Raw genomic sequence first — 53660 nt, 5'->3', positions numbered from 1 at the left:
TTGTTCACGGCGTCGTGGCGAAACAGCAGTGTCTCTGTACTGCTCGTCTGCCGTGGACCCCGCTCTCTCGCCGATCTGGTGCCCGGTACGCGGCGCTCCAGGAACGAGATCACGCGGTGGTTTTGCCTCGCCCAGTGCCCGCAACAGCGTCTGTGGATCGACTTCGGAGTCCGATCCGGCGCTGTCTGTGGGCTGACTCTCCACGGTAGCTGGCTGGCCGTCCGGCTCGGCTGGCGAGGCGTAGCCGACGACGAGTCGATCGTCGGCCGCGACTGTCGTCTCGAAGCTGCTGCCTTCCCAGCCAGCAACTGGAACGCCCTGCCGTCTCGGCGGCCAGACCGGTGTCAGCTCGCTCTCGATCCGGACGCTGGCCGCGTGCTCGGTGGTTATCAGCAGTTCGACGAATGTCACACCGCCAGCCCGGGTGTGGTGCCAGTCGAGTGTCGCCATAGGGGTGGTGGTCGCCCCATCGGATTTAAACGTACAGAATGGGGCTACCGAGCCAGTCGCCGGCGGCCGCCGGGGAGTCGAATCGGTCACAGTCGAGGACGGCGGGCGCGTCGAGATCCGCGATCCGGGCGACTGCCAGTGCGGTCACGACTGGTGGCGCGTCGAACGGATCGGTCGCTTTCGACCCTGGAACTGTGTCGACTGCCGCTGTAAACTCCTCGCGGAGCTTGTCGACCAGCGAGGCGCGTGCCTCCTGTTCCAGATTCGCCCGTCTGTCTTCGAGTCGGAGCCGTTTCTCTTTGAGATCCCTGTGTGTCCGATTCCTCTCGCGTGCGTGATCGAGCTGTTCCGTTGCGGCGGCTGTGGCCGTCTCCCGTTCGGAGAGTTCCCTGATCGCCATTTCGAGCGCTTCGACGGCAGCGTCGGTATCGATCCCGTGGTCCCGACACGCCTCCAGCCGCCCTCTCGCAGCCTCGACGGCCTCGCGTAGCTCTGCCCGTTTCCGGCTGCTTTCGGCGATCTGCTCCCGGTACTCGGCAGCGGGCTGACTCTCCTGGGCGGCAAGTTCGGCATCGAGTTCGGTAATCTCCGCATCGAGTGCAGCGATTTCCTCGTCGGACTCTGTCGTCAGGTCTCTGCTCCGGCCGGCGCGTGCGAGTGCCGTCCGCGTTCGAATACCCATCCCGGTGTGGATGTAGCCGACGTGGTCGTGAACGGGCTGGGGCCGCTCACAGTCGACCGAGAGGCGGTCGCTGTCGTCGCCCCGTATCGCGTCACGGAGGGCTGCTGGATTCACAGTAGTGGGGAGATCGATTACCTCGCCCCGACGAACGATCTCTCCGATTCGCACGGTAATCGGCTCTGTCTGTGTCATGGCCCGCCGACGGATTCAGGTGGTTCGAGCGCCGACTCCTGCATCTGCTCTTTCGACGGGTGGTCCGTGCTCGATGCAAAGGCGGCGTACGGCACCGCTGGCTCCTCACGGTTTTCGTACTCGGTTGCTGCCTCCCGAACTGCGGCGGGAACGGCCGCGAACTCGTTGAACGGTCGGGTTCGCTCGATCTGGACTGCGTCGTCGTGTTTTTCCCGCAAACGGAGCGCCTGGAAGGCACCGAACTCGGTCGCTTCGAACAGTGCTGCCCGGCCGAACCGGCGAACGATACTCTCCTCGTGAGCGCGACAGACGTTGCGCAACGACTCGCGGGCCGACCGCGAGTAGGTAATCACCAGCAACACACCTGGCGATATCGAGCAGTTCGAGTAAAATAATTCGGGTTTTCAGTCAGCAGGGCCGCCGGATTCGAGGAGGCTGCGTGTCTTGATCTCCCGGTCGTCGCCGTCAAGGGTGACTTTCCCGTCGAACAGCGACGCGATTCCGGCGACATCTTTGGAGTCGTGGGCGCTCGGATCGATGTGGAAGTGAGCGCGTGCGCCGGCCGCGTGGATCTGGCCGGTGATCGCGTGCAGGAACTCGTAGGCAGTCTGGATCTCGACGTACTGGAGCATCGAGGTCAGCGATTCGAAGCAGACGAACACGGGTGCGTCCCACCGGGAGAGCATCTTTCCGATGCTGATCCCGAGCCCCGTGAGATCACTCGGTGTCGAGACGGTGTCCGTGACGACTCGGTCGTCGTCGACGGAACTCGAACTGTCGCCGACGGTTATCACGCCAATATTTTCGACCGCTTCGTCGTCGAGTTGTGCAACACAGTCGCTCGCGCTCCGGGTAAAGGAGACGAAGAGGGCGGTTGGCTCGGCGACATCACCGACGAGTAACGACGTGCAGACGTCCCGACCCTCCCCCAGCGGTGGCTCTTCGAGCAGAACATTCGTCGTATCTTCGAGTTTGCTAATCATAGCTGCCATCGATCCCGACCTGAATGGTGACGAGTAGAGGCCTGGGATATAAACCGCTTTGTCTTTCTGTCTGTCGGCTGGTGTATCTCTCCGTCTCTCGCCCCATCAGAAGTCGACGTTCGTTTCCGCACCCTCGGTTGCCCCGTCCAGCCCATCCTCCTGGGGGTCGGTGGCAAACTGGTCTGTCAGCTCCAGATCTGTCAGAATCTCCTGGTAGGCCGTGACGAACCGCTGGCTCACACGCCGGGACCGATCCTGCGTCGCCAGGACGGCACGCGTCCGGTCGACTGCCTGCTCGGCAACGTCTAGCTCCTCGGCGAGCGCTTCGGCATCGGTATCGGGCTGCTCGCGGACTGCTTCGCGGTTGCTTTCCCCGAGTGGTGGTTCGCCGTCCCGAACGAGATGGAGCTCCATCCGCGCCGCAAAGACTGTCGCCTCCTCGCGGTCGAGGGTCGCCGCAAGCTCCGCGTCGGAGCTACCGTCGTAGAACCGTTCGATTAGCTCCCGTCGCTGCTCGTCAGACAGGTCGGTCTCGAAGCCGAACTTCTCGCGGAGTGTTTCGAGTTCCTCGTCGAGTCGACGCTCGACCGACTCCCCCTCGTCGGTCAGTGAGCCGTGACTCTCCGTCTGGGACTCCGTTACAGTCTCTTCGTCGGAGACCGAGAGGAAGATGTCACGAAGCTCTTCGGTTTTCTCTTCCATCTTCCGCCATCTCGTCGGGACGGATATAAAAAACCTGTCCATCGGCTGGCCCTGTCGCAAAGATTCAAGCGACTCGATACCGATGTACAACTGTGGATTCGGAAGCACTGGCCGACCGGCTCGATTCGGAGTTCGAGGGGACCGAGCAGGTGCTGCGTGCCGTTACTCGACAGGCTCGTGATCTCGCCGACTCGGGGCGGATCGAGGAGGCGTTCGGGTACGAGCTGACTGTCGACGCCGTGGTATCGAATCTCGACGACGCGCCCGAGGAGTACACGCTCGTCGAGCGGTGGAACTGGTGGATCGACTCGCTCGAACTCGCTGACGGGAACTATCAGCGGTTCCGTGTCCGGCCGGGGATCGAGTCGGGCTGACTCGATCCGGTGCACGGAAACCGCTCGATAGCTTCTGCTGGCGGGTCGACACTGCCGGGGTGGATCACGCTTGCCAGTGCAGCCAGCGAGTCGACAAGCCGCGGTCCCGGTCGGTTGATGTAGTGGTGGCCGTCGATCACGTACACCTGCTCGTTCTGGACAGCCGTGAGTTCGTCCCACCCGTCCCGTGTCGTCAGATCTGTCGCGTTTTCCATCGTCTGATCGAGCCCGAACCCACACGGAGAGACGATCAGCACCTCGGGGTCGTAGTCCCGTATCTCCGAGAACTCGCGTGGTCGTGAGCGATCGCCCGGGTCGGCGAGGCCGTAGCTGCCACCGACCCGGTCGACCATGCCCGGGACCCAGTGGCCCGCGACCATCACCGGATCGAGCCAGTCCAGCACGGCCACCCGCGGTCCGTCGTCAGGCGTTCGATCGGTAATCTCCTCGATCCGGGATTCGAGATCTGCACGGACAGCCTCGGCCCTGGCCGAGCAGTCGAGCAGGTCCCCGAGTCGTTCGATATCCGACAGCATGTCTTCGAGGCTATGAGGATCACTCGTAATCACCTCGGTGTCCAGATCGAGTTCCTCGACCGTCCGGAGAATGTCGGAGTCGTCGACGGCACAGACGTCGCAGATTCCCTGTGAGACGATCACGTCGGGGTCGAGCGCAACCAACTGGTCGCGGTCGATCTCGTAGACGCCACCCTCTTCCAGTGCGTCCTGGACCTGCTCGTCGATTTCCGTACTGCTGGCGTCGGGGTCGACCCGGGAGCTGTTGACTGCCGGCAGCTCCCGGGCAGCAGGTGGGTAATCACACTCGTGGGAGACACCGACCGGCTCGACGCCGACGGCATACAGCATCTCGGTCGCGGAGGGGAGCAGTGAGACGACGCGCATACCCGCTGTAGCGACTGTGCGATATTAAAGGGCAGCCCGTCGGGTGCGGTAAACGAAGGTCGGCGTGTCAAAATGGGAAGCGCCGGCGGAGTTTCTCGAAGAAGCCGTCTTCGCCGTCTGATTTCTTGCCGTTCTCGATGGCGTGGTCTTTGGGTCGGATTACCGTCCGTCCGTCGTCGTTGGAGACGTCGATCAGCCCGTCCGTCTTCAGGTCCGAAAGGGCCGTTTCGAGCGAGTCGATATCTTCGTCGACCATCGCGCGGAGGTCGAACACCGTCATCCCGGTATCGTGTCGGTCGGCCAGTGCATCGAGGACAGCAACCTCTGTCTCGTCGCGATCACGATACTCCTCTTTCGCTCGCATTACTCGGCAGTACGGAACCCCGGCTCTTATATTTTGAGCGACAATGTGGTCGTCCTCTGGTACCCGAAACTGTTCGGGCTCTCACTGGCACCAGTCTCCCGTCACTTTCGACAGGCAATCTCTCGGTCGCCCAAGCAGTACGCTTATGGTTCGCACGGTGAGATATTCATGGCAATGAGCTTCAAGTGTTCCGTCTTCGGGCATGCATTTGGCGACGCCGAGATCGAACGCAACCGTGAGGAGGACGGAAGCGAAGTCGTCACGACCATCCGTGAGACACAGACCTGCAAACGCTGTGGCGAAGAGCGCATCGTCTCCGAGAACAAGGAAGTAACGACACTCGAAACAGCTGCGGATATCGTCGCCGACGACCTCGCCGAGGAGTCCGACGAGGAGCCGGTGGCGTCGGAGCCACCGGCCGAACCGGCAGAGACGCAGTCGGACAGCCAGCCCGATGCGGAGATTCTCGACGCGGAGACGAATACCGCGCCAGCGGCCGGCCCGGAGGGTGGTGCTTCCCAGACACCGGCGACTGCAACCGACGAGCCGACGACCGACGAGGGTCCGACTGTCTCGGACCAGCAGACCGCCGGGGAGGCAGGCTTCGCCGACGCGGAGAGTGAACCCAAAACAGACCCCGAGACAGACGACGGCGTCATTCTGGACGACGAGGAGGACGAAGCCGACGACCGGAGCCCCGGCGAGTGGCCCGAGGAGCCCGGTGACAACGAGGACGACTGGCAACCGGAAACGGAGATCGATCCGACGCCGGATGAACCGGATGTCGAGCCGACCGGCAGCGCCGTCTCGGTTCCCGACGGTGAGTTCCACTGCCCGGAGTGTGAGTTTAGGACACCTGTCGAGGAATCCTCACTCCGAGCGGGCGATTTCTGTCCCGAGTGTCACCGTGGTTCTCTGGAGCACGTCAGTGAGTGAGTCTCACCTGCTGAGTCTGGCACGAAAGAGGTAAGAGCCACCCCGAGCAAACAAACGACCATGCGCGAATACAAGATGCGGCGGGGTGAGTACCTCGAAGAACGGATCGAAGATATGGAGGCCACTATCGAGGAGTATTTCGGTCCGATAACCCACACCGAGAGTTTCAAGAATAGCGAGCTGTACGTCGTCGAAGAACCGGACAATCCGGTCTTTTCCCGGATCACCGCCGGCACTGTCGAGTACGGAGGCAAAAAGGACAAACTCGCTGTCGAGTTCGAAGAACGCCCGGCAGAGGAGGTCATCGAAGAAGGTCACTTCGACGCTGCAGAGGAAGCTGTCTCCCTGAAAAACGACTTCCTCGAAGAGGCGACCGGCCGCGACGCCAAATCACGGCGCGAATCGATGAAACGATCCGTCGAAGACGACGAAGTCCCCGACAACGTCGACGACTGACTCTTCTTTCACTCACCTCGGATACTGCTTGCCAGTGCGACCCTGTTGCAGCTATCGAATCCCTGTTCACTGTTCACACACCACGCCAATCGTAAAATAGTCCGCCCAGTAACAGGACAGTATGCCTGGTCCACTGTTCTGTGAGGGCGATACCGTCGAGTTGCGGCCCGTCGAGGAGTCGGATGTGGCGTTTCTGCAGCGGCTCGTCAACCACCCGCGTGTCCGGGCCGGGATCGGCAACTCCGATCCGATCTCCCGTGCCGAAGAGGCGGCGTGGATCGAATCGACTGCAGAGGACGACGACATCCACCTGCTGATCTGTGTCGATGGGGATCCGGTCGGTTCGCTGGGGCTGTTCATCGAACGACCTACCTGGGGGACTGCGGAAGTCGGCTACAGCCTCATGCCCGACCACTGGAATAACGGCTACGCCACGGACGCACTCCGACGGCTCTGTGCGTACGGTTTCGACGAGCGCAGACTGCACAAGATCGTTGGTCGGGCCTACGAGACGAATCCAGCGTCGAGTCGCGTCCTCGAAAAGGTCGGTTTCGAACAGGAGGGTGTGCTCCGACGGGAGGCGTTCGTGCAGGGGGAACACGTCGACCTCCACCGGTACGGACTGCTCGCCGAAGAGTTCGATCAGTGATCCCTGCAACCGCTAGTCGATGATCCCGTAACCGCGCTCGAACAGCCAGATGTCGACGAGCACGACGACGGCCGTAAAGCCGGTCAGCACCGCGAGCGCGACCGTCGGGTCGACATCCGAGTACGAGAGGAAGCCGTAGCGGACCCCGTTGACCATGTACACCATCGGATTGAGCAGCGAGAGCGTTCTGTACAGCCCCGGCAGCACGTCGAGCGAGTAGAACACACCGCCGAAGAAGACCAGCGGACGGAGGATGAACTGGTTCATCACGGTCAGGTAGTCGAAATCCTTCGCCCAGAGGCCGCCGATGATCCCCAGCGCGGCAAACAGCACAGAGATGACGATCATAAAGGCGACGAGATACAGCGGTTCCGCGACCGTGATCGTCAGATCGGTCAGCCGGACGAAGACGAGCCCGATGACGGCGATGATCGTCCCGACGACGATCCCCCGGAGTGCCGAGGAGATGATGTAGGCCGCGACGAACATCCAGTTCGACAGCGGCGAGATAATCACCGTCTCGATGTACTCGTTCCAGCGCCCGTGGAAGATCGAAAACGACGCGTTCTCGAACGCATTCGATATCGTCCCGAGGACGATCAGCCCCGGCAACAGGAAGATGATGTAATCGAAGCCGGCGATCTGGTCGATCCGGCCGCCGAGGACCAGCCCGAACACGGCAAAGTAGAGGACGTTCGTAATCATCGGCGGGAGGAAGGTGTTTCTGGGTCGCCGGACGAAGCGCAGGATCTCCCGGCGTAGCAGCGTCTGGAAGCCGGTGAGCCCGCCGCCTTTCTGATCGGTCTGTGTACTCGCTCCGACGCTCTCGCCGAGGAGGATGCCGCCGTCGGAGCGTGTCTCGACCTCATCCTGACTTTCCGTCTCGCGTGGATCGCTCACGAACTGGCCACCTCCTCTGTCCGTGTGAGATCGACGAACACCTCTTCGAGTGAAGCACGTCTGATATCCAGATCTGACACCTCGTAGCCGTCGGCTTCGAGATCGCGCAACACTGTCGGGACGAGTTTGCTCCCGCCGCGGGCGGTCACGAGCAGTCGGTCGCCGTCCATGCTGGCCTCGACGACGCCCGGCAGATCGAACGCTGGTGCAGTCGCGGGCGGATCGGCGAGTCCGATATCGAGGGTATCGGTCCCCCGCTCGGTCAGTTCGTCGGGGGTCGACACCTCGACGTTCCGTCCCTGATCGATGATCGCGACGCGGTCACAGAGTCGCTCCGCTTCCTCGATGTAGTGGGTCGTGAGCAAGATTGTCGTCCCCGCGTCGTTCATCTGTTCGATGATCTCCCAGAGGTCGTGGCGCAACTGGACGTCCACCCCGGCGGTGGGTTCGTCGAGGATGAGCAACTCCGGCCCGGAGACCAGCGCCCGGGCGAGCATAAATCTGCGTTTCATCCCGCCAGATAGCTGGTGGAAGCGGGCCTCGGCCTTCTCGGCGATGCCGACGATCTCCAGCGCCTCCCTGGCCCGGCTGCTGGCCGTCTCGCGGCCGTAGCCGTGGTAACCGGCCTTGTGTTCGAGCACCTCCCGGATCGGAAAGAACCGATCGACGTTGTACTCCTGTGGTGCGAGCCCGATCCGGTCGCGGACCTCGCGGTAGTCCTCTACTACGTCGTAGCCGAAAACAGACGCCTCACCGCTGTCGGCGCGGACGAGTCCGACCAGTGTGTTGATGATCGTCGTCTTGCCCGCACCGTTTGGCCCGAGCAGCCCGAAAAATTCGCCGTCATCGACGGACAGCGAGAGTCCATCGAGGGCCTGCACGTCGCCGTATGATTTGTCGAGATCGCTAATCGCGATTGCCTCACCCATGTAGCTACAGGAAGGCTCGTTTCGCGGTTAAGCCCGTCGTACTCCGCGTGAACTTCTCGCCGAGACAACTAATCTGCGGCCTGTTTCGGTTCGGGTTCTGACTCTTCTTCGGCTTCCCGCTTGATCTCGGGGCGTTTGTACTCCCGTTTCCGGCGGTTCGATGGTCGATTCACTCGTGAGGCGGTCCAGGGTAACATTAGTTTGGGTCTCCACATGGGTTGTTGTCGGTCACTGAACTGACGATGCTGGTCGTCTCCTCGCGTCGGCGTGTCGGTGTTTCTGTCATCATATCCTTCGAGTGTGTTTGCACGTAAGTATTTGTTGGACGTATTAACTAAGAATCCTAATATTCTACTGTAGACTTCAATTTTTGGATCGAGAATAACTCTGTTTGGATCATTCTAGCGCCGAAATCTGCAGCTTTAGAAGATCCCTTTCTGATACTCCCTGGTCGCAGAGACTGGGGAACTTCGTTCGGGTGCTCACTGCTGGCAGGCGATCGCCTGTGAGTCACCTTTGCCTTCAAGATTATAGTAGGTCTGTCGCACAGTGACCGGCGTCACGTCGGCGACGTCGGCGGCCTCCCGTTGCGTGAGACCGTGGCCAGCGCGCTTTGCGGCGGTGTACAGACAGGCTGCGGCGACGCCACCCGGGTTCCGACCGGCGTCGAGCCCCCGCTCCCGGAGTTCGGTGGCCAGTTTTCGACCCATTTGTTCGATCTCCGTCGGGAGATCCAGTTTGCTCGCAAACCGCGCCAGGAACTCCCGGGGGTCGATCGGACCCGTCGGGAGGCCGAGATCCCGGTTCATCGCGTCGTAGGCGGCGTCCAGCTCGTCACGGCTGGCCTTGGCGGCGGTGGTGATCTCCGTCACAGTCCGGGAAACCGACGCCGTCCGGCAGGTGGCGTAGACGACCGCTGCTGCGAAGCCCTCGATGGAGCGACCCTGGAGGAGATTTGCTTTCTGTGCCGATTCGAACAGTGCACACGCTTGCTCCTGGACGTGTTCCGGGAGATCGAGTGCGCCGACGAGCCGGCGGATCTCGGTGAATGCGTACACTCGATTGCGCTCGGCTTTGCTGCGGATCTTGGTGCGTTTGTGCTGGCGGCGCATCCGGGCGACTCGGCGGCGTTTGCGACCCTTCAGTCGGGTGGAGTGACCGATCTCCGTCGAGAGCCCACGGTCGTGCCGGGAGCGTGTCAGCGGCGCGCCCGTACGCTCAGGGTTGGTGTCGTCGTCCTCGAAAGACCGCCACTCCGGTCCCGGATCGATCGCGTGTTCGTCGACGACCAGTCCACACTGCGTGCAGACGGTCTCGCAGTCATCTGATCGAAGCGATCCATCACACTCGGGACAGACGTTTGCTGTCGCGGCTGTCATCACGTCTTCTTTGGCCCCCGATGGGTATTTAAACAGGAGCAGCTTCCGGCTGTATTTGCTGGTATCCGGAAAATCTACCTACCGATTACCGGCAGGTAACTCGATCCAGGTTCGGGGGTCGGAGTATCACGACGGTCCACCGGGATCACATCTTTTTTATGAGATGGCGAAACCACATTCTCGTAATGGGATTGTCGGAGATTGCGGCCGGGATCGAGGTCACCGACCGGCAGGAAGACCGGGGTGTGGCGACCGTCGACGAGACCGACGCCTCGCTCGCCGATCGTCTCGAACCCTTCGCAGAGGAGCTTCCGTGTTCGCCGAGTGCAGCGGCCACCGTGCTCGAACGGTACTGTGAGGGTGGTTCTGTGGGATCGGCTGGCCGTGCGGCGGGGATCGCGCCGACGACAGCGGCGAAGACACTGCACCTGCTCGGTGAGTCTGTCTCGCCACTGGGGCCGATGGAAGCGGAGATTGTTCAGGATTATCTCGACGGGCGACTCTCCCGGAGTGAGGCGCTCGAACTGACCCGTGTCGGTGAGGAGAGCTTCGCGCTCGCTGTGTACGTCGAGACCCACGACCCACTGGAGGAGGTAGCCACCGCAATCGAGGGTGTGCTGGCAGCCACGCGGACCGCTGGATCCTCACTGTCTGGTGGACTGCCGGACAGCCTGTAATATCAATCGCGATACTGCCCGGGAACGCATAACTCGGTTTACGAGAGAGGGGTATAGAGTCACAGAGCCACATGCCGCTTTTGATCAACATCCAGAAGCTGAAGCTCATCAACGAACTGATCGAGGTCGGTGCGACGAACGTCGCCGAGTCGTTCAGTACGCTCGCCGGGACCGAGACGACAGTCGAGATCCAGAGTCTCGCCTTCGCCGATCCCGTCGATCTCCCCGATGCGATGGGTGAAGACGAGTGTTACGTCGCGACGATACAGCTGACCGAGCCACCCTACGGCGTGTTTATGCTCACCTTCTCGGACGACACGGCGAGAAAGGTCGCGGAACTGCTCTCCGGCCAGTCGGTCGGCGCGGCACTGACCGAACTCCAGGAGAGCACCCTGCAGGAGATGTGTAACAGCTGTACCTCCGGCTTTATCGACGAGATCGCGAACGTTCTCGATACGACGATCGATATGGGAACGCCGACACTGAGCCACGATGGCAAACAGATGCTCCGGCAGGAACTCTCGCACGTTCGCGACGAATGGATCGCCCTCTACTCGATTCGGTCCTCAGCGTCCCGGAACACGACACTGATCTCGAACTGAACGTCTACCTCGTCCCCGCACCCGGTCCCTTCGTGAACTTGCTCGATACGATCGAACTGGAGACGGGGAACGCTGCTGATTGATTGGATTCCTAATTCTACATCTCGTCATACCCCAGAGCCGAAGCCGTGGGCTTTTGGCCTGCAACAGCCTAGAGGTTACAAATGCGGATCGAACTTCGCGTCTGTCGACACTGTTTCGAGGGCGAACACGAGAACGAACACAAGACCAAGATCACCCGGGATCTCGTCGCGTGTGCCGAGATCGTCAAAGAGCATACCGATGTGACGGATCTCGACGATGTCCACATCCGGTGGGTCACCGAAGACGAAGACGACGATGGCCGACCAGCAGCGCTGCCAGCCGTCGCGGCAACTATCAACGAAGAACAGATTATGGTCTCTGATACCCAGCTGATCACGATGGGTGAAAACGGCTACATGATGATCTACCCGAACCCACAGGACGCACTGAAGGTACTCTCGGGGAACATCGACGAGATCAACAAGGTCACCTCAGAGAACGTGACACCGCAGCTCTCACCGGAAGGCGCGGAGATCCTCACCGGCGGTGCCGAACGCCCCGAGGACGGTGACGAAGAAGATATCTACTCCTGATCGAAACTCGCTATCTTGATTCAGCGAGAGAATCCCGCCGTTCACGGCGTTGACGAGACGCTTCGCGTCTCGTTCGCACATCAGAAATCAAAGATTTCTGAGGACGGGCGTGAATCGTGTACGCTCCGGTGGGAAACCACCGCGTTACTCGATCGTCAGCGTGTAGACGCGCTTCCGTGCGTCGTTGAACGAAAACCGTGACTCCACGACGTCGATATCTTCGAGCCGGCCCAGGGCGTACCTGACCGTCCGTGCCGGTAACAGCGTCTCTTCGGCGAGCTGACTCTGGGTGAGCGCACCGTTGTAGTCGAGAATCTTCGCGACCAGCTTCGCACTCGGTGGCAGATCCTGAACGGCTTCCCAGCCGACGGCTGCCGGCTCGTCTGTCTGAACTGTCTCTGATGTACTCATTCTGTTTCCCTTCTCGGAGATGCAAGTAAATAATAGTTTCTACTTAGTGTGATTACTGACGAGCATTTTCAAGCTGCTGGAGCCTGATATAGCTTGTTCCATCTCGTATTTTAGAACCTACCCGAAACCTCTTATTGCCGAATCCCTTAATAAGGGTAATGACTGACACCGTGGACGACGTCGAACTGCCGTACGACGACGGTGCGTCCAAGCAGGAGAAGATCGAATCGTTGGAGGAACGGCTCGAAGTTCTCGAATCACAGAACGAGGACATGCGGGACAAACTCCTCGACGCGAACGCGGAGAACAACAAGTACCAGCAGAAACTGGAGCGATTGACTCACGAGAACAAGAAACTCAAGCAGTCACCGCTGTTCGTCGCCACAGTCCAGGAACTGACTGACGAGGGTGTGATCATCAAACAGCACGGCAACAACCAGGAAGCGCTGACAGAGGTCACCGAGGAGATGCGCGACGGGCTGGAACCCGACTCCCGCGTCGCGGTCAACAACTCGCTTTCGATCGTCAAATCGCTCGACGACGAGACTGACGTGCGTGCACGCGTGATGCAGGTCGACGAGAGCCCGGACGTCACCTATCAGGATATCGGTGGGATCAAAGACCAGATCGACGAGGTCCGCGAGACCGTCGAGATGCCGCTGAAAAACCCTGAGATGTTCGACGACGTCGGGATCACCCCACCGTCGGGTGTGTTGCTCCACGGCCCACCAGGCACTGGGAAGACGATGCTCGCCAAAGCAGTCGCCAACCAGACCGACGCCACGTTCATCAAGATGGCCGGCTCGGAGCTGGTCCACAAGTTCATCGGCGAGGGTGCGAAACTGGTGCGGGATCTGTTCGAACTCGCCCGCCAGCACCAGCCCGCCGTCATCTTCATCGACGAGATCGACGCTATCGCCTCGAAACGGACCGACTCGAAAACCTCCGGCGATGCCGAGGTCCAGCGAACGATGATGCAACTCCTCTCGGAGATGGACGGCTTCGAGGATCGCGGTGACATCCGCATCATCGCCGCGACGAATCGCTTCGACATGCTCGACCGCGCAATCCTGCGTCCCGGCCGGTTCGACCGCCTCATCGAGGTGCCCGAGCCGGACACCGCGGGCCGCGAGCAGATCTTCCAGATCCACACCCGGACGATGAGTGTCGCCGACGACGTCGACTACGCGGCACTGGCTGATCTCGCCGAAGGTGCTTCCGGTGCGGACATCAAGGCGATCTGTACCGAGGCCGGGATGTTCGCGATCCGCGAGGACCGGACCGAGGTCCGGATGACGGACTTCCGGGAGGCCTACGAGAAGATCAAGCAAGAAGAGGAAGACGAAGACGTCTCGCGAACCTTCGCCTGAGATCGATAGTCGATTTATCCGACGAGAGCGGACTGTTTTTGCTGACCGAGACCCGAACTGCTGCTATGTCAGACCGAGCGTGGAAGACACTGGCGAGTGAGATCGCGTACACCTGCGACGGCTTCGATATCGTAAACGAGCGCGTGAAACTCCCCGACGGCGAAGAGGGGGAGTTCGACTATCTCTCGAATCCGGAAAGTGTCGTCATCCTCCCCTTCACAGCCAGTGGGGCGGTCGTCGTCATCGACGAGTGGCGACAGGCAGTCAAACGGGAGAACCGTGGGATTCCCGCGGGCAGTATGGAACCGGATGAAGATCCCGAGCGGGCCGCTCGCCGCGAACTCCGCGAGGAGACCGGCTACGAGGCTGGCGAACTCGAAAGGCTGTGTGCGTTCGAGCCCTCCAACGGTCTTTCGAACTCCTATTTCCACTACTACGTTGCCCGAGACTGCGAGCAAAGCGGTGAGCAATCGCTGGACGTCAACGAGACTATCGACGTGACGACGACGAGTTACGAGGGCCTGATCGAGGGCGTTCGGTCGGGCGACATCCAGGACGGCCGGACGGCGACGGGCGTTCTCTACTACGAACTGTTCGAAGCGTGATCTCGCTGAACGAATCTATAATGCAAGATAATTATAAATCTGGGCGGCCAGATTCGATGTAGTTATAGGAATTTTGATACCACTGGCGGGGGTAGCTCTCTGGTGGGGATGCGATACACACACGAAGAGTCGCTAGAACGACTCAATGAGACCGTATCGAGTGGGGAACCAATCATCGGCGCCGGGGCTGGCACGGGGATGTCAGCGAAATTCGCCGAACGCGGGGGTGTCGATCTCCTGATCATCTACAACTCCGGGCGGTACCGGATGAACGGCCGGGGTTCGCTGGCTGGCCTGCTCCCGTACGGCGACGCAAACGAGATCGTCCTGGATATGGGGCATCAGGTGTTGCCCGTCGTCGAGGAGACGCCGGTGCTCGCGGGGGTCAACGGGACCGACCCCTTCCGGCAGATGGATGTCTTCATCGACGATCTCAAGCGCCGGGGGTTCTCGGGGGTCCAGAACTTCCCCACCGTGGGGCTGATCGACGAGGACAGCCAGTTCCGCCAGAACATCGAGGAGACCGGGATGGGGTACGACAAGGAGGTCGACATGATCCAGGAGGCCGCCGAGCAGGAGATGCTCACCTGCCCGTACGTCTTCAACGAACAGCAGGCCCGCGAGATGGCCGAGGCTGGTGCTGATGTCATCGTCTCGCACATGGGACTGACAACGTCGGGGGATATCGGTGCCGAGACGGCGCTCGATCTGGAGACGGCCGCCGAACGGGTGCAGGCCCACCACGACGCGGCCAAAGAAGTCGACGACGATGTACTGGTCATCTGCCACGGGGGTCCGATCGCCTGGCCTGACGACGCGGAGTACGTCCTGAACAACACGGAGGGTGTCGTCGGCTTCTTCGGTGCCTCCAGCATCGAACGGCTGCCGACCGAGCAGGCGATCGAAGATCAGGCCCGCGAGTTCAAAGAGATCGAGTTCTAACCATGTCGGAGTATTTCATCGAACCGGACGACGTGGAGAGTCAGGTCTTCGACTGGGGTGTGCTCAAGTGGCTCGGCACACCCGAGGTGACGGGTGGCGACCGGTTCAGCGCCGGCGTCGTGAAACTCGAACCGGGGAAGGGCCACGAACGCCACACCCACCCGGACAGCGACGAGATCCTCTACGTGCTCCGCGGGGAGGGCGAGCAGGAAGTCGCCGACGAAACCAGGGAGATCACGGCCGGCGAGATGGTGTTCGTCCCCGAAGGGGTCGAACACGGCACCGTCAACACCGGCTGGGAACCGCTACTCCTGCTTGCTGTCTACGCACCGCCCGGTCCCGAAGAGGTACTGCGAGAGCTTCCCGAATGCCAGATCGTGCCTGCTGGCGAACTGCCGACCGAGGAGAATATTCCTGAAACAGAGGAAAAACCATGAGTGTCGCCATTATCGGCACGCTGGATACGAAAGGCGAGGAGATCGGCTTCGCCAGAGATGTCCTCCGAGCCCAGGGAGTGGACGTCCACATCGTCGACACTGGCGTCGTTGGCGAGCCCGAACTCGAACCGGACACGACCGCGAGTGCAGTCGCCGAGGCGGCCGGAACGACACTGGAGACACTCCGCGAGAGCGGTGACCGCGGCGAGGCGATGGAAGCGATGGGCGAGGGTGCAGCCGCAATCGCCCGAAAACTCCACGAGGATGGCACGCTCGACGGCGTGCTCGGACTCGGTGGCTCCGGCAACACTTCGATTGCGACGACGGCGATGCGGGCGCTCCCTGTCGGTGTTCCGAAGCTGATGGTCTCGACGATGGCCTCCGGCGATACGGAGCCCTACGTCGGCTCCCGCGACATCATGATGCTGTACTCCGTCGCGGATATCGAGGGGCTCAACCAGCTCTCCCGGCAGGTCATCGCGAACGCCGCGCTGGCGATGGTCGGGATGGTCACCAACGATCCCGACGTCGAGGTCGAAGACCGACCGACGATCGGGGTCACGATGTTCGGCGTCACGACCCCCTGTGTTCAGCAGGCCCGTGAGATACTCGAAGAGAAAGGCTACGAGACGATCGTCTTCCACGCCACCGGAACGGGCGGGCGTGCAATGGAGTCACTGATCGAGGAGGGGATCATCGATGGCGTGCTCGACGTGACGACGACCGAGTGGGCCGACGAACTGGTCGGCGGCGTACTCAATGCCGGTCCCGAACGACTGGAGGCGGCCGGTGCAGCGGGCATCCCGCAGGTCGTCTCGACGGGCGCACTCGATATGGTCAACTTCGGTCCGCGCGACTCCGTTCCAGACGAGTTCGAGGGTCGAACCTTCCACGTTCACAACCCGCAGGTGACACTGATGCGGACGACAGCCGAGGAGAACGCCGAACTTGGCGAGATCATCGCCGGGAAACTCAACGCCGCCACCGGACCGACAGCGCTCGTACTACCGCTCGGTGGTGTCTCGGCGATCGACGTCGAGGGTGAGCCGTTCCACGATCCCGAGGCAGACAGGGCGCTGTTCGACGCGCTCCGCTCGGGGATCGACGACGACGTCGAACTCGTCGAGATGGAGACCGACATCAACGACGAGGCCGTCTCGCAGCGACTCGCGGAGACACTCGACGAGTACATGCGGGCAGTGGGTCGGGGCCCCTGATCTCTGGGTTGCGGCCCCAGACCACAGCGTTGAAGCGACATCCCGGGATAGGTACGGGTAATGACGCTTCGAGTGACGAACTCGCTTACCGGCGAGCGCGAGGATTTCGACCCCGACGAGGAGCCGGTCTTGCTGTATTACTGTGGGCTGACGACCTCCGACCCCGCACATCTCGGCCACGCCCGCGGGTGGGTCCACGTCGACGTGATGCACCGCTGGCTCGAAGAGCTCGGCTACGAGGTCCGCCACGTCGAGAATTTTACTGATGTGAACGAGAAGATCGTCGCCCGCGTCGGTGAGAGCGGCGACAGCGAGGCCGACGTCGCCCGGTCGTACATCGGGACGATCATCGACGATATGCGCTCTCTGAATCTCAAACGCGCAGAGGTCTACCCCCGGGTCTCCGAACACATCCCCGAAATCATCGACCTCGTCGAGCGACTGGTCGACCGGGGCTACGCCTACGAGGCCAACGGCTCGGTGTACTTCGACGTGACCAGTTTCGAGGACTACGGCAAACTCTCGAACCAGGACGTCGAGGAGATGGAAGCACAGGGTAGCCCAGACGAGCAATCAGAGAAGCGCAACCCGGCGGATTTCGCCCTCTGGAAAGCGGATGGTGTCGAACCCGAGGAGATCGAGGACCACCAGCACGGTGGGGCCGCACCGGCAGCGGATGCCTGCAAAACTGCCCAGACCTGGGACTCTCCGTGGGGCGAGGGTCGCCCGGGCTGGCACATCGAGTGCTCGGCGATGAGTATGACTCACCTCGACGAGACGATCGATATCCACGTCGGCGGCCAGGATCTCGTCTTCCCACACCACGAAAACGAGATCGCACAGAGCGAGGCCGCGACCGGTGACACCTTCGCGCGGTACTGGCTGCACGTCCGCCTGCTCGAAGCCCCAGACGACGAGAAGATGTCCTCCTCGCTGGGGAACTTCGAGTCCGTCGCCGAAGCCATCGAGCACTACGGGCCGAACGTCGTCCGGACCTTCCTGCTGTCGACGGCCTACCACAGCCCGGCGACCTACAACTCGGAGACGGTCGGCGAGGCCGAACAGCGCTGGGACGCGCTCGAACGGGGATACGAGCGAGCCAGAGAGGCTGTGGACAGTATCGACGCACGGACCAAAGTCGAATCCGAATCGCTCCGGACGGCCGTCGAAGATACTCGGTCAGATTTCGAAGATGCGATGAACGACGATTTCAACACTCGTGGCGCACTGACCGCGCTGCGGGAGCTGACCAACGCCGTCAACGCCCACCTCGACGACGTCGAGGAGTACGACTACCGTGCGCTCCGGGAAGCGATCGAAACCTTCGAACGGCTCGGCGGTGAGGTACTCGGGCTGGCATTCGGCGACAGTGCGGACGACGGCGATGTCGAACTGGCCGAGGATCTGGTCGAACTGGTTCTCGACGTCCGCGAGCAGGAACGGGCGGCTGGCAACTACGACCGTGCTGACGACCTGCGCGCCGATCTCGAAGCGCTCGGTGTCGAGGTCCAGGATACCGACGACGGTCCCGAGTTTCGACTCGGATAGCGCTCCGGCTGGTGAGAACCGACGCTCCGGGGTCCAAGGGTGCAAACTGATAAAAACGTATGCTTGCTAACAGATACTAGACGATGAGCCAGAGGGACCCAGACTCGAATGTGAGCGTGTACATCCTCGTTGGCCTCCTGATTATCGTCCTCGGGGCGGCGATTCCCGTGATCGCCGCGGAGCGGACGGTCCTCGACTCGGATCACGCTGTCGAGACGATGGCGGACGAAGACGTCTCTGACAGGACCACCGAGGCCTTCCAGGAGAAACTCCGTGAGGTGATCCGCGAGGCACTCGCGGAGGATCCGTCGGTCGATCAGGAGTCAGACCCATTGCTCACCGACGAGGAGATCCAGGGCATCGCCGAGACGTCTCTCACCGAATCATACGTCGACGCCGAGCTGACTGGACAGTTCGAGCGCACGTACGAATACATCTACGGCGACCGCGACGATCTCGCGCTCGTCTTCGATCTCGGGGAGCCAAAACAGCGCGCGATCGCCGAGGCCGAAGCCGTCGAGCGCGAAGCCAGGGCCCAGCGAGGGCCGGGCGTCACGAACCCCGAAGCGGTCCCCGACGATCGGCTGGTGATCGGATCGTATCTGGCCGAGGAGTTCCCGTCGGAACAGAACATCACGACCGGTGGTGAGCCACCCGGTGAGATCGAGACTGCCGCTACAGCCTCGGGCACTGTCGGAATTCTCGTCTGGCTGCTCCCGGTTGTCGCAGCCTTGCTTCTCGGGGTACTCTACTACCTGAGCAGATCACTCCATCGCACGGGTGAGGCAGCGGGCGCTGCGTTCGTCGCTGCCGGCCTGCTGGGGCTGCTCGGGAGTGTCGGCGGTGGACCGATCGTGAGAAGTCTGGTAGAGGGTCGGCTCACACTCGAAAACCCGGAGTTCGCATCACTCTCGGATGGTGTGGTCGCGATGGTCGGCGACCTCTTCGAGCTGATGTTGCTCCTGTCCAGTGTTCTCGTGATCGTCGGCGTCGTCGTTCTCGGTGTCGTCTATGCCGACGAACGCGGCTACTTCGACTCGCTCACCGGCGGAGCGGAGTCCTCTGGACGGCGTGAACCGACTGACCAGGCACAGCGTGACGGGTACCGGGAGTCCACGAACCGCGAGAACACTGGTGGGGATCGGGCCGGGTACGACGAGCGTGGGTCTGCCACCGCTGAACGCGAATATGTCGGTGCAGACGACCAGTCTGCAGTTGGAACAGACCAGTCACTGGATGAGACTGACCAGTCACTCGGCGAGCCCGACCACTCGTCGGAGGCCGACGAACTCGATGGGTACAGCGACGACGAATCCGCTGCTGGCGCAGTAGAGAACCAGACGGCGGAGAGCCAGGACGAGACGGCAGAGTACGATCCCGACCAGTACGACGAACACGGGTTCAAGCGCGACAGTACGGAGAAATCCGACAACGGAGACCGCTAGAATATCCGTGCGCCGTGGCCGATTTTCGTCTGGTACACCCGCGCGTTTGCCCCGTGTGATTCGAAGGCATCGATCATCGCGAGCCCCACATCCCGCTGAGCCGGCGCCGTGCAGGCCGCGATCACCGTCGGTCCGGCACCGCTGATCGTCACGCCGGTTGCGCCGGCCTCGAAGGCAGCCTCCCGGACCTCGTCGTAGCCGTCGATGAGTTTCGCGCGAGCCGGCGTCACGACCGAATCGTACATCCCCTCACCGACGAGTTCGGGATCGTCGCGGTGCATACCCGTCGTGAGCGTCGCGGCGTTGCCGACCGTTTCGACCATATGGGTAACACTCGTTCCCTCTGGGACGACACGGCGTGCATCACGGGTCGAGACGACGATTTCGGGGAGACAGGCGACGAGCGGGATCTCCGCGTCGACTTTCGTCACACCGCTGTCTGTGGCGATCGTAAAACCACCCATGATCGCTGGTGCGACGTTGTCGTCGTGGGCCTCGCCGGAGACGACAGCCTCGCCCTCGGCTGCGATCGGGACCAGCTCCTCGCGGGAGTGGCCCCGGTCGTACAGTTCGTTGAGCGCGACCGCGGCACCCGCTGCGCTGGCGGCCGACGAGCCAAGTCCCGAGGCCGGCCGGACACCCTTGTCGATCTGGATGTGTGCCGGCGCGTCGAGTTCCTCTGCGACCGCGCCGACGGTGTTCTTGTCCGGGTCTTCCGGGATGTACTCGCTTCCCGCACCGGTTACGTCGATCGTCGTTTCGGGGGCTTTCTCCACCGTTATGATATCTGCAGGGTGGGAGAGAGCCACACCGAACACGTCGAACCCGCTCCCCAGGTTCGCACTCGTCGCCGGTGCCCGGACTGTAACCATACATCCCGTTGCTTTAGTGAGCGGAAAAAGGTAACGAGACCGCACGACAGAAACTGGTCGCCCAGATTAGAGGACCGAGTAGCCCGCACCGGCAGTCAACGCAACGACGCCGAGGAGGCCCGCGAGCGCCAGATAGGTGATCGCGCGTGGCTCCTCACGCATGTGCATATACCAGCCCGCGACGGTAACCGCTTTCAGTGCCGACAGCACCAGGATGGCGATAAATGCGATCCAGTACTGTGCCTCTAGCAGGCCGACGAATTCGAGTGCTGCCTGCGTCGTCGAGACTGCCATTAGTGCGCCGAATATGATCGTGTATGTTCGTATTGATGTCATTGATAGTCACCTAGAGGATGTAGAACAGCGGGAAGAGGAACAGCCAGACGATATCGACGAAGTGCCAGTACAGGCCGAAGTACTCGATCGTCTGGGCATCCTCTCCGTCACTCCAGTACGCACCTGTGTACGCCCGGGCGACCAGGAACAGCATGATCAACATGCCGACCACGACGTGGGCCGCGTGCAGCCCGGTCGTCAGATAGAACGTCGAGGCTGCCGGACCGGAGTCGAACTGCCAGCCCTGGTGGATGTAGAGATCGACCCACTCGATGCCCTTGTTGAGCAGGAACAGAGTCGCGCCGACGAACGTGACTGACAGCGCCGTCACTGTACCCCGCCTGCTACCGCGTTTGGCGTAGGCGAGTGCGAGCACGACCGTGAAACTGCTCGCCAGCAGCAGGTAGGTGTTGAGCAGCCCCGGCCAGACCGGGTGGTGTGTCAGCCCGTTGTTGTGGGCGATATCCCACCACTGCGTCCAGTTTGCCCGGATTCGCATGAAGATATAGGAGCCGATGAAGGCGCCAAAGAGGATGATATCGGAGCCGATGAACACCCACATCCCGAGTTTGGTGTTCGAGACACCCTCGAACGGCCACTGTTCGGACATCGTCGGTGTCGGGACGTGGAACGACTCGTAGCCCATCGCGACCAGCGTTCCCAGTCCCGAGGTGATGCCGATCAGCGAGATCCAGAAGTACTGGTTCGCCTCGGCGAGTCCTCCGGGGATGCCGTGGTGGAGATGGAACACGAGAGCGAACAGTGCCAGCAACGGCACCGCCGCGCCGACAAACGCACCGTGGAGATGTGTGTACCCGTCACTGCGAGCGCCGAAGATCCCGATGAAGGCGACGAAGGCCGGAATCGCGAAGAGGAACGGCCAGACGAAATACGACGCCTCGAGCCCGGAGATGCCCAGTCCGAGGATCAGCGCCGTGAGACTCATTCCCAGCGGCCACCAGCTCGTGTGATCTGCGTGTTGTTCGTGGCTCTGCGCTGCATGTGCAACGCCACCGTCAGTCGCCGCCGTCTCGGTCCCGCCGTCGGTTTCCGCCCTGTCGAGGAAGCTGAGCTTCCCGGTTGCGAAACTCGGCGTCCCGGGGAAGTTACCCTCCGGCGGTGGCGAGGAGACGGCCCACTCTGCAGAGCCGGTGTAGGCCCACGGGCTCTCGTCGACCACGCGGTCACTGTAGAGGCTGACGAAGAGGTTGTAGAACATGATCAGGAACGAAAACCCGAACAGGAACGCGCCGACTGTCGCCATCTGGTGCCAGATGGTGAAGCCAGTCTCGAACAGTGTGATGTTCGTGAACGGGATCTCAGGTGCGACCGTTCCGCTGTAGTGGAACCAGCGTCGTGGCGTATCCCAGACGACGAACATCGGGAAGTAGAGCAGATTGAACCCGACGAAGGCGGCCACGAAGTGTACCTTTCCGAGGAACTCGTTGTACATCTTCCCCGTGATCTTCGGATACCAGTAGTAGATCCCGCCGACCAGTGCCACCGCACCCGAGGCCATCGTGTAGTGGAAGTGTGCGACGACCCAGTAGGTGCCGCGGAACGAGTAATCGAGGACGATCGCGCCGAGGAACACGCCCGTGATGCCACCGATGATAAACAGCACGATCGCGCCCAGGACGAACAGGAACGGGGTCTTCCAGCGAACCTGACCCTTGATCATCGTGTATATCAGGGCAAAGACCATCAGGTCGAACGGTAACGAGATCCCGATCGTCGTCACCATTATCACCGTCTTGATTGGCAGGTTGATGGCCGTCAGGAACATGTGGTGCATCCAGACGATGAAACTCTGGATCGCCACGAGCGCCATCGCGATGATGAACCACTTCCGCCCGACGAGGCGACGGCCGGAGAAGGTCTGGACGACCTCGGCCATGACGCCGAGTGCGGGGAAGAAGACGATGTACACCTCGGGGTGGCCGAAGAACCAGAACAGATGTGTCCACAGCAAGGAGCCACCCTCCTCGCTGCCGAAGTAGCCCGTTCCAACTTCACCCGCGAAGACGTGATCGAACGAGAGCAGCATGAGCGCCGCCAGTAGCGCCGCGAAGGCGAACAGCATCATCCAGACCGTCAGCAGGATGGAGATGCTGAAAAGCGGGATGTCGCGCATCCGAAGTCCTTCGGCGCGCATCCGGTACATCGTCGTGATGAAGTTGACCGAGCCGATCGTCACCGAAGCGATGAACAGCGCGAGCGCGAGGATCCCCGACATCGAGCCGAGTTCGGCAACCGGCGGAATAAACGCCGGCAGGTTCAGTGGCGCATACAGCGTCCAGCCGGTCGGTAGCGAGGAGCCCTGGAAGAACGAGATCCCGAGCAGGACGCCCGAGAACAGATACAGCCAGTAGCTGACCGCGTTCAGCCGCGGGAACGCCAGGTCGTCGGCCCCGATCTGTAGCGGGACCAGATAGTTCGCCAGCCCGAACGCAAAGGGTGAGAGGAACCAGAACACCATCAGCAGTCCGTGTGCCGTCACGATCTGGTTGTACCCCAGATCAGTGAGGATAAAGGGGCCGGACTGCCAGAGCTGCATCCGAATCATGAACGCGAGGATCCCACCGAAGACCAGGAAAAACAGCGACGTAATCATGTAGAGGATCCCGACATCCTTGTGGTTGGTCGTCACCAGCCACCGTTTGACCGAGGATTTCGGTGGGAGATGCCCCCCGTCGTCTTGGCTGCCTGTCTCGTGGCTATCCGTGCCGCCGTTCGTGTGTACGTCTTCCGTCATTGGGAATCACTCTCCATGAATTCGAGGTCACTCTCCGAAGTCCCGTCCTGTGCGAGATACCACTGGCGGAACTCGTCGGGTTCGAGGACCACAACGTCACCGTGCATGTTGGAGTGGCCCTGTCCACAGAGTTCGTAACAGTTCGCCCGGTAGACGCCCGTTTTCTCGGGCTGGAACCAGGTCTGGGTGTAGTCACCTGGCATCGCATCGGTCTTCGCTCTGAACTCCGGGATGCCGTAGTTGTGCATGACATCCCGCGATGTCACATTTAACTGTATCACTTCTCCCCTCGGCACCACCAAGGCGTCATCATCGGCCTCGACACCGTCGATGTTGACGTCGTAGTCACCACTCTCGAGGCCGCTCCCCGTATACTCGTAATCCCAGCCGAACTGGTAGCCAGTCACCTCTATTTCGAGTGCGTCTTCCTGGTTCTGGCTGGTATCTTCGACAGCGAGAAGCAACGAATACGAATAGATAATTAGTCCCAGAACGAGGAAGGCGCTGAGACCGAACGACATGAACAGTTTCTTTCCGCCGCCTTTGCCCTTCCCAGTCGGAATCTCGCCACGCTGTGGCCGCGAGACATCGTAATCCCCCTCGAGATCTTCCTCTTCGATGTCGTACCGACCCTCGGCATCTGCACCGCCGGAGCGGTACTTGTACGCGTTATACACCATATACGTGATAACGAGTACACCGATCAGTGTCCCAAGGGCGACAAACACATCGTAAAGGCTATCGAACACGTTCACCTGTGTCTGATCAACTTGGGCAACCGGCGCGTGCCGGAGTGCGGACGAGAGTGTGATTCCGGTTCCCAGCATTCTTGTCGAGATTACGGTTATCGTGTCTTATGCATTTCGGAAGCTGGCAGTCCTGTGGGGTACATTTCGCGGATCCCAACGAGAGTGACCGGTCTGCAGAACCCTCGGGCAGTACGGTCCCGACGCACTTATCCTGATTGCTCCGGAGGATGCGATATGGAACTCGTGGAGTCGACCTGGACCGAAGCAGACGGGGCTGACACCGACCTCGCAATTCTCCCGGTAGGAAGCACGGAACAACACGGCCCGCACGCGCCGCTCGGAACGGATCTATTTACTGCGCAGGCCATCGCTAGGGCGGCTGCCGAGGAGACTGCGGCCATCGTCGGGCCGACGATCCCGGTCGGCATCGCAGCGGAACACCGCCACTTTTCGGGCTCGCTGTGGGTCAGTGAGGATACGTTCCGCGCGTACGTCCGCGAAACCTGTGAGAGTCTCGCCTCTCATGGCTGGGATCGAATCGTTCTCGTCAACGGTCACGGCGGCAACGTCGCTGCACTCCGTGAACTCTGTGGCCAGCTCACGCGGGAGGGCACGGCGTACGCAGTCAGCTTCACCTGGTTCGATGCCGTCGACCCCGCGGACCTGGGTGCACCAGCGCTCGAAATGGGCCACGGCGGCCCACTCGAAACCAGTCTGCTCCAGCATCTCGACGGGGAACATATCAGGACCGACCGCCTCGAAACAGCAGCGGCAGGCGCGGCCGACCGGTGGGGCGAGTGGCAATCCGGTATCAACCTGGCCTACGATACAGTCGAGTTCTCGGACAACGGCGTCGTCGGTGACCCGAGCGGGGGCTCTGCAGAGCTGGGTGCGAAACTGCTCGACGCTGCGACGGCACAACTCACTGAACTGCTCGCTGTCGTCGAACAGCGGGACCGCCACGGTTCGAACTAGCGGCGAGTAATCGCTGCTTGCGGCCGGGGGATCGAGGGCTATGCCTCTGCAGCGGAGGAGTCGGAATCAGCTTCGACATCTGCTTCGGCGTCTTCGAGTGCCGATTTGAGCTGTGGAATCGTCTTCGTCAGCTCGCTAACCTGCTCGCTTGCGGTCTCGATATCGGTGAAGGTCTCCTCGACGGATTCGATCTCTGCGGCCAGATCCTCGGCATCGTCGAACGCGTCGGCCTCTTTCCCCATCGCGTACCACTTCTTGGCCTCGCGGAGATGCTTCTCGGCCTCCGCTGGCTCCAGCACCGTGCTCAGACCGTTGAGCACACCCAGCGTATTGTCGGCGTCCGTCTCCCAGAGTTCCTCCGCATCCGGCAGTGCCTCGCGTGCGTCTGCGAGTGACGATTCGACGTCCTCGCGCATCTCGGAGGCTGCCTCGGTGAATAGCTCTTCGTCGTCGAGCGTTGATTGTGCCATGACAACACGTAGGCTGCCGGAGGTATTAAAAAGACGCCTGAAAGTGAAAGTGAAACTGTCGATACAATCTCCGTGACATGGTGGCTATCTTCGAACTGTGTCCAGAAAGCCAAGCCATTTCTTGTAATCTTCGATCATGGCGCTTCGTGATTCGTCCCCGTAGTTCGGACGGCGGATCGTATCGAGTGCATTCAGTGCCCGGTCGAGACCGTTGATCTCTACGACGAGTTCCTCGGCTGTCTCGTGATCGATCGGTTCGTTTTCCAGGCGGTCGAATCGGCGCTTGCGTTCTGCTTTCAGTACTCGCTTCGCTTCGGTGATCTTCTCCTTCGCTTCGGGTGGAATCCGGTCGATTTTCCGTGTTTCGATCAGAAACTCCGCGAGTTCGAGTTCATCGCCGCCGACGGTTATCGTTTCCGGGATTTTCACTCCGACTGTCGAGCCCTCGGACTGGACCTGACTGATGTATTCCCGTCGATCCTCGTCATCCATACTCTGCATTTTGTGGATCGGATACAAAGTGACTTCTCCTTTCTCCCATCTCGATACGGTGCGCATCGTGGTGGCTCGGAGCAAACGCGGTGTCCTCGCGAGTGAAGCGAGCGAGGGCTCGTTAGACGAGCGCAGCGAGTCTAACGGTGGGGCTGGGATTTGAACTCGATGCCAGACGTGCTCACTCCGTTGCGCGCGCCTGCCGTAGTTCAAATCCCAGCGTAGACGCGTTGCTCCTCGCGTAGTCGCTCGGAGCAAACGCGGTGTCCTCGCGAGTGAAGCGAGCGAGGGCTCGTTAGACGAGCGCAGCGAGTCTAACGGTGGGGCTGGGATTTGAACCACGCCGAGACGGTCGGCCTCGCTGCGCTCGGCCGCTGCGACTCGTCTACTTCAAATCCCAGCGTGACGCATTTGCTGCTCACGAGTTGTTCGCAGCAAAATGCGGTGGGGCTGGGATTTGAACCCAGGAGTCCTCTCGGACATTTGCTCTCAAGGCAAACGCAATAGGCCGCTCTGCCACCCCACCTCAGTTCACTCTCTCGCTGCCGACCCCTAAGACCTGTCGAATTCGACGCCGTCCGACCCGACCGACAGTCCCCACTCCTCGACGAGCGCTGTCGTCCGCGGCGGGACGAGCTTTTCGGCCCGATTGCGCGCCCGGAGGTAACTCAGCGCGGTCGGGAGATCCGCCGGCCCTTCGATGATTGGTGTCATCGGCAGAAAGGAGACGTCCAGCCCGGCGTCGACGCTGCGCTCGGTGAGCGTCTCGACGGCCGGCGGCGCGTAGCTGTCGGTGAAGTCAATCGGCTCACCGAATGCCGCAAAATAGACCCTCCCGTCTGGTGCCGGCCCGAGCACCACGTCACTGGAGCGCAACTGCATCGCCGACTGGCCGATGTGCTCGCGGCGCATAAACGCGGCCGTCGGTTCGATGACCGCCGAGGTCGGCTCGCCTTCCGATTCGAGCAGGTGGGTGAGCGTGTTCCCGACACGGCCCGCGTAGCTCTCTCCGACCTGGACCTCGTACCGGACGTCGCCGGGATCGGTCAGCTCCTCGTCGAGCAGTTCTCGCAGTGACGCCTCCGGATCGACACCGTCGGGTATTGCCTCGGGCTGGCGGTAGTTGACCAGCAGTTCTGCGCCGCCGTGCTGGACCGAATCACAGACGTCTGCGACCAGCGCGCGATAGAACGCCACCTGATTGTCAGTCGAAACTTGCTCGGGTAACACGGCGGGCGCACACTGCTCAACTGGGGGCTCGGCCAGCACGGCGATGGTCGTCATACTCCCCCCTCGGTGCCGGATTCCCTTGGGGTTTTATATCACGCGGTCGGAATGGGAGTCATGAACTGGCTGCGAGTGCTCGGCGGCGCGGCGGTCCTCTGGATCACGACAGTTTTCGGTGTCATCGTCGCGAGTCTGTTCGTCTCGAACGATCTGTTTCGTGGTTCTGGGTACGGGGGTGCTGCTGGGGTCGCACTCGTCGTCATCTTCGTCTGTTTGCTCGTGGTCGTCGTCGCGGGGCGGCCGAGTCGCTTCTGGAAGCGGACGCCGTACTGGTGATTGAGGGTGTCTCTTGTTGTGGGGGTCCGTTCTTCATCGTCAACTTATTTTCTTCTTACTGTCCACGCCGGGTGAACCGCATTACGGATTTCAGGCCGAGAGATGCACAGGGAGGCGGGAATATGCGATCGTATCTTTCTCGGATTTCGCGATCTCAGGAGTTGCGGTCGATCCAGTCGACCCATTTTTCGAAATCGTTTGCCCCACATTGGCTTGCAATCGATCGGTACGTTGCCTGCGAAATTTGATCCGCATCTGTCAGTGGGACGGTTACAGTTCGGACCTCGTCTGTTTCCGGATGCTCGTACCTGAGTTTCACGTGACTCCCAGTCCGGTCGACCGGTTTGTACTTTTTCGACCGGAGTGCTTTGATTATCTCACGACCGGAGAAATCTGCATAGGCCATCGCGTCTTATTCGAGCCACGCCGGTGGTGAGGAATCCTCATCGATACTATCGGGATCGATGCCGATCTCTTCGAAAAATGCGTCTTCGTCCTCAATCGCCTCTCCTCCCCCCTCGTGCAGTGCGAGCGCATCCGCGAGCATCGCAAGCGCCTCCGACTTGGATCTGCCCGACGATGCGACTCCCGTTTCGATGTCACGTGCCGTCACGAGGTTGTCCTCGTAAATGAACTCGACACCCTCGTCACGGCCGTCTTTCACGCTGCTGCTCATTACGTTCGAATAGGTCGATTTCTTATATAAGGATTCGGCTGAGACAGATCTGATAGTGATTATTCTTCGATCGCCTCCAGTTTTTGCAGAATCTTCGTGTAGAGATTCGGAGCGACGTACCACCCCTGTTCGATCATCGAATCGATGACAGTCCGACCTTCCTCGGGAGTGATCACACCGCCGGAGACTGCCGAGAGTACGACGAACGCGGTTCCGCGAGTTTCGATCCCCTCAACGTCGGCGGCGGATCGACCCACCGCTTCGTCCGTGACCGCGATTCCGTCACGCGAGTGTGCGCACGCGGGGACTGCGACGTCGGCACGGCTCAGCCCGGGATTGCGCCCAAGCCGATCGGCAACGGGTAACTCCTCAACTTCCACAGCTTCGAGCGTACCGTCTTCGACTCGCCGTTCGATTCGGCGTGCGCCGGTGTATCCTGCCTCGATTCCCTTGGTGACAACTTGCTGGTACACTGCTTCGGGGACGAGACACACCCCGTCGAGGGTTTCGATCAGTCCCAGTCGCTCGACTTTCGCCAGATAGATCAGCGGCGTGGCGTCGAAAACCCAACTCACAGTTCTTCGAGGTCAGCTTCGAGGTGGTCACTCGACACCCACGCAGTGTCGGATTCCTCGATTAGGCGTGTGAACTCCCAGACCGAGCAATCCGCGAGTTCGGCCGCCTTCGACAGCGACAGGTCGCCGTCTGCGAACTGTTCGAGGGCGCGCTCTCTGCGCCACGCTTCGAGTCCCTCGGCGAGGAGTTTTCTGACTGCCGTACTCCGGTCGAGGCGCTCGCTTTCGAGATACGCTTCGAGTTCCGCTTCGAGGTCGTCCGGAACTCGTGTCGAGATTGTTCCCACGGTGTATACTTTGTATATTATATAAACAAGCGTTTCGGTCGGCGAGACGACTCAAGACTGATTTTTATCCCTTCTTATATACTCTTGGAGGACGCATGAGCTTAATGTAGCAACGGCAGTGTGGCGGTGCTTTGGACCACCATCACGCTCGGTGTCGCCGTTGCGAGTTTGTTTCTAATGATCTGTTTCGCGGCTCCGGATACGGGCGTGCCGGGGCTGTTGTGCTGGTTACTTTTGTTGTAAGTTTTGCGTTGTTTGTCGCGGCTGGGCGTCCCGGGGGAAACTGGAAGCGGACGCCGTACTGGTGAGTTATATTTATATTTGTGAAATATACTCAGATAATATAAACTAAATTATATTATTAGATACGTCTATTTAAACTTCACTCTCAGTATAAGCATTGATAGTGATCGTACCATCGAAGTCATCAAGTGCATCGGCCGGTCCGCCTTCTCCTAATTCGTCCGTAATCCGGAAAATGACACCAACACGCTGGAGAGAGCCACCTGGTCCAATTTGTGGCAGATTATTGGATCCTGCTCCCTGGGTATCCTGGTTTAGAGTAACACCCGCTTCCGGTGGAACTGAGCCACCATCTGCATCTGCGTAGATACTCATTCCTTCAGGAAGACCAGTAACTCCTACATAGACTTTTTGTGTTCCCTGGTTTTCTATTGTAAACAGATCCCGGATAATCGTCTCTGCGTTCTGATTCAGTCCCCCACCGTCTGTATCGGTTTCACTGAAATCAAGACTAAGCGTCCCGCTGGATCCATCATCGTGCACGTACTCATTGCCGTTGGGCGTGTCATTCCCCTCTAAACGTAGGAAAGCATCTGCATCGTTGGCCACATCAATCTGCACACTCCGGTCCGCTTGGACACTTGTAAAAGCACCTGTCCCTAGTCCAGCCGCCCCGGTGGCGGCGAGCGATCCCATTCCGAGCAGTAGTTTGCGTCGTTCCATAGTTTCTCTCACTTCGTTTTCCACGCCCGCGCTTGCCGCGGACGCGTCACTCCAGACAACAACACACACCCCCTTTTGTATGAGCACGATGCATAATCCACAACGAACTCATTCCAGCGAACAACCTCTCAATTCGAGAACCACGATTCGAGCCCGATACGAAACATCGTCTCGATACCACAGACTGGTTTTGATTGGAATACTTCAATATTAAGTATAAGAATAATTATACAAAACATCACTCCGTTGTATTCGGCTAGACCACTCTCTACGGCGAAATAAGGTCCTCTTAGATCCTGTAACACTGTCCTATTTCCCACAAAAACTATCCGAAATAAAACCATACACGGCTTACCATTTTGAATCTGGGTGACAACGAGACCAATACTATATGATGGTGGTGTGTCACAATCTGTTGCCGGTCGCCGGCTTGGGACAGGGCATCTATGAGTTCAAAACAGACTGCGGAGACGATTACGAACGGCGAAACACCACCGACAGTGGAGCCGGATTCGGAAGGTAACGATTCGGAATTGAGTCGAGACGAACTCTTCGAAGTGCTCGGGAACCGACGACGCCAGTACGTGCTGGCATCGCTGAAACACTCCGAGGACGGCGAAATCGACTTCTCTGAACTGGTTACGCGCGTCGCTGCACTGGAAAACGAGGTGCCACTCGATCACGTCGAGTCCGACGATCGCAAATCGGTCTACGTCGGGCTCCGGCAGACACACCTGCCGAAGATGGACGACTACAATCTCGTCGAGTACGACCGTGATCGGGGCACCGTCGAGATCGACGACGCTGCGGAGAAAGCCCAGATGTATCTGGAGTACGTCCCGGAAAACGACATCCCCTGGGCCCACCACTACCTGGGATTGAGTACGATCCTCGGGGTGATCACCGCGCTCACCTGGCAGGGCGTCTTCCCCTTCGGCAATCTCGATGGGATGGCCATCGCCGTCATCAGCGTTGCCGTCTTCGGCGCGTCGGCTGTGGTCCACTCGGTTCACACCCGGCGGAACCGACTCGATCGAACGAGCGGGGCTGGTGAACTCGAAATCAAATAAAATATATGCTTCGTCGAATCGCTGTCGTTCTGTTCGCACTGGCAGTTGTAGTTACTGTCTCGGGTACAGGTGCATACAGCGCCACTTCGGCCGACCGCGGACTCACGGTTGACGTCGTCGACGACGACGAGGCGTACGTGGGCCACGATCCCGGGGAAATCTACGCCGTGAACACGACCAATCAGACGACAACGGAGACACTGGTCACCGTCACGAACCGGTTCTCGTCGCCGGTGGAACTGACCGATGTCGAAGTGCATTCCCACCCCGGGCTTATGATCGAAGTCCTCGATGAATCTGGACAGATCGAATCGGGCGAATCTATGGATATCAACGCAGCAGTACTTCACTGCGATGAGGAAGCCATGTCCATGGACGTTGGAGTGTCGGTGACCGTCGACGGTGACGATGTCGCTGCAACGCTCGACGGCGACACAGAAACACGGACTGCGAACGTGAGCTGTTCGCCGTAGCTGTGGACGGAGTTGGACGGCGTCGTCCAGCTCCGACACAGTGACGACCCGCGTTCCATTCCGCAACAACCAAATAGGCTATCTTGTTAGTACCGGACGATTGAGGAATGCCTGACCAGAAGGTACTACGGCAGATCAAAGAATCCGAGGCAGAGGCCGACGAGATCATCGAGGAGGCCCGCGAGGAGGCCGACAAAATCCGGACGGAGGCCCGCGAGGAGGCCGAGCAGATCCGGACGGAGGCCCGCGAGGACGCCCAATCCGAGGCTGAAACGCGGATCGAGGAGGCCCGCGAGGAGATCGAAGACCGACGCCAGGAGATAATCGAAGAGGGTGAACAGAGCCGGGAGAACTTCCAGGAGCAGGTCGACGAAAACGTCGACGACGTGATCGAGTTCGTCCTCGACGAGTTCAGGGAGGAGATCCATGCTCAGACCTGAGCAGATGTCGAAGCTCTCGGTTACAGGCTCGAAACGCGTCATGAGCGCTGTAATCGAGGCACTCCACGAACGGAAAATCGTCGACATCACCGACTACGATGGCTCCTGGGAGGGGTTCGAGCCTGGAGACTCACTTGAAGGTGCAGACGAGGTGTCGAGTCAGCTCGTCACTGTCCGCGCACTCCAGAACATTCTCGACCTCGACGAATCCGAGGTCGGCCCGACGACGACAGTCGATCTGACGAACGCTGACGAACGGCTCGAAGAGATCCGCAAGGAGGTCAACGACCTCGACGACCGGCGCGACGAACTCCGTGGCCGGCGGCGGGATATCGACGACCAGCTCGAACAGATGGAGCTGTTCGCCGACCTCGGGATCGACCTCGAACTGCTGTGGGGCTACGACTCGCTCGACGTGCTCGTCGGTGAAGGCGATGCCGACGAGATCGATGCCGCACTCGAGACGGCCGAGGAAGTCGATGCGTACGAGATCTTCACCGGCAGCGACTCGAACAGCGTCGCCATCTTCGCACAGGTCGAGGAAGGCGAACGCCTGGACGACGCCCTCGTCGGCGTCCAGTTCGCGGCGACCGACGTGCCTGAAAAAAGCGGCGACCCCGAGTCGAACGTCGCCGAACTCCAGCAGGAACGAAGACAGATCGAAGCCGAACTGGAGAAAATCGAAAACGAACTCGAAACGGTCAAACTCAACTCCGGAAACTTCCTGCTGGCACTCGAAGAGGAGCTGACGATCGAGGCCCAGAAGACCGAAGCACCCCTGCGTTTTGCGACGACAGAGCGCTCCTTCATTATCGAGGGCTGGGTACCGACCGAAAAGTACGACGAGCTCGCAGACCAGCTCAACACCGAAGTCGAGGGCCAGATCGAGATGTCGGAGCTCAAGCGCGCGCAATACACCGAAACCAGCGGCCACCAGGAACAAGAAGTCCACGACGAAGACGATGGCCACGGTGGCGCTGCCGCAGACGGTGGACAGCCTGTCGACGCGGAGCCAGACACCGCGGACGAAGTCGTCACAGACGGTGGGCACTCCGATGGCGACCTGGTGACTGTCGAGGACGAACCGCCGGTCATCCAGCGAAACTCGAAGATCGTCAACCCCTTCGAGATCCTCGTCAGGGCGGTCAATCAGCCGAAATACTCCGAGTTCGATCCGACGATCGCACTGTTCCTGACGTTCCCGCTGTTTTTCGGCTTCATGATCGGCGACGTGGGGTACGGGCTCCTGTACGTGCTGATCGGCTACGCCGTCTACAAGAAATTCGACACGGAGGCGCTGTCGAATTTCGGTTCGATCGTCGTCTGGCTCGGACTGTGGACGATCGTATTCGGGGTTCTCTACGGTGAGATCCTCGGACTGCACTTCCTGGAGTGGTTCGACATCCACCCGGTCATCGAGAAAGGAATCTCGGATCGTGAGTGGGCAGTCACGTGGCTGTTGATCTCGGTTATCGCTGGCTGGATCCACCTCAACATCGGCTATCTGTTCAACTTCGTCGAGGAGTATACAGTCCACGGAGCCAAGCCAGCGGTCGTCGAGGTCGGTTCGTGGCTGCTGATGCTCAACGGGCTCTGGGTGTTCCTGTTCAGTAAAGTCGGTGCCGGTCCCGCCGAGGCAAATCCAACCAAACCCAGCTTCCTCGCCGGCCCCGACGCCTACCTCAACGCGGGGCCACTCGGCTTCGGGTTCACCGGGTTCCCGGAGATTATGGGGCTGATCGGCCTCGCCCTCTTCGTGATTGGCATCCTGATCTTGCTGACGGGGCCGTGGTACGAGGTCGTCGAATTCCTCGTCCCACTGGCACACACACTCTCGTATACGCGCCTGACCGCAGTGTTGCTCGCGAAGGCCGGGATGGCCCTCGCGGTCAACCTGCTGTACTTCGGCGCGTACCGGGACGAAGAGGGCTTTCACTTCATGCATTACACCACACCTGACCAGGCCCACAGCGAGGTCGTCTTCGGTGGGCTCTCGAATATGGGGTCACAGGTAGCAGTGGGCCCGCTCCAGATCGGTATCGAGGGTGCAATACTCGGGATTCCAGTGTATCTGCTCGGCCACGTCGTCGTTCTCGCAATCGGAGGAACAGCGGCAATACAGGCTATACGGCTGGAATACTTCGAGTTCTTTGAGAAGTTTTATGAGGGCGGTGGCAAGAAGTATGAACCGTTCGGACACGAAAGAACGCACACGACAGATAACTAAACTTACACACACATACCCATGATTGAAACACTTCCTGAACTCGCAAACGTTGTACTGCAAGGAGATACCGTCACCGGATCGCCGGCACTCGAACCATCGGCTGCTGCGGCAATCGCTGTCGGGCTTGCAGCAATCGCAACGGGGTACGCACAGCGCGGAATAGGGTCTGCCGCTGTCGGTGCCGTCGCAGAGGATAGCGACAACCTCATCTCCGGGCTCATTTTCACTGCGATTCCGGAGACGCTGATCATTATCGCGTTCGTTACCATCTTCGTGGTGTAACGTCTCTTCCAACCACTCAGTTATGACTTTGGAAACTGTTGTCGAGGACATCAAAGAGCAAGCCCGCGCGCGTGCGGAGGAAGTCCGTGAGGAAGCCGAAGCCGAGGCCGAGGAGATCCGCAGTGAGGCCGAGGCCGACGCCGAGGAGATCCGCGAGGAGATCCTCGAAGACGCGGACAGACAGATCGCACAGGAACGCGAGCAGAAGCTCTCGAGTGCGAAACTCGAGGCAAAGCAGGCCCGCCTCGAAGCACGACGAGAAGTACTCCAGTCCGTCCGTGCGGATGTCGAAGACGAGGTCGCAACCCTCTCGGGCGACGACCGTGAGGAGCTGACCGAAGCGCTGCTCACCGTCGCAGCCGAGGAGTTCGGTTCGGATGCGAGTGTCAGCGTCTACGGCCGCGGGGACGACCAGGAACTGATCGAAGAGCTCCTGACGGAGTACGACGAGTACGAGTACGCCGGCGAGTACGACTGTCTCGGCGGTATCGTCGCAGAGAGCGACGAATCTCGCGTCCGGGTCAAGAACACGTTCGATTCGATCCTCGACGAAGTCTGGGAGGACAATCTCCGTGAAATAAGTGACAGGCTCTTCGAGCAATGAGCGCCACAGGTAGCTCCAACCCCGAGTACGTCAACGCACGCGTTCGGTCGCGGCGAGCGGCGCTGTTCGCCGAGGAGGACTACCGGAAGCTGGTCCGGATGGGGACCGGCGAGATCGCACGGTACATGGAGGAAACGGAGTACAGTGCGGAGATGAACGAACTCGGGGCGCGACACAGCGGCGTCGATCTCATCGAGTACGCGCTGAACCAGAATCTCGCGAAACACTTCAACGATCTGCTGGAGTGGGCCGACGGCCCGCTGCACGAGATGATCGCGAACTACCTCCGGAAGTTCGACGCCTGGAACGCCAAAACGGCGATCCGCGGCGTTTACTCCGGTGCCAGTGCGGACGATATCAAGACGGACTACATCCGTGCCGGTGAGTTCGGCGACGATCTGCTGGACCAGCTGGCGGCCGCAAACTCCGTCGAGGAGATCGTCGAACTCCTCTCGGATACGATCTTCGAGGAGGGGCTGGCCGACGCCTACGAGGAGTACGAAGAAAGCGACGTGCTCGTCCCACTCGAAAACACGATGGACAAGACGTTCTACGAGCACCTGCTCGACGTGGCGGACGGCAGACAGGCCCCCAACACGCCGCGAGGGCTGTACGTCGAGGTACTCCAGGCCGAGATCGACTTCCGAAATATCCGGAACGCCTTGCGGCTCTCACGGACCGGAACGGACCTCGACCCCGACGAGTACTACATCGAGGGCGGCAAACTGTTCGACGAAGGCGAACTCCAGCAGCTCGTCGGCAGTTTCGACGATCTCGTCGAACACATCCGAGAGAGTCCCTACGGCGACGAACTCTCGGCCGCGCTGACCGATCTGAACGAGGCCGATAGCCTGGTTTCCTTCGAGCAGGCACTCGAAGCGGCGCTGCTCGAGTATTCGGATACGCTCTCCTATACCTACCCGGTGTCGATCTGTTCGGCACTCTCCTACATTCTCGCGAAGGAACGTGAGATCGAGAACATCCGGGCGATCGCCCGTGGCCGTGAGGTCGGACTCTCGGTCGAAGAGATCGAAACCGAGATGGTGGTACTATGAGCCAGGAGATCGCCGTCATCGGCAGTCCGGAGTTCACGACTGGCTTTCGGCTCGCTGGCGTCCGAAAGTTCCAGAACGTCCCCGACGACGAGAAAGACGAACAACTCGACGACGCCGTGACGGAGACACTCTCCGACGACGGTGTCGGGATCGTCATCATGCACGACGACGATCTGGATCATCTCTCGCGGGGGATTCGAAGCGACGTCGAGACGAGTGTCGAGCCGGTCGTCGTGACGCTTGGTGGCGGCACCGGCGGCGGTGCCCTGCGCGAACAGATCAAGCGAGCAATCGGTATCGACCTGATGGAGGAAGACGAAAACAATGAGTAAAGCAACAGAGTCTGACGTCCGTGAAGACGGCGTCATCGAAGGCGTTAGTGGCCCTGTCGTGACCGCGAAGGATCTGGACGCGCGGATGAACGACGTTGTCTACGTCGGTCACGAGGGGCTGATGGGCGAAGTTATCGAAATCGAAGGGAACCTGACGACGATCCAGGTCTACGAGGAGACCTCCGACGTCGGTCCCGGTGAGCCGGTCGAATCCACCGGCGCACCGCTGTCAGTCGACCTGGGTCCCGGGATGCTGGATACCATCTACGACGGTGTCCAGCGACCACTCGACGTGCTCGAGTCGAAGATGAACTCGGCGTTTCTCGACCGCGGGGTCGACGCGCCGGGGATCGACCTCGAGCAGACGTGGGAGTTCACCCCAACCGTCGACGAAGGTGACGAGGTCGAAGCAGGCGACATTCTCGGCACGGTTCCCGAGACGCCCAGTATCGAACACAAGGTAATGGTCCCACCCGACTCCGAGGGTGGCGAGGTCGTCAGTGCCGAAAGCGGTACGTTCACCGTCGAGGAGACGGTCGTCGAACTCGACAGTGGCGAAGAGATCTCGATGCACCAGGAGTGGCCGGTCCGAGAGGCCCGCCCGACGGTCAACAAGAAGAGCCCGAAGAAACCGCTGGTCAGTGGCCAGCGGATTCTCGACGGACTGTTCCCGATCGCGAAAGGTGGGACGGCCGCGATTCCGGGGCCCTTCGGCTCCGGGAAGACGGTCACCCAGCACCAGCTCGCCAAGTGGGCCGACGCGGATATCGTCATCTACGTCGGCTGTGGTGAGCGTGGCAACGAGATGACCGAAGTGATCGAGGACTTCCCCGAACTGGAAGACCCGACCACGGGCAACGCCCTGATGGATCGGACCTGCCTGATCGCGAACACGTCGAACATGCCCGTCGCGGCGCGTGAGTCCTGTGTCTACACAGGGATCACCATCGCGGAGTACTTCCGTGACATGGGCTACGACGTGGCGCTGATGGCAGACTCCACCTCGCGGTGGGCAGAGGCGATGCGAGAGATCTCCTCCCGACTGGAGGAGATGCCCGGTGAGGAGGGCTACCCGGCCTACCTCGCCGCCCGCCTCTCGCAGTTCTACGAGCGAGCCGGCTACTTCGAGAACATCAACGGCACCGAAGGCTCGGTCACCGCGATCGGCGCGGTGTCGCCGCCCGGCGGTGACTTCTCGGAGCCAGTGACCCAGAACACGCTACGTATCGTGAAGACGTTCTGGGCGCTGGATGCCGACCTCGCGGAGCGTCGGCACTTCCCGGCGATCAACTGGAACGAGTCCTACTCGCTGTATCGAGACCAGCTCGATCCGTGGTTCGTCGAGAACGTCCAGGAAGACTGGCCGGAGAAACGCCAGTGGGCGATCGACACACTCGACGAGGAGACGGAGCTCCAGGAGATCGTCCAACTCGTCGGGAAGGATGCGCTGCCGGAGGACCAGCAGCTCACGCTGGAAGTCGCGCGCTACCTGCGTGAGGCCTACCTCCAGCAGAACGCCTTCCACGACGTGGACATGTACTGTGAGCCACAGAAGACCTACCGGATGCTGGACGCCATCAAGACGTTCAACGACGAGGCCTTCGACGCACTCGATGCGGGCGTTCCGATCGAGGAGATCATCGAGGTCGATGTCGCACCGCGGCTCAACCGTATCGGTGTCCAGGAGGACTGGGACGAGTACATCGACGAACTCGAATCGGATCTCGAAGCGCAGATCCGGGAGCTGTACTAACAATGAAAGAGTACCAAACAATCACGGAAATCAGCGGTCCGCTGGTGTTCGCAGAGGTCGACGAGCCAGTCGGCTACGACGAGATCGTCGAGATCGAGACGGCCGACGGCGACATCCGTCGCGGACAGGTGCTGGAATCGACGAGCGAGTACGTCGCCATTCAGGTGTTCGAAGGCACGTCGGGGATCAACCGGGACGCCTCCGTCCGCTTCGTCGGCGAGACGATGAAGATGCCCGTCACCGAGGATCTCCTCGGACGGGTGATGGACGGGACGGGCCAGCCGATCGACGACGGCCCGGATATCGTCCCGGACGAACGCCGAGACATCGTCGGCGCCGCGATCAACCCCTACTCGCGGGAGTACCCAGAGGAGTTCATCCAGACCGGCGTGAGCGCGGTCGACGGGATGAACACACTCGTCCGCGGACAGAAGCTGCCGATCTTCTCGGGTTCCGGGCTGCCACACAGTGATCTGGCACTCCAGATCGCACGACAGGCGACGGTGCCGGAAGAAGAGGAGGAAGGCGAGAGTAGCGAGTTCGCAGTGATCTTCGGCGCGATGGGGATCACCGCCGAGGAGGCAAACGAGTTCATGGACGACTTCGAGCGGACGGGCGCACTCGAACGCTCCGTCGTCTTCATGAATCTCGCAGACGACCCCGCGGTCGAGCGAACGATTACGCCACGGCTGGCGCTGACGACGGCCGAGTATCTCGCCTTCGACAAGGACTATCACGTGCTGGTCATCCTGACGGATATGACCAACTACTGTGAGGCACTCCGAGAGATCGGTGCCGCACGCGAGGAGGTTCCGGGCCGTCGTGGGTACCCGGGGTACATGTACACCGACCTGGCGAACCTCTACGAACGGGCCGGCCGAATCAAGGACCACGAGGGCTCTGTGACCCAGATCCCGATCCTGACGATGCCCGGCGACGACGATACGCACCCGATCCCCGATCTGACGGGGTATATCACCGAGGGACAGATCTACATCGACCGTGACCTGAACAGTCAGGGGATCGAACCACCGATCAACGTCCTGCCGAGCCTGTCGCGGCTGATGGACGACGGGATCGGTGAGGGGCTCACGCGGGAGGACCACGCCGACGTCTCCGACCAGATCTACGCCGCCTACGCGGAAGGTGAGGACCTGCGCGATCTGGTGAACATCGTCGGTCGTGAGGCGCTGTCGGATCTGGACAACAAGTATCTCGACTTCGCCGACCGCTTCGAGACGGAGTTCGTCCAGCAGGGAACCGAGACGAACCGAGATATCGACGAGACACTCGAAATCGGCTGGGATCTGCTCTCCATGCTCCCGAAAGATGCGCTCAACCGGATCGACGAGGAGCTGATCGACGAGCACTACAGAGAAGACCAGACAGTCGAAGCGCCTGCTGACGACTAACGCTCCTGTTTTTTGACTCGCCGTCTACGACTTCGAAATTCGCCAGGTCGTTCCGTTCGTGTATCCCCACTTCTCGATCTGTGGCTGCTGGTTTGTCTCACGTAACTGGCCCATCGCGGCACCGATCTCTTTCGACGACAGTTCGATATCCTCGGCGATGTCGCGGCTCTTCGTGTAGAACGTGCCGTCTTCTTCGATACGTCGCTGGAGATACGTACACAGGCGGCTGGCCTTCGTCGACAGGTCGACGTTTTGCCCGGAGTGTCCGTCTGCAGCCATCGTCACGACTGATACTGGTGGCCGGCGATCAGACAGACGACGTTTACCGCGAGCAAGACGAGGAGGGCCAGTGTCCGATCACTGCCACTCATCCCGTATAGGACCGGGAGGTAGGCAGCTGGGAGCAGAATCGACCCCCAGAAGCCGAGCCGTCGGAGGGCGGCGACAGCGGTCGCAGTCGCGGGAACGGGGAGGGGACCAGTTCGGTGATTCATCCGTATTTGATTTGTCACTGCCCCCATAAAAATAATAGCCGAATACTAAAACAGTAGTTTGACCATTCACGACCATCCGAACCCGTCGGGACCACCGGGTTCCGGAAGTGGGCTCTGCGGGAGGCCATCGGTCGGCTCCGGATCGTTGTAGCCACCTGGTGCGACGTCGTTGGGGGCGTCGGGATAGAACAGCGAGGCGAGCGCGTGGAGCTGTTCACGGCCGACGCCGAGTTCGAACTGGCCGCCGCCGTACAGCTTGATCTCCCGTTTCTGGCAGTACTCGATCGTATCAAGCAGTGACTGGACCGAGCCAAAGCGGGAGGGTTTGATGTTCAGCCAGCCGGGTTCCCAGGGCAGCGCTTCGACTGTCTCGATGCTCCTGATCGGGTAATCCCAGGACACCCGATCCTCGTGACCCTCGAAGATCGGCTGGGTCTCGTCGGTCAGATTGGGATCCTCGATGATCGCGTCCGGAAAGCCGTCGCGGATCAGTTCGTATAGTTCCGGATCTGCAGGTACGTCCACGTCGGTTCCCTCGTACTTGCCTTTGAGATCCAGCGTCTGGACGGCCCCCGTGTCTGCGAGCGTCTCGACCAGTTCGGGCGTCCACTCTGGCGTCGGATCGAGTTTGAATTCGAGGTCGGGGTTTCGATCCAGCCACTCCACGACACGCTCGCCCGTGGGTGGCTCTTCGAGGCGTGTGCTCACGACGAACCGGACCGGCGAGTAGGATCGATTCAGCTGCTCGCCAAGATTCGTCCCGGCCTGTTTCAAAGCGAGATCCAGTGCAGCGCTCTCGAAGGCCCACCGTCTGTAATTTCGGAAAATCGAACTCCCTGGTTCCTCGCCGAAGAAGAGATCGATATCCGCGACAGTTCCCGAAAACTCGGCGAAGGAAGCGGTGTCAGTGATCGGAATATCTGGATCACTTTCGGCGAGGTCGTAGTGTGGCTCGTTGTCGTAGGTGACATCCTCACCGTGGCCGGTCTCGCCGTCGCCGTGAAGGCTGACGATCGTCGTGGTCCGTGTGAATCCACTGGAGGTGTCTCGCTCCCGGAGGGCCAGCGTGTGGTCGTCGATCTGGAGGTCGAGACTCGCGAGTCGGTCGTAGAGCATCCTACTACTGTATCGAATGGCTGGCAGTTAAACCCACGAGATCGATCAGACTCTGTAACTTCTCTCAGTACAGGTCGTCGAGTTCCTCGGCAACCTGGCTGTGTTCCTCGGCCGGGAACTGTTCGTCCTCGACTGCCGAGAGGTAGTCGTCGATTGCGGACTCCATCTCCTCGCGGACGTTGCCGAAGGCAGCCGCGAAGGGTGGGGACTGCTCGGAGAGGCCGACCACGTCGTTGATGACCAGCACCTGTCCGTCACACTGTGAGCCAGCGCCGATGCCAATCGTCGGAATACTCAGTTCGTCGGTGATCTGCGCGGCGAGATTTGCGGGGATATGTTCGAGAATACAGGCGAAGGCCCCTGCGCGCTCGTGTTCGCGGGCGAGTCGGGCGATCTGTTTGGCATCTTCGGGGTCCGATCCCTGCCGGGTGTAGCCCGTCTGGTTGACACTCTGTGGTGTCAGTCCCACGTGGGCCATCACCGGGATGCCGAGTTCGTCGAGCCGTTCGGTCAGTTCCGTGGTGTGATCGTTGCTCTCGATTTTGACAGCGTTCGCGCCCTCCTCTTTGACCATCCGCCCGCAGTTCTCGATGCTCGTCTGCAGATCGGTCCCGAAAGAGAGAAACGGCATATCGGCGACGACGAGCGCGTCTTCGGTGCCGCGGGCCACAGCCCCCGTCCGGGAAGCCACTTCGTCGACGGTGACAGGGAGCGTATCGTCGTAGCCGAGCACCGCATTCCCCATGCTGTCCCCGATCAGCGTGATATCGACGCCGGCCTGATCGACCAGTGTGGCCGTGACCGCGTCGTATGCCGTCAGCATCGTGATCGGTTTCTCCCCTGCCTGTGCCTGGATATCCCTGACGGTTGGCATAACCTACGGTTGACTCGGGGGAGTAAAACGTGTTGTGTCCAGGGAGATGGAGTCGGTGGGGTGATTTGAACAGTTGAGAACAAGAGAACACTCGAACGTGATGGTGACACTGCAAAAAAACTGTGAACAGCAAGAAAGCCCCGAGGCTCTCGACTCCCGCGACTCGCTGCGCTCCTCGTTACACTGCGGTGCTTGCGTCGCCGAGGTTCGTCGAGAGCCTCGCCCCTTTCAGTCCCGCCTAGTGCGGCTTTCCGGGCCGGGCGGGACTGAAAGGGGCCGGGGGCTTTCTTGCTGTGTGTGGCGGTTGCAGTATCGTCGCTATTTCGCGTGAGAGCCTCCACACTACTTAGAACACTCTCAGACGAAACCGCCAGTGGCTTATTCGTACTTTTCGTACCCGCAGATGTGCCAATTGACGTTCGGGAAACCGACCCTGATGGGCTCGATTACGGCTGGATCATGCAGATGACGTTCGTCATCACCATCCTCGTCGGTGTCCCAATCGTGACGATCCTCTCGCTGTTTACGACGCTCCCGACCTGGTCGGACAGGGCTGTCTTTGCGATCCGAGTCGGCTCCGCAATCTGGTTTGTCACACTGCTCGGCACCTTCGCGTACGCAAAACGGAACTTCGATCCGTCCGACGACGAAGACCAGCCAGACGCGGAGCCATCTCCCGACGATCCCGACGGGCAGACGGAGAGCTAAGTTTCACTCCCGTCTGTCGGAGACGTACTCGTAATCCACACCGGCGCGCTCTGCCGTTACTGCATCCCGTTTCGAATCACCGATAAAGAGCGCTCCAGTTGGGTCGACACCGAGTTCCTGAACCGCGTAGAGTAGCGGCTCCGGATCTGGTTTGTGCGTGTCCACTGTATCCCGGCCGACGAGCACGTCGACGTAGCTGTCGAGCCCGTGGAGCTCCAGCGCGATCCGACAGGCGGCCGCACAGTTCAGCGAGCAGACCGCCACTGGCACGTCGAGCGGGAGTTCGTCGGCCGTCGGCAGCCGATCGGAGCGGCGTGCACCCTCGCGTTCGTGCTCCGCGATGGTCTCCTCGACGACGCGGTCGAGTGGCCCCTCGTCAGTCTGTTCGAGCAGCTCCCAGAGGCTGGCAGTACCCGTCTCGACGCCCCGGGCCTGTAGCTTGCCGGCGACGTCGTCACGGACCGCCCCCCAGTCGACACGGAGCCTGGCGAGTGTTCCATCCAGATCGTAGACGACTCCCTCGTAATTCACAGCGTTGTCTAGGGCTGCCGGGCGCAAATCAGCTTTGATCGGTCGCACGGAGGGCGGCGACGATCTCGTCGGGTGGCGCGTCGAGTCCACCCGCCTGCGCCGTCCGCTGGCTTCCGCCACCGCCGCCGCCGAAGCGGTCGGTAAGCTTCGAGACGACCTCGCGGGCATCTACTTCACCTGTGGTCGCGACAGCGACGTACTCCCCGGACTCGCCGACCAGCGCGACGACGTCCGCGGTCTGGTCGATCAGCCGGTCCGCAGACTCCGCGAGTGCGTTCGCGTCGTCGCTCGGGACGACACCGGCCAGCCACTCGTCACCCTCTTTCTGTACTGTCGCGTCCCGGAGATCGGAGAGTCGTGCCTCGATCACCTGCGCCCGGAGGTTCTCGACTTCCTCTGCAAGCTGTTCTTTTTCGGTTCGGAGCCTGTCGACTGCATCCGGCAGTTCGGTGAGCCGGGTATCCAGCGCCCGTGCAGCCGTCCGGGCGGCCACGTCCTCGCGGGCGCGGTGCTGGATCGCCTGCGGCCCCACAGCGAACTCGACGCGGGTCAGCCCCTCGCCCGGGTTCGACCGATCGAGCACTCTGATGTTCGTAATCTCGTCTGTCGACGCAACGTGAGTCCCGCCGCAGGCGGCCACGTCCCAGTCCTCGATTTCGACGAGTCGGACTGTCTCGCCGGTGAGCCCCTCCTCTGTCTTCGTATTGAAGGCAACCGCATCGTTCGAGAGTGCGTCTTCCCGTGGGACTGTCCGCCAGGATACCGCGCGGGACTCCCAGATAATGCGGTTGACGAGTCGTTCGAGTTCCACAAGCGTCGTATCCGAAATCTCGGTGGCCGTCTCGAAATCGACCCGGACTTTCTGTTCGGTGATTCCGAACCCGCCGTAGCCGAGGTCGTCGAGGATCCGGCGGCCAGCGCCGTACAGCGCGTGGCTGGCGGTGTGGGCGCGCATCAGATACCGCCGGAACTGTGCGTCGATCGCACAGGAGACTGTCTGGCCAGGGCCGAACTCCGGGGGCGAGGCGAGTTCGTGGTGCACCTCGCCGTCGACCGTCTGGACATCCTCGACAGTAGTTGATTCGATCACGCCGCGATCTGCCGGCTGCCCGCCGCCCTCGGGGTAGAAGTAGGTCTCGTCGAGGACGACTGTCTCTCCTTCGATACGGTCGACCGTCGTTTCGAACTCCGTGACTGTCGGCGCTGCGGGTGCCCGAGAGTGCATCGGTTACCCTTGTTCGACGAGATCGATATCGAGAAACTCTTCGAGTTTTGCGACGACGCTGCCGCCGACGCCCGCCTGGGCTGCCCGTCCCTGCTCCAGCGCGAGCAGGTCGCCGTCGTCGATATCCAGTTCGTCGGCGAGCTCTTCGAGCTGGTAGCCCGCCTCCTGGCGGGCGCTTGTGAGTTTCTCGTCGTAGCTGGAGACCAGGTAGGGAAGCTGGTCGTCGTCGTAATCAGCCCCGCTCTCCCAGTGTGATGCGTCGGCCTTCGTGGCGTCGTGCATCTTCGCGGTGTTCTGGGCAGCGCGTTTTTTGCGGTTGTCCTCCCGATCCCCGTCTCCCCCGCCTGGGGAGTTGTCGTCGTGCTGGGCGCAGTCACTACAGACCTCGAGCTGTGCGCCCGCCACGTTGACAGATTCCGTCTCGACACCGGAGGCGCCACAGAGCTCACAGCTGTCGCTGGAGCCACTCCCGCCGCTTCCGGTCGAGTATTTGGCCATGCGGGGGCTAGCACACTGTGTGTATTTAACTCTTACAGGCCGAGTTTCCTCGCTGGTACTCTCCGGTACGGGGAGACACGCTCCTGTTAGTTCTTCGCAAGCGTGTAGAAACTACTATTTGCCAGCAATCCTACGCCCTAGCTACATGGCTCAATCGTACGACCGAGGCGCAGTCGAGAGTTTCGGCCGGTGGCGTGAGTTTCAGGCCGGGATGTGGGCGTGGATCCTCCACAAACTCACCGGCTGGATTCTCGTCGGCTACCTGTTTACACATATCGCTGTGTTGAGTACCGCAGTCGGTGTCGATCCGGGCGCAGCGGCGACGGAGGTAGACACCTACACACAGACACTGCAGGGACTCGAGGGACTGCTCATCGTGCGATTCCTCGAAATCGGACTGCTGACCGTCGCCGTCTTCCACATCCTCAACGGAATTCGACTCCTCTTCGTGGATCTCGGCCTCGGACTCGACGTCCAGGACGCGAGTTTCTACGCCTCGCTGATCCTGACTGCACTGATCACCCTTTCCAGTCTGCCGACCTTCCTCGGAGGTGCACTGTAATGGCGAAACACTACTCCTCGTTCGAACGCGGGAACTGGCGGTGGTTCCTCCAGCGCATCACGGCGATTTTCCTCATCGGGGCGCTGGCCTTTCACTTCGTCACGCTGCATTTCATCAACCACGCAGCTGATATCTCCTTTCTGGGGACGCAGGCGCGCATGAGCGAGATCGGCTACTTCTCGCTGATGGTGACCTTCCTCGTCGCCGGGGCCTTCCACGGCGTCAACGGTGTCTACAACGGCCTCGTCAACGCGGGGCTGGAGGGGCGACAGAAACAGATCGTCGGCACAATTCTCATTATCGCGACGCTCTTACTGATCGGACAGGGACTGCGCGTCGCAGTGGCAATGACCACGTTATTCTAAAATCATGAGCACACAACTCGAACAAGAGACCGAAATCGAGGAGGAACCAACCGAAAGTCGCGAATCGGTCGCCGAACGACTCTCGGAGAAACGACGCGAGCAGATCCAGGAAGATCTCGACACCGCCGAGAAGACGATCCAGCTCAAAGTCTTCCGGTACGACCCCGAGATCGAGGGGAAAATGGAGCCCCGGTTTGACTCCTTTACCGTCCCCTTCCACAAGGGGATGACAGTACTCGATGCACTGATCTACGCACGCGACAGGTACGACTCCTCGCTGACCTTCCGACACTCCTGTCGGCAGGCTGTCTGTGGCTCCGATGCGCTGTTCGTCAACGGCCAGCAGCGACTGGGCTGCAAGACACAGCTGGGCGATCTCGAACACCCGATCCGGATCGAGCCGCTGCCACACCAGGACGTGGTGAAAGATCTGGTCGTCGACATGCAGCACTTCTACGACCAGATGGAGGCGGTCGAACCCTACTTCGACCCGGACGAACTGCCCGAGGGCGAACTCGAAGAGCAACGCCAGACGCCGGAGAACCGCGAGAAAGTCAAACTCTCGACGCGGTGTATCTGGTGTGGAGCCTGCATGTCCTCCTGTAACATCGCTGCGGGCGACAACGAGTATCTCGGCCCCGCTGCGATCAACAAGGCCTACCGCTTTGCGATGGACGAACGGGAGGGCACCGACCGCAAGAAAGAGCGACTCCGGATCGTCGAACAGGAACACGGCGTCTGGCGGTGTCAGACCCAGTTCTCCTGTACGGAGGTCTGTCCGAAAGATATCCCGCTGACCGAGCACATCCAGGCGCTCAAACGGGAATCGATCAAGAACAACCTGAAGTTCTGGTAAGCCAACTACACATATGTACCAACACGACGTCATCGTGGTCGGCGCGGGCGGCGCCGGCCTCAGAGCGGCGATCGCGGCACACGAAGAGGGCGCGGACGTCGCGCTCGTGAGCAAACTCCACCCGGTGCGCAGCCACACCGGCGCAGCAGAGGGCGGCATCAACGCGGCGCTCCACCCGGAGGACTCCTGGGAACTGCACGCCTACGACACGATGAAGGGGTCGGACTATCTCGGTGACGCCCCCGCTATCGACACGTTCGCGAAGCAGGCTCCCGAGGAAGTCATCCAGCTCGAACACTGGGGGATGCCATTCTCGCGTGAAGAGGACGGCACCGTCTCCCAGCGACCGTTCGGTGGTCTCTCGCATCCACGGACGACCTACGCAGGTGCGGAGACCGGTCACCACCTGCTGCACACGATGTACGAGCAGGTCGTCAAACGGGGTATCGAGGTCTACGAGGAGTGGTACGTCACCCGGCTGGCAGTCACGGACCACGACAACCCCGAGGACCGGGAGTGTTACGGCGCAGTCGGCTACGACATCAAGACGGGCGAGGTCAACGGCTTCTACGCCAGCGACGGCGTCATTCTGGCGACTGGTGGGAACGGACAGGCGTTCGATCACACGACCAACGCTATCGCGAACACCGGCGACGGCCAGGCGATGGCCTACCGCGCCGGCGCGCCGGTCGAGGATATGGAGTTCGTCCAGTTCCACCCGACGACGCTCCCCTCGACGGGTGTCCTGATCTCCGAGGGTGTCCGTGGTGAAGGTGGGATCCTCTACAACGGCGAGGAAGAGCGGTTCATGTTCGAACACGGCTACGCGAACAACGAGGGCGAACTCGCCTCGCGTGACGTGGTCTCCCGGGCCGAACTGACGGAGGTCAACGAGGGCCGCGGGATCAACGACGAGTACGTCCATCTGGACATGCGCCACCTCGGCGAGGAGCGGATTCTCGACCGCCTCGAAAACATCCTGCATCTCGCGGAGGACTTCGAGGGTGTCGACGGCCTCGACGAGCCGATGCCGGTCAAACCCGGCCAGCACTACCAGATGGGCGGGATCGAGGTCAACGAACACGGTGAAACCTGCGTGAGCGGGCTGTACGCCGCCGGCGAGTGTGCTTGCGTGAGTATGCACGGCTCGAACCGGCTGGGTGGGAACGCCCTACCAGAACTGCTCGTCTTCGGCTCCCGGGCCGGCAAACACGCCGCCGGTGCCGATATGGGCGACCCGGAGATCCCGACGGGACCGTCCGCAGAGAGCGAAGACGGCGCGATCGAATCGCCGGTCGAACCCGGAACGATTGGGGATCGGGCAGATCCAGTCCTCTCCGACGGTGGGGCCGTCGCCTCGCCCGAGGAACTGCTTGAGAGCGCCGTCGAAAAAGAACGCGAGCGTGTCGATACGCTGCTCGAACGCGACGGTGTCAACCACGCCGAAGTGCGCGAGAAAGTCCAGAAGACGATGACGGAGAACGTCAACGTGTTCCGCGAGGAGTCGAACATCAAGCAGGCGTTGCGGGACATCCGTGAGGCTCGCGAACAGTACCAGCACGTCGGCGTCGCGGACGCATCACGGACCTACAACACCGATCTGATCCACACGATCGAGACCAGAAACGTCATCGACAACGCGGAGGCAATCGCGATCGGTGCGCTCGCACGCGAGGAGTTCCGGGGTGCACACTGGCGACAGCAGTACCAGGAACGCCGCGACGACGAGTGGCTCAAACACACGATGCTGTCCTGGAACGACGGCACACCGAATCTCTACTACAAGCCGGTCATCCTCGAAGGCCACGAGCAGACCTACGAGCCGAAGGTTCGCTCGTACTAGACCTGCAACTGACCGGTACTTAATTGTACAGTCCGGTTGACTATTTGCCAAACGGATGTATGTCGAGTTCTCCCACCGGAGTGAACTCCTCCACGAGACAGTCCAGACGATTACCGATCTGGAGTTGCAGGTGCGGGATCTCGCGATGGGGCCGGAGACACCGTTACGGTTTACTTGCAGTGTCTCGGGGTGTGCAGCCGACCGGTTCGCCAGTGTCGCCGGCGAAGATCCGTCAGTTGCGGAACTCAAACAGCTCGACTGTCGGAAATTACGACGGCTGTACTGGATCAAAGCGATCCCCGGCACGGCCGATCAGCACGCTTACGAGTCGGCGATCGACTCCGGTGCCGTCTACCTGCAGTCACGACGCACGGACGATCGCTGGGTCACCTCGATGAACTTCCCCGACCAGGATTCGTTTCAGGAGTTTCAGTGTCGGATCGACGAGGCCGGACTGACGATCGAGCCGACTCTCGTCCGGGCCGGGCAGTATCGGCTCTCTGGAGGGGTAACGAATCTGACCGAAAAACAGGAAGCGGTGCTGACGGCAGCTATCGACCGTGGCTACTTCCAGATCCCGCGGGATGGCTCGCTCGATCAGGTCGCGACCGATCTCGGCATCAGTCGGCAGGCTGCCTCCGAGCGACTCCGGCGGGCGATGGGCTCGCTCGCCCGTGCTGCCGTCAACAGCGGGTCGGAGTGACTGTCTGGTGGGCGACATCTAAATACGATGGGGGCGTACTCGTTACAGATGGCCCGTGATCCATCATTTTCGATCCCGTCCCGTCCGCGACGGCGCTACCCGTACAGCGGTGGTGTCGAGTACGAGGGACAGACGATCTTCCGACTCCTCCCGGATCAGTCGCTGTCGGACGACCGCCTCGACGAACTGCTCGAAGTGACACTCGAATCCGGACCCTACCAGTACGGGGACTTTCTGAATCTGCCGCTGACGCTGTATCTCGCCCGCGACGACGAGACGAGCGACGTGTTCCGTATTTCGATCCGCGACGGCTGTATACGTCTGCACGTCCTGCCGGAAACCGATTCCGCGGGTCTCCGGGCGTTCTACGAACGGCTGACCGACCGGACGGAGACCGACTGGCGGGTCGATTGCGAGACCAGCGACTGAGTTCGACCGCTCCGACCGTGTCCGTGGGATTAAGACCCTCTCGCCCGAACTGGTTGTATGAAAATCTACACTGGCCGTGGTGACGAGGGGCTGACAGACCTGCGAAATATGGAGCGTGTCTCGAAAGCCAGCGCGCGGATCGAGGCCTACGGCTCCGTCGACGAGGTGAACGCGCTCGTCGGGAAGGTCAGACCGACCGGCCACGAGGATATCGACGAGAACCTCCGGACGATCCAGAACCACCTCCACATCGTCCAGGCTGATTTCGCGAATCCGGACCCCGACGAGGACGACCCGCAGGTCCGAGACGAACACGTCGACGAACTCGAAGCGATCATCGACAGCTACGACGAGGAACTCGAACCGCTGGAGAGTTTCATTCTCCCGGGTGGTTCGGATACCGGCGCGCGCCTGCACCACGCTCGCGCGGTCTGCCGCCGAGCAGAACGCCGTGGCGTTGCCTTCGCAGCGGAGGAATCGGGCGTCAACGATACTGGTGTGGTCTACCTCAACCGACTCTCGGATGCGCTGTTTACGCTCGCCCGGGTGGTCAACCAGCGCGAGGACGTCCCCGAGGAGAATCCGACCTACTAGCGCCGTCTCCGATCAGTGGCCAGACGACAGTTGCCACAAGGGATATATTTGTCCTTAGCATAAGGTCATATATGAACAAACACTTCGAAGATACGGTATACTACGTCAAACGTGCAGGAGAGACCGCAAAAAAGGGACTTTCGGAAGAACTGGAGCCAGTACAGGAGCGGGTGCAGGCGATCGTCGGTGAAGAGGAGGTGCCAGAGCCGGGTCGCGTCGACAAGATCCGAGACGACCTCAAAGAACTGCAGGGTCGCGCAGAGGGAGAGGCCAAGGAGGCAATCGGGAAGGCGCGGGAGAAACTCGACGAGGTTCGCAAGAAGCCCGCGGAGTAGGCGAAGACAATTCTTAAGTCGGGCGCAGAGATAGTGACAACTGCGCGGGTTGGTGATCTAGTCCGGTTATGATACCTCCTTCACACGGAGGAAGTCGGCGGTTCAACTCCGCCCCAACCCATCCGTAGTACGTACGGACTCTAATAGTCCTGTTTTCGACGTTCTCAACGCTTCTACCGGCTGGATCGGGATTTCCGACGACCGTTTTTGGATGCCGATATTTTGTGAATTCATGCAGTTGTTGCACGCGGGTTGTCTCCGTCCGGGAGTCCGGGTATATGATGCCGGGCACTGTATAAAAAAGCACGGGTGAAAGTTCACTCACACCCGTTCACAGACCGTCTGAACTACGTTCTGAGAATTGCCGAATCTGAGCATCTTCACCATAGTCGGTTTGGGCAGAACTGGTGTCGAGACGTGATGGGTTATATCCAGGCAGCCACTTTCATTTCAACAAATATAGTCGAAATTGAATACAGGACCTCCAGATAACCGATTAAGTGACACATAGTCGGGTACCCGCTACGTATCTCACACACCAAGTGGATCAACGTTGCTTCAAGGACTTTGTCGGAGTGCAGTGATATTGTTCCGGCGAACTGACGAGGCAGAGTTGATCCCGATATGTTTCTCGTCGATATGCGTGTTCTCTGAATACACTACGAAGTCCGGAGTAATTGGTTTGACGTCGTTTCTAATCACACGGCTGAATTATTCCAACATACCGACAAGGACGGTTATAATTGTAAATGTAAACGTACATGATTCACGCTGCCTGGATAGTGAGAATAGGTAATCTAATCGGGTGATGTACAAAGTAGGAGTCACTGTTGATAGTTACTTCAAGGTAGGCGATATGGTCAGGCTATGAGCCGGTCCTCCATGCTCATAATCTTGTGTAACCACGTAAGTTCTTGTCTCGATTCCACGTCGACATCCATCACTCTCCTCTGTCCACCGTACAATCCTTACATCGGAGTCCATCAACGATTGTATCGAGATATTTCTTTTCAGAAAAGCTGTCGCCACACGACACACACTGCACCAACTCTGTGACGCCGACGCCACTTCCATAGCCGATAGTTATCGTATGATCACTCCCTTTTGAGGCTAACTCAAACTCGATTTCCCCGCGTTCGTACTCAATTTCGGTAATAGTCAGCGGCTGCACTCGGACATTCAGTGCATGTCTTGCTCGAATCTCTCGTTGTCGTTCAGGAAACCCTTGGTCGCGGCGCTGTCGCAAATTATCGAGTTCGTCGTTGAGGTCCTTATATTCGGTTTTGAGTTCTTTGCGTTTTTTGAGGGCTTCGACGCGTTCGTCTTCGTCGCTACTACCAATTTGTTCGTTCAAGTCGTCGATTCTGGCAGAGAGGTTCGATAGCTGTTCTTCCAACTCCCGGATACGCTGCTGTTGCATCTGACGGAACTCCTCAACTTCGGCGTCGGCGGCTCGGGAAGCCTCCTGATGGATCTCGTCGATAGTCCCCTGAATTCGATCGACAACTTGGTCGTGGGCAGTGTCGAGAAGCGACCGAACATCGGCAGCCGGCATATCCATCGACTCATTTGTTTCAAAGTCATTATTCGGCGATGCGATCTGTAGGAAGGATTCCTCTAGCATGGGCAAGAATTCCTCGGACCGAGTATCGATCGCCACAGCTCGAAGGAGATCGGTCTGGTACTCACTAACTGTCTCAACACTCGCACGTAATAGCACTACGAGTGCTGTTCGGTCATAGTACGGTGTGAACTCCGCCGATCTCACCTCAATATCGCTTTCCTGCAGCCACTCCGGGATTTGAATCGCAGCATCGTCCGTTTCAAGAGTGACTTTTCCCGTCGGTGTTCGCTCGCTCGCCTCGGAAAGAAGTGCCTGGAAAAATGAGCTCTCGGGATGGAGTTCCTCGGTAGCTTCCTCGTCGGCGTTATCACCACAGACTAACGTCACTGATTCTGTCAATAGCTCGCTATCGATCTCGTTTTGAGTAACGACAGTCCACCGATTGCCCTCCTTGTTGATGTTGCAGCCGAGGGATCGCAGATACTGTTCGGTGAATTTTTCCACAGCGGACTGCGTCACGGGGATGGCGGCATCAGTCATCGCTGGCCCCCAAGTCGAACCCTTCGAAGACACCGCTGTTGAATTCCTCCAATTTATTAGCAAGCTCTCGTTGCTCTTGGAGGTCAATGGCCATGTCGTCGAAGTCGTTCTCCAGGTCGACCTCAGAATCAGCGTTGACCAACCGCTCGAAGATTTCGTCTTCGTACGTGTTTACCCCGAGGATTCTAGGGTCGGGACAGCAAACTCTCGTGAAACCATCTCGTTGTCTCGGACAACTCGCTTGAGTTCGTCGTAGGGATTGCGTCCCTGCTGGCTCCACGTCGCCAGCA

Annotated in this window: 68 protein-coding genes and 2 tRNA genes (1 of these 70 running past the window's edge); 37 read left to right on the top strand and 33 right to left on the bottom strand. The window is 60.4% G+C overall.

What is annotated here, in order from left to right:
- The 5 genes from EOW68_RS02295 to EOW68_RS02275 form a co-directional block, all read right to left on the bottom strand.
- Positions 1-450, bottom strand: the 5' portion of a protein-coding gene (locus EOW68_RS02295; RefSeq protein WP_128223562.1) for a DUF7857 domain-containing protein. Its footprint begins 318 nt before the window's first position; the window shows 450 of its 768 coding nt (coding positions 1-450); it begins with the start codon at positions 448-450; the stop codon falls past the left edge of the window.
- Positions 451-475: 25 nt separating this feature from the next.
- The gene (locus EOW68_RS02290; protein WP_128223561.1) at positions 476-1324 is read right to left on the bottom strand and encodes a DUF7856 family protein; all 849 of its coding nucleotides are present in this window, start codon (positions 1322-1324) and stop codon (positions 476-478) included.
- Complete coding sequence (locus EOW68_RS02285; protein WP_128223560.1) at positions 1321-1686, bottom strand: DUF7855 family protein; 366 nt, start codon at positions 1684-1686, stop codon at positions 1321-1323. The genes EOW68_RS02290 and EOW68_RS02285 overlap by 4 nt, the downstream gene beginning before the upstream one ends.
- Before the next feature lie 42 nt (positions 1687-1728).
- Positions 1729-2316 (bottom strand): DUF7504 family protein, encoded by a 588-nt coding sequence (locus EOW68_RS02280; protein ID WP_128223559.1) that lies wholly within the window; start codon positions 2314-2316, stop codon positions 1729-1731.
- Positions 2317-2412: 96 nt separating this feature from the next.
- A complete protein-coding gene (locus EOW68_RS02275; RefSeq protein WP_128223558.1) occupies positions 2413-3009 on the bottom strand; it encodes a conditioned medium-induced protein 4 in 597 nt (198 codons plus the stop codon).
- A gap of 62 nt (positions 3010-3071) precedes the next feature.
- Here EOW68_RS02275 and EOW68_RS02270 point away from each other — a divergent pair, with 62 nt between their 5' ends.
- Entirely contained in the window at positions 3072-3383 is a 312-nt protein-coding gene (locus EOW68_RS02270) for a WNWW family protein (RefSeq protein ID WP_489666324.1), read from the top strand.
- Here the strand turns inward: EOW68_RS02270 and EOW68_RS02265 are convergent.
- Both EOW68_RS02265 and EOW68_RS02260 read right to left on the bottom strand, forming a co-directional pair.
- Entirely contained in the window at positions 3344-4285 is a 942-nt protein-coding gene (locus tag EOW68_RS02265) for a cobalamin-binding protein (protein WP_128223556.1), read from the bottom strand. The genes EOW68_RS02270 and EOW68_RS02265 overlap by 40 nt on opposite strands.
- A 67-nt stretch (positions 4286-4352) precedes the next feature.
- Positions 4353-4649: a DUF6432 family protein gene (locus EOW68_RS02260; protein ID WP_128223555.1), complete on the bottom strand. Its 297-nt coding sequence runs from the start codon at positions 4647-4649 to the stop codon at positions 4353-4355.
- Between the two features lie 174 nt (positions 4650-4823).
- On the opposite strand from EOW68_RS02260, the gene EOW68_RS02255 reads away from it, so the two are divergent.
- The 3 genes from EOW68_RS02255 (at position 4824) to EOW68_RS02245 (ending at position 6690) form a co-directional block, all read left to right on the top strand.
- Positions 4824-5585 carry a DUF7093 family protein gene (locus EOW68_RS02255; protein WP_128223554.1) on the top strand — a complete coding sequence of 254 codons (762 nt, stop codon included), beginning with the start codon at positions 4824-4826 and terminating at the stop codon, positions 5583-5585.
- 60 nt (positions 5586-5645) lie between these two features.
- Positions 5646-6041, top strand: a complete 396-nt coding sequence (locus tag EOW68_RS02250; RefSeq protein ID WP_128223553.1) for a DUF5611 family protein — start codon at positions 5646-5648, stop codon at positions 6039-6041.
- A 121-nt stretch (positions 6042-6162) separates the two neighbouring features.
- The gene (locus tag EOW68_RS02245) at positions 6163-6690 is read left to right on the top strand and encodes a GNAT family N-acetyltransferase (RefSeq protein WP_128223552.1); all 528 of its coding nucleotides are present in this window, start codon (positions 6163-6165) and stop codon (positions 6688-6690) included.
- Between the two features lie 12 nt (positions 6691-6702).
- Here the strand turns inward: EOW68_RS02245 and EOW68_RS02240 are convergent, their stop codons facing one another.
- The 4 genes from EOW68_RS02240 to EOW68_RS02230 all read right to left on the bottom strand — a co-directional run bounded on the left by EOW68_RS02240 (position 6703) and on the right by EOW68_RS02230 (position 9898).
- The gene (locus EOW68_RS02240; RefSeq protein WP_128223800.1) at positions 6703-7530 is read right to left on the bottom strand and encodes an ABC transporter permease; all 828 of its coding nucleotides are present in this window, start codon (positions 7528-7530) and stop codon (positions 6703-6705) included.
- Positions 7531-7586: 56 nt separating this feature from the next.
- On the bottom strand, positions 7587-8519 hold the full coding sequence (locus EOW68_RS02235; RefSeq protein WP_128223551.1) for an ABC transporter ATP-binding protein: 933 nt from the start codon (positions 8517-8519) through the stop codon (positions 7587-7589).
- Positions 8520-8587: 68 nt separating this feature from the next.
- The gene (locus EOW68_RS18380) at positions 8588-8716 is read right to left on the bottom strand and encodes a hypothetical protein (protein ID WP_431358701.1); all 129 of its coding nucleotides are present in this window, start codon (positions 8714-8716) and stop codon (positions 8588-8590) included.
- Positions 8717-9001: 285 nt separating this feature from the next.
- Positions 9002-9898 (bottom strand): transcription initiation factor IIB, encoded by an 897-nt coding sequence (locus EOW68_RS02230; protein WP_128223550.1) that lies wholly within the window; start codon positions 9896-9898, stop codon positions 9002-9004.
- 185 nt (positions 9899-10083) lie between these two features.
- Between EOW68_RS02230 and EOW68_RS02225 the strand changes: the two genes are divergently transcribed.
- The 4 genes from EOW68_RS02225 (at position 10084) to EOW68_RS02215 (ending at position 11794) form a co-directional block, all read left to right on the top strand.
- A complete protein-coding gene (locus tag EOW68_RS02225) occupies positions 10084-10575 on the top strand; it encodes a DUF7858 family protein (protein WP_128223549.1) in 492 nt (163 codons plus the stop codon).
- Positions 10576-10646: 71 nt separating this feature from the next.
- Positions 10647-11177, top strand: a complete 531-nt coding sequence (locus EOW68_RS02220) for a chemotaxis protein CheC (RefSeq protein ID WP_431358700.1) — start codon at positions 10647-10649, stop codon at positions 11175-11177.
- Positions 11114-11260 carry a hypothetical protein gene (locus tag EOW68_RS18375; RefSeq protein WP_431358725.1) on the top strand — a complete coding sequence of 49 codons (147 nt, stop codon included), beginning with the start codon at positions 11114-11116 and terminating at the stop codon, positions 11258-11260. The genes EOW68_RS02220 and EOW68_RS18375 overlap by 64 nt, the downstream gene beginning before the upstream one ends.
- Before the next feature lie 81 nt (positions 11261-11341).
- Positions 11342-11794 (top strand): hypothetical protein, encoded by a 453-nt coding sequence (locus EOW68_RS02215; RefSeq protein ID WP_128223548.1) that lies wholly within the window; start codon positions 11342-11344, stop codon positions 11792-11794.
- A 144-nt stretch (positions 11795-11938) separates the two neighbouring features.
- Here EOW68_RS02215 and EOW68_RS02210 read toward each other — a convergent pair whose 3' ends face one another.
- Positions 11939-12205, bottom strand: a complete 267-nt coding sequence (locus tag EOW68_RS02210; RefSeq protein ID WP_128223547.1) for a winged helix-turn-helix domain-containing protein — start codon at positions 12203-12205, stop codon at positions 11939-11941.
- A gap of 158 nt (positions 12206-12363) precedes the next feature.
- On the opposite strand from EOW68_RS02210, the gene pan1 reads away from it, so the two are divergent.
- The 7 genes from pan1 (at position 12364) to EOW68_RS02175 (ending at position 19769) form a co-directional block, all read left to right on the top strand.
- Positions 12364-13575, top strand: coding sequence for a proteasome-activating nucleotidase Pan1 (gene pan1, locus EOW68_RS02205; protein WP_128223546.1), 1212 nt, complete (start codon positions 12364-12366; stop codon positions 13573-13575).
- Between the two features lie 65 nt (positions 13576-13640).
- Positions 13641-14180: an NUDIX hydrolase gene (locus tag EOW68_RS02200; protein WP_128223545.1), complete on the top strand. Its 540-nt coding sequence runs from the start codon at positions 13641-13643 to the stop codon at positions 14178-14180.
- 108 nt (positions 14181-14288) lie between these two features.
- The gene (locus EOW68_RS02195) at positions 14289-15122 is read left to right on the top strand and encodes a phosphoenolpyruvate hydrolase family protein (RefSeq protein WP_128223544.1); all 834 of its coding nucleotides are present in this window, start codon (positions 14289-14291) and stop codon (positions 15120-15122) included.
- A gap of 2 nt (positions 15123-15124) precedes the next feature.
- Positions 15125-15559, top strand: coding sequence for a cupin domain-containing protein (locus EOW68_RS02190; protein WP_128223543.1), 435 nt, complete (start codon positions 15125-15127; stop codon positions 15557-15559).
- A complete protein-coding gene (locus EOW68_RS02185) occupies positions 15556-16776 on the top strand; it encodes a Tm-1-like ATP-binding domain-containing protein (protein ID WP_128223542.1) in 1221 nt (406 codons plus the stop codon). The genes EOW68_RS02190 and EOW68_RS02185 overlap by 4 nt, the downstream gene beginning before the upstream one ends.
- A 60-nt stretch (positions 16777-16836) precedes the next feature.
- Entirely contained in the window at positions 16837-18324 is a 1488-nt protein-coding gene (cysS, locus tag EOW68_RS02180; RefSeq protein ID WP_128223541.1) for a cysteine--tRNA ligase, read from the top strand.
- Positions 18325-18407: 83 nt separating this feature from the next.
- Entirely contained in the window at positions 18408-19769 is a 1362-nt protein-coding gene (locus EOW68_RS02175; protein WP_128223540.1) for a hypothetical protein, read from the top strand.
- On the opposite strand, the gene EOW68_RS02170 is transcribed toward EOW68_RS02175, so the two are convergent.
- The 4 genes from EOW68_RS02170 to coxB form a co-directional block, all read right to left on the bottom strand.
- Positions 19766-20641 carry a homoserine kinase gene (locus EOW68_RS02170; RefSeq protein ID WP_128223539.1) on the bottom strand — a complete coding sequence of 292 codons (876 nt, stop codon included), beginning with the start codon at positions 20639-20641 and terminating at the stop codon, positions 19766-19768. The genes EOW68_RS02175 and EOW68_RS02170 overlap by 4 nt on opposite strands.
- 66 nt (positions 20642-20707) lie before the next feature.
- Positions 20708-20977, bottom strand: coding sequence for a cytochrome C oxidase subunit IV family protein (locus EOW68_RS02165; RefSeq protein WP_128223538.1), 270 nt, complete (start codon positions 20975-20977; stop codon positions 20708-20710).
- A gap of 10 nt (positions 20978-20987) precedes the next feature.
- Entirely contained in the window at positions 20988-23732 is a 2745-nt protein-coding gene (locus tag EOW68_RS02160) for a cbb3-type cytochrome c oxidase subunit I (RefSeq protein WP_128223537.1), read from the bottom strand.
- Positions 23729-24559, bottom strand: a complete 831-nt coding sequence (gene coxB, locus EOW68_RS02155; RefSeq protein ID WP_128223536.1) for a cytochrome c oxidase subunit II — start codon at positions 24557-24559, stop codon at positions 23729-23731. Before coxB ends, EOW68_RS02160 begins: the two co-directional genes overlap by 4 nt.
- 156 nt (positions 24560-24715) lie before the next feature.
- On the opposite strand from coxB, the gene EOW68_RS02150 reads away from it, so the two are divergent.
- Positions 24716-25456 carry a creatininase family protein gene (locus EOW68_RS02150; RefSeq protein WP_128223535.1) on the top strand — a complete coding sequence of 247 codons (741 nt, stop codon included), beginning with the start codon at positions 24716-24718 and terminating at the stop codon, positions 25454-25456.
- A 38-nt stretch (positions 25457-25494) separates the two neighbouring features.
- Here the strand turns inward: EOW68_RS02150 and EOW68_RS02145 are convergent, their stop codons facing one another.
- From EOW68_RS02145 to EOW68_RS02130, 4 genes are all read right to left on the bottom strand, one after another.
- Positions 25495-25926 (bottom strand): DUF5790 family protein, encoded by a 432-nt coding sequence (locus EOW68_RS02145; RefSeq protein WP_128223534.1) that lies wholly within the window; start codon positions 25924-25926, stop codon positions 25495-25497.
- An 84-nt stretch (positions 25927-26010) separates the two neighbouring features.
- Positions 26011-26418, bottom strand: a complete 408-nt coding sequence (locus EOW68_RS02140; protein ID WP_128223533.1) for a DUF5788 family protein — start codon at positions 26416-26418, stop codon at positions 26011-26013.
- Positions 26419-26860: 442 nt separating this feature from the next.
- Positions 26861-26944: transfer RNA gene (locus EOW68_RS02135), tRNA-Ser, on the bottom strand.
- 26 nt (positions 26945-26970) lie between these two features.
- On the bottom strand, positions 26971-27702 hold the full coding sequence (locus tag EOW68_RS02130; protein ID WP_128223532.1) for a hypothetical protein: 732 nt from the start codon (positions 27700-27702) through the stop codon (positions 26971-26973).
- 60 nt (positions 27703-27762) lie between these two features.
- Here EOW68_RS02130 and EOW68_RS02125 point away from each other — a divergent pair, with 60 nt between their 5' ends.
- Complete coding sequence (locus EOW68_RS02125) at positions 27763-27981, top strand: hypothetical protein (RefSeq protein WP_128223531.1); 219 nt, start codon at positions 27763-27765, stop codon at positions 27979-27981.
- 154 nt (positions 27982-28135) lie between these two features.
- Here EOW68_RS02125 and EOW68_RS02120 read toward each other — a convergent pair whose 3' ends face one another.
- From EOW68_RS02120 to EOW68_RS02100, 5 genes are all read right to left on the bottom strand, one after another.
- The gene (locus EOW68_RS02120) at positions 28136-28387 is read right to left on the bottom strand and encodes a type II toxin-antitoxin system HicA family toxin (protein ID WP_128223530.1); all 252 of its coding nucleotides are present in this window, start codon (positions 28385-28387) and stop codon (positions 28136-28138) included.
- A 6-nt stretch (positions 28388-28393) separates the two neighbouring features.
- The gene (locus EOW68_RS02115; RefSeq protein WP_128223529.1) at positions 28394-28657 is read right to left on the bottom strand and encodes a type II toxin-antitoxin system HicB family antitoxin; all 264 of its coding nucleotides are present in this window, start codon (positions 28655-28657) and stop codon (positions 28394-28396) included.
- Between the two features lie 59 nt (positions 28658-28716).
- The gene (locus EOW68_RS02110; protein WP_128223528.1) at positions 28717-29232 is read right to left on the bottom strand and encodes a PIN domain-containing protein; all 516 of its coding nucleotides are present in this window, start codon (positions 29230-29232) and stop codon (positions 28717-28719) included.
- On the bottom strand, positions 29229-29519 hold the full coding sequence (locus EOW68_RS02105; protein ID WP_128223527.1) for a UPF0175 family protein: 291 nt from the start codon (positions 29517-29519) through the stop codon (positions 29229-29231). Before EOW68_RS02105 ends, EOW68_RS02110 begins: the two co-directional genes overlap by 4 nt.
- A gap of 375 nt (positions 29520-29894) precedes the next feature.
- Positions 29895-30485, bottom strand: coding sequence for a DUF1102 domain-containing protein (locus EOW68_RS02100; RefSeq protein WP_128223526.1), 591 nt, complete (start codon positions 30483-30485; stop codon positions 29895-29897).
- Positions 30486-30931: 446 nt separating this feature from the next.
- Between EOW68_RS02100 and EOW68_RS02095 the strand changes: the two genes are divergently transcribed.
- From EOW68_RS02095 to EOW68_RS02050, 10 genes are all read left to right on the top strand, one after another.
- On the top strand, positions 30932-31555 hold the full coding sequence (locus tag EOW68_RS02095) for a DUF7344 domain-containing protein (protein WP_431358699.1): 624 nt from the start codon (positions 30932-30934) through the stop codon (positions 31553-31555).
- A gap of 5 nt (positions 31556-31560) precedes the next feature.
- Positions 31561-32028 (top strand): hypothetical protein, encoded by a 468-nt coding sequence (locus EOW68_RS02090; protein ID WP_128223525.1) that lies wholly within the window; start codon positions 31561-31563, stop codon positions 32026-32028.
- Positions 32029-32135: 107 nt separating this feature from the next.
- Complete coding sequence (gene ahaH / locus EOW68_RS02085) at positions 32136-32468, top strand: ATP synthase archaeal subunit H (RefSeq protein WP_128223524.1); 333 nt, start codon at positions 32136-32138, stop codon at positions 32466-32468.
- On the top strand, positions 32455-34695 hold the full coding sequence (locus EOW68_RS02080) for a V-type ATP synthase subunit I (protein ID WP_128223523.1): 2241 nt from the start codon (positions 32455-32457) through the stop codon (positions 34693-34695). Before ahaH ends, EOW68_RS02080 begins: the two co-directional genes overlap by 14 nt.
- Positions 34696-34713: 18 nt before the next feature.
- Positions 34714-34977: a hypothetical protein gene (locus EOW68_RS02075; RefSeq protein WP_128223522.1), complete on the top strand. Its 264-nt coding sequence runs from the start codon at positions 34714-34716 to the stop codon at positions 34975-34977.
- A gap of 22 nt (positions 34978-34999) precedes the next feature.
- Positions 35000-35581 (top strand): V-type ATP synthase subunit E, encoded by a 582-nt coding sequence (locus tag EOW68_RS02070; protein ID WP_128223521.1) that lies wholly within the window; start codon positions 35000-35002, stop codon positions 35579-35581.
- The gene (locus EOW68_RS02065; protein WP_128223520.1) at positions 35578-36636 is read left to right on the top strand and encodes a V-type ATP synthase subunit C; all 1059 of its coding nucleotides are present in this window, start codon (positions 35578-35580) and stop codon (positions 36634-36636) included. The genes EOW68_RS02070 and EOW68_RS02065 overlap by 4 nt, the downstream gene beginning before the upstream one ends.
- Positions 36633-36968, top strand: a complete 336-nt coding sequence (locus tag EOW68_RS02060) for a V-type ATP synthase subunit F (RefSeq protein WP_128223519.1) — start codon at positions 36633-36635, stop codon at positions 36966-36968. The genes EOW68_RS02065 and EOW68_RS02060 overlap by 4 nt, the downstream gene beginning before the upstream one ends.
- Entirely contained in the window at positions 36961-38721 is a 1761-nt protein-coding gene (locus EOW68_RS02055) for an ATP synthase subunit A (RefSeq protein WP_128223518.1), read from the top strand. Before EOW68_RS02060 ends, EOW68_RS02055 begins: the two co-directional genes overlap by 8 nt.
- Before the next feature lie 2 nt (positions 38722-38723).
- Positions 38724-40133 (top strand): ATP synthase subunit B, encoded by a 1410-nt coding sequence (locus EOW68_RS02050; RefSeq protein WP_128223517.1) that lies wholly within the window; start codon positions 38724-38726, stop codon positions 40131-40133.
- Positions 40134-40157: 24 nt separating this feature from the next.
- On the opposite strand, the gene EOW68_RS02045 is transcribed toward EOW68_RS02050, so the two are convergent.
- From EOW68_RS02045 to panB, 4 genes are all read right to left on the bottom strand, one after another.
- On the bottom strand, positions 40158-40412 hold the full coding sequence (locus tag EOW68_RS02045) for a DUF7123 family protein (protein ID WP_128223516.1): 255 nt from the start codon (positions 40410-40412) through the stop codon (positions 40158-40160).
- Between the two features lie 2 nt (positions 40413-40414).
- Positions 40415-40627, bottom strand: coding sequence for a DUF8028 family protein (locus tag EOW68_RS02040; RefSeq protein WP_128223515.1), 213 nt, complete (start codon positions 40625-40627; stop codon positions 40415-40417).
- Positions 40628-40693: 66 nt separating this feature from the next.
- Complete coding sequence (locus EOW68_RS02035) at positions 40694-41743, bottom strand: enolase-like domain-containing protein (RefSeq protein ID WP_128223514.1); 1050 nt, start codon at positions 41741-41743, stop codon at positions 40694-40696.
- A 64-nt stretch (positions 41744-41807) separates the two neighbouring features.
- Positions 41808-42617 carry a 3-methyl-2-oxobutanoate hydroxymethyltransferase gene (gene panB, locus EOW68_RS02030; protein WP_128223513.1) on the bottom strand — a complete coding sequence of 270 codons (810 nt, stop codon included), beginning with the start codon at positions 42615-42617 and terminating at the stop codon, positions 41808-41810.
- Positions 42618-43022: 405 nt separating this feature from the next.
- Here panB and EOW68_RS02025 point away from each other — a divergent pair, with 405 nt between their 5' ends.
- Positions 43023-43325, top strand: coding sequence for a DUF5822 domain-containing protein (locus EOW68_RS02025; protein WP_431358698.1), 303 nt, complete (start codon positions 43023-43025; stop codon positions 43323-43325).
- Positions 43326-43328: 3 nt separating this feature from the next.
- Here the strand turns inward: EOW68_RS02025 and EOW68_RS02020 are convergent, their stop codons facing one another.
- From EOW68_RS02020 to EOW68_RS02010, 3 genes are read right to left on the bottom strand one after another with little or no spacing between them, the layout of a single operon-like run.
- Positions 43329-43856 (bottom strand): HAD family hydrolase, encoded by a 528-nt coding sequence (locus EOW68_RS02020; protein WP_128223512.1) that lies wholly within the window; start codon positions 43854-43856, stop codon positions 43329-43331.
- A 28-nt stretch (positions 43857-43884) separates the two neighbouring features.
- A complete protein-coding gene (locus EOW68_RS02015; protein ID WP_128223511.1) occupies positions 43885-45081 on the bottom strand; it encodes an alanyl-tRNA editing protein in 1197 nt (398 codons plus the stop codon).
- 3 nt (positions 45082-45084) lie between these two features.
- Positions 45085-45579 (bottom strand): helix-turn-helix domain-containing protein, encoded by a 495-nt coding sequence (locus EOW68_RS02010; RefSeq protein WP_128223510.1) that lies wholly within the window; start codon positions 45577-45579, stop codon positions 45085-45087.
- A gap of 145 nt (positions 45580-45724) precedes the next feature.
- Here EOW68_RS02010 and sdhC point away from each other — a divergent pair, with 145 nt between their 5' ends.
- From sdhC to EOW68_RS01965, 9 genes are all read left to right on the top strand, one after another.
- Positions 45725-46141, top strand: coding sequence for a succinate dehydrogenase, cytochrome b556 subunit (gene sdhC / locus EOW68_RS02005; protein WP_128223509.1), 417 nt, complete (start codon positions 45725-45727; stop codon positions 46139-46141).
- Positions 46141-46506 carry a succinate dehydrogenase/fumarate reductase transmembrane subunit gene (locus tag EOW68_RS02000; RefSeq protein ID WP_128223508.1) on the top strand — a complete coding sequence of 122 codons (366 nt, stop codon included), beginning with the start codon at positions 46141-46143 and terminating at the stop codon, positions 46504-46506. Before sdhC ends, EOW68_RS02000 begins: the two co-directional genes overlap by 1 nt.
- Positions 46507-46510: 4 nt before the next feature.
- The gene (locus EOW68_RS01995) at positions 46511-47362 is read left to right on the top strand and encodes a succinate dehydrogenase/fumarate reductase iron-sulfur subunit (protein WP_128223507.1); all 852 of its coding nucleotides are present in this window, start codon (positions 46511-46513) and stop codon (positions 47360-47362) included.
- Positions 47363-47375: 13 nt separating this feature from the next.
- On the top strand, positions 47376-49205 hold the full coding sequence (locus EOW68_RS01990) for an FAD-binding protein (protein ID WP_128223506.1): 1830 nt from the start codon (positions 47376-47378) through the stop codon (positions 49203-49205).
- 55 nt (positions 49206-49260) lie between these two features.
- On the top strand, positions 49261-49908 hold the full coding sequence (locus EOW68_RS01985; protein ID WP_128223505.1) for a helix-turn-helix domain-containing protein: 648 nt from the start codon (positions 49261-49263) through the stop codon (positions 49906-49908).
- A 48-nt stretch (positions 49909-49956) separates the two neighbouring features.
- Entirely contained in the window at positions 49957-50337 is a 381-nt protein-coding gene (locus EOW68_RS01980) for a hypothetical protein (protein ID WP_128223504.1), read from the top strand.
- A gap of 57 nt (positions 50338-50394) precedes the next feature.
- Positions 50395-50931: a cob(I)yrinic acid a,c-diamide adenosyltransferase gene (locus tag EOW68_RS01975; protein ID WP_128223503.1), complete on the top strand. Its 537-nt coding sequence runs from the start codon at positions 50395-50397 to the stop codon at positions 50929-50931.
- 71 nt (positions 50932-51002) lie between these two features.
- On the top strand, positions 51003-51266 hold the full coding sequence (locus EOW68_RS01970) for a DUF7553 family protein (protein ID WP_128223502.1): 264 nt from the start codon (positions 51003-51005) through the stop codon (positions 51264-51266).
- A 46-nt stretch (positions 51267-51312) separates the two neighbouring features.
- Positions 51313-51387 (top strand) — tRNA-Val (locus EOW68_RS01965).
- A gap of 819 nt (positions 51388-52206) precedes the next feature.
- Here EOW68_RS01965 and EOW68_RS01960 read toward each other — a convergent pair.
- Positions 52207-53370 (bottom strand): hypothetical protein, encoded by a 1164-nt coding sequence (locus tag EOW68_RS01960; protein ID WP_128223797.1) that lies wholly within the window; start codon positions 53368-53370, stop codon positions 52207-52209.
- Between the last annotated feature and the right edge of the window lie 290 nt (positions 53371-53660).

It is taken from the genome of Halovenus amylolytica, assembly GCA_004015825.1.
GTDB classification, from domain to species: Archaea; Halobacteriota; Halobacteria; order Halobacteriales; family Haloarculaceae; genus Halovenus; species Halovenus amylolytica.
Note: the sequence above shows the minus strand (reverse complement) of the source record. Positions and strands in the feature narration are given on the sequence as shown.

Coding starts and splice junctions, on each gene's coding strand:
- EOW68_RS02290 (WP_128223561.1), bottom strand. CDS start 1,324: ATGACACAGACAGAGCCGATTACCGTGCGAATCGGAGAGATCGTTCGT.
- EOW68_RS02280 (WP_128223559.1), bottom strand. CDS start 2,316: ATGGCAGCTATGATTAGCAAACTCGAAGATACGACGAATGTTCTGCTC.
- EOW68_RS02275 (WP_128223558.1), bottom strand. CDS start 3,009: ATGGAAGAGAAAACCGAAGAGCTTCGTGACATCTTCCTCTCGGTCTCC.
- EOW68_RS02265 (WP_128223556.1), bottom strand. CDS start 4,285: ATGCGCGTCGTCTCACTGCTCCCCTCCGCGACCGAGATGCTGTATGCC.
- EOW68_RS02260 (WP_128223555.1), bottom strand. CDS start 4,649: ATGCGAGCGAAAGAGGAGTATCGTGATCGCGACGAGACAGAGGTTGCT.
- EOW68_RS02255 (WP_128223554.1), top strand. CDS start 4,824: ATGAGCTTCAAGTGTTCCGTCTTCGGGCATGCATTTGGCGACGCCGAG.
- EOW68_RS02250 (WP_128223553.1), top strand. CDS start 5,646: ATGCGCGAATACAAGATGCGGCGGGGTGAGTACCTCGAAGAACGGATC.
- EOW68_RS02245 (WP_128223552.1), top strand. CDS start 6,163: ATGCCTGGTCCACTGTTCTGTGAGGGCGATACCGTCGAGTTGCGGCCC.
- EOW68_RS02235 (WP_128223551.1), bottom strand. CDS start 8,519: ATGGGTGAGGCAATCGCGATTAGCGATCTCGACAAATCATACGGCGAC.
- EOW68_RS18380 (WP_431358701.1), bottom strand. CDS start 8,716: ATGTTACCCTGGACCGCCTCACGAGTGAATCGACCATCGAACCGCCGG.
- EOW68_RS02230 (WP_128223550.1), bottom strand. CDS start 9,898: ATGACAGCCGCGACAGCAAACGTCTGTCCCGAGTGTGATGGATCGCTT.
- EOW68_RS02225 (WP_128223549.1), top strand. CDS start 10,084: ATGGGATTGTCGGAGATTGCGGCCGGGATCGAGGTCACCGACCGGCAG.
- EOW68_RS02220 (WP_431358700.1), top strand. CDS start 10,647: ATGCCGCTTTTGATCAACATCCAGAAGCTGAAGCTCATCAACGAACTG.
- EOW68_RS18375 (WP_431358725.1), top strand. CDS start 11,114: ATGGATCGCCCTCTACTCGATTCGGTCCTCAGCGTCCCGGAACACGAC.
- EOW68_RS02215 (WP_128223548.1), top strand. CDS start 11,342: ATGCGGATCGAACTTCGCGTCTGTCGACACTGTTTCGAGGGCGAACAC.
- EOW68_RS02210 (WP_128223547.1), bottom strand. CDS start 12,205: ATGAGTACATCAGAGACAGTTCAGACAGACGAGCCGGCAGCCGTCGGC.
- pan1 (WP_128223546.1), top strand. CDS start 12,364: ATGACTGACACCGTGGACGACGTCGAACTGCCGTACGACGACGGTGCG.
- EOW68_RS02200 (WP_128223545.1), top strand. CDS start 13,641: ATGTCAGACCGAGCGTGGAAGACACTGGCGAGTGAGATCGCGTACACC.
- EOW68_RS02195 (WP_128223544.1), top strand. CDS start 14,289: ATGCGATACACACACGAAGAGTCGCTAGAACGACTCAATGAGACCGTA.
- EOW68_RS02190 (WP_128223543.1), top strand. CDS start 15,125: ATGTCGGAGTATTTCATCGAACCGGACGACGTGGAGAGTCAGGTCTTC.
- EOW68_RS02185 (WP_128223542.1), top strand. CDS start 15,556: ATGAGTGTCGCCATTATCGGCACGCTGGATACGAAAGGCGAGGAGATC.
- cysS (WP_128223541.1), top strand. CDS start 16,837: ATGACGCTTCGAGTGACGAACTCGCTTACCGGCGAGCGCGAGGATTTC.
- EOW68_RS02175 (WP_128223540.1), top strand. CDS start 18,408: ATGAGCCAGAGGGACCCAGACTCGAATGTGAGCGTGTACATCCTCGTT.
- EOW68_RS02170 (WP_128223539.1), bottom strand. CDS start 20,641: ATGGTTACAGTCCGGGCACCGGCGACGAGTGCGAACCTGGGGAGCGGG.
- EOW68_RS02165 (WP_128223538.1), bottom strand. CDS start 20,977: ATGACATCAATACGAACATACACGATCATATTCGGCGCACTAATGGCA.
- EOW68_RS02160 (WP_128223537.1), bottom strand. CDS start 23,732: ATGACGGAAGACGTACACACGAACGGCGGCACGGATAGCCACGAGACA.
- coxB (WP_128223536.1), bottom strand. CDS start 24,559: ATGCTGGGAACCGGAATCACACTCTCGTCCGCACTCCGGCACGCGCCG.
- EOW68_RS02150 (WP_128223535.1), top strand. CDS start 24,716: ATGGAACTCGTGGAGTCGACCTGGACCGAAGCAGACGGGGCTGACACC.
- EOW68_RS02145 (WP_128223534.1), bottom strand. CDS start 25,926: ATGGCACAATCAACGCTCGACGACGAAGAGCTATTCACCGAGGCAGCC.
- EOW68_RS02140 (WP_128223533.1), bottom strand. CDS start 26,418: ATGGATGACGAGGATCGACGGGAATACATCAGTCAGGTCCAGTCCGAG.
- EOW68_RS02130 (WP_128223532.1), bottom strand. CDS start 27,702: ATGACGACCATCGCCGTGCTGGCCGAGCCCCCAGTTGAGCAGTGTGCG.
- EOW68_RS02125 (WP_128223531.1), top strand. CDS start 27,763: ATGAACTGGCTGCGAGTGCTCGGCGGCGCGGCGGTCCTCTGGATCACG.
- EOW68_RS02120 (WP_128223530.1), bottom strand. CDS start 28,387: ATGGCCTATGCAGATTTCTCCGGTCGTGAGATAATCAAAGCACTCCGG.
- EOW68_RS02115 (WP_128223529.1), bottom strand. CDS start 28,657: ATGAGCAGCAGCGTGAAAGACGGCCGTGACGAGGGTGTCGAGTTCATT.
- EOW68_RS02100 (WP_128223526.1), bottom strand. CDS start 30,485: ATGGAACGACGCAAACTACTGCTCGGAATGGGATCGCTCGCCGCCACC.
- EOW68_RS02095 (WP_431358699.1), top strand. CDS start 30,932: ATGAGTTCAAAACAGACTGCGGAGACGATTACGAACGGCGAAACACCA.
- EOW68_RS02090 (WP_128223525.1), top strand. CDS start 31,561: ATGCTTCGTCGAATCGCTGTCGTTCTGTTCGCACTGGCAGTTGTAGTT.
- ahaH (WP_128223524.1), top strand. CDS start 32,136: ATGCCTGACCAGAAGGTACTACGGCAGATCAAAGAATCCGAGGCAGAG.
- EOW68_RS02080 (WP_128223523.1), top strand. CDS start 32,455: ATGCTCAGACCTGAGCAGATGTCGAAGCTCTCGGTTACAGGCTCGAAA.
- EOW68_RS02075 (WP_128223522.1), top strand. CDS start 34,714: ATGATTGAAACACTTCCTGAACTCGCAAACGTTGTACTGCAAGGAGAT.
- EOW68_RS02070 (WP_128223521.1), top strand. CDS start 35,000: ATGACTTTGGAAACTGTTGTCGAGGACATCAAAGAGCAAGCCCGCGCG.
- EOW68_RS02065 (WP_128223520.1), top strand. CDS start 35,578: ATGAGCGCCACAGGTAGCTCCAACCCCGAGTACGTCAACGCACGCGTT.
- EOW68_RS02060 (WP_128223519.1), top strand. CDS start 36,633: ATGAGCCAGGAGATCGCCGTCATCGGCAGTCCGGAGTTCACGACTGGC.
- EOW68_RS02055 (WP_128223518.1), top strand. CDS start 36,961: ATGAGTAAAGCAACAGAGTCTGACGTCCGTGAAGACGGCGTCATCGAA.
- EOW68_RS02050 (WP_128223517.1), top strand. CDS start 38,724: ATGAAAGAGTACCAAACAATCACGGAAATCAGCGGTCCGCTGGTGTTC.
- EOW68_RS02045 (WP_128223516.1), bottom strand. CDS start 40,412: ATGGCTGCAGACGGACACTCCGGGCAAAACGTCGACCTGTCGACGAAG.
- EOW68_RS02040 (WP_128223515.1), bottom strand. CDS start 40,627: ATGAATCACCGAACTGGTCCCCTCCCCGTTCCCGCGACTGCGACCGCT.
- EOW68_RS02035 (WP_128223514.1), bottom strand. CDS start 41,743: ATGCTCTACGACCGACTCGCGAGTCTCGACCTCCAGATCGACGACCAC.
- panB (WP_128223513.1), bottom strand. CDS start 42,617: ATGCCAACCGTCAGGGATATCCAGGCACAGGCAGGGGAGAAACCGATC.
- EOW68_RS02015 (WP_128223511.1), bottom strand. CDS start 45,081: ATGCACTCTCGGGCACCCGCAGCGCCGACAGTCACGGAGTTCGAAACG.
- EOW68_RS02010 (WP_128223510.1), bottom strand. CDS start 45,579: ATGGCCAAATACTCGACCGGAAGCGGCGGGAGTGGCTCCAGCGACAGC.
- sdhC (WP_128223509.1), top strand. CDS start 45,725: ATGGCTCAATCGTACGACCGAGGCGCAGTCGAGAGTTTCGGCCGGTGG.
- EOW68_RS02000 (WP_128223508.1), top strand. CDS start 46,141: ATGGCGAAACACTACTCCTCGTTCGAACGCGGGAACTGGCGGTGGTTC.
- EOW68_RS01995 (WP_128223507.1), top strand. CDS start 46,511: ATGAGCACACAACTCGAACAAGAGACCGAAATCGAGGAGGAACCAACC.
- EOW68_RS01990 (WP_128223506.1), top strand. CDS start 47,376: ATGTACCAACACGACGTCATCGTGGTCGGCGCGGGCGGCGCCGGCCTC.
- EOW68_RS01985 (WP_128223505.1), top strand. CDS start 49,261: ATGTATGTCGAGTTCTCCCACCGGAGTGAACTCCTCCACGAGACAGTC.
- EOW68_RS01980 (WP_128223504.1), top strand. CDS start 49,957: ATGGCCCGTGATCCATCATTTTCGATCCCGTCCCGTCCGCGACGGCGC.
- EOW68_RS01975 (WP_128223503.1), top strand. CDS start 50,395: ATGAAAATCTACACTGGCCGTGGTGACGAGGGGCTGACAGACCTGCGA.
- EOW68_RS01970 (WP_128223502.1), top strand. CDS start 51,003: ATGAACAAACACTTCGAAGATACGGTATACTACGTCAAACGTGCAGGA.
- EOW68_RS01960 (WP_128223797.1), bottom strand. CDS start 53,370: ATGACTGATGCCGCCATCCCCGTGACGCAGTCCGCTGTGGAAAAATTC.